The organism is Peribacillus sp. 05N428, from assembly GCF_056397085.1.
The window spans coordinates 115,344-171,261 of sequence record NZ_JBFTMS010000009.1; the positions used below are offsets into that span (position 1 = coordinate 115,344).

At 37.1% G+C, this 55,918-nt stretch carries 46 protein-coding genes (1 of these 46 running past the window's edge); 39 read left to right on the forward strand and 7 right to left on the reverse strand.

What is annotated here, in order from left to right; all coding sequences use genetic code 11:
* The 15 genes from AC1DIV_RS11430 to AC1DIV_RS11500 form a co-directional block, all read left to right on the forward strand.
* Nucleotides 1-583 carry the final stretch of an LLM class flavin-dependent oxidoreductase gene (locus AC1DIV_RS11430; protein ID WP_340874292.1) on the forward strand. 752 nt of this gene lie to the left of the window's left edge, so only the last 583 of its 1,335 coding nucleotides appear in the window; its start codon lies beyond the left edge, outside the window; it ends in the stop codon at nucleotides 581-583.
* Nucleotides 584-621: 38 nt separating this feature from the next.
* Entirely contained in the window at nucleotides 622-882 is a 261-nt protein-coding gene (locus tag AC1DIV_RS11435; protein ID WP_048678988.1) for a glutaredoxin family protein, read from the forward strand.
* Between the two features lie 121 nt (nucleotides 883-1,003).
* Nucleotides 1,004-1,537, forward strand: a complete 534-nt coding sequence (locus AC1DIV_RS11440) for a GNAT family N-acetyltransferase (protein ID WP_063595209.1) — start codon at nucleotides 1,004-1,006, stop codon at nucleotides 1,535-1,537.
* A gap of 20 nt (nucleotides 1,538-1,557) precedes the next feature.
* Entirely contained in the window at nucleotides 1,558-2,382 is an 825-nt protein-coding gene (locus AC1DIV_RS11445; RefSeq protein WP_340874298.1) for a transporter substrate-binding domain-containing protein, read from the forward strand.
* Nucleotides 2,383-2,414: 32 nt separating this feature from the next.
* Nucleotides 2,415-3,122 (forward strand): amino acid ABC transporter permease, encoded by a 708-nt coding sequence (locus AC1DIV_RS11450; protein WP_340874300.1) that lies wholly within the window; start codon nucleotides 2,415-2,417, stop codon nucleotides 3,120-3,122.
* Nucleotides 3,123-3,142: 20 nt separating this feature from the next.
* Entirely contained in the window at nucleotides 3,143-3,853 is a 711-nt protein-coding gene (locus tag AC1DIV_RS11455; protein WP_340874301.1) for an amino acid ABC transporter permease, read from the forward strand.
* Nucleotides 3,850-4,620 carry an amino acid ABC transporter ATP-binding protein gene (locus tag AC1DIV_RS11460; protein WP_340874303.1) on the forward strand — a complete coding sequence of 257 codons (771 nt, stop codon included), beginning with the start codon at nucleotides 3,850-3,852 and terminating at the stop codon, nucleotides 4,618-4,620. The genes AC1DIV_RS11455 and AC1DIV_RS11460 overlap by 4 nt, the downstream gene beginning before the upstream one ends.
* A 23-nt stretch (nucleotides 4,621-4,643) precedes the next feature.
* Nucleotides 4,644-5,153, forward strand: a complete 510-nt coding sequence (locus AC1DIV_RS11465; protein WP_340874305.1) for a GNAT family N-acetyltransferase — start codon at nucleotides 4,644-4,646, stop codon at nucleotides 5,151-5,153.
* 14 nt (nucleotides 5,154-5,167) lie between these two features.
* A complete protein-coding gene (locus AC1DIV_RS11470) occupies nucleotides 5,168-6,310 on the forward strand; it encodes an amidohydrolase (protein ID WP_340874308.1) in 1,143 nt (380 codons plus the stop codon).
* Between the two features lie 451 nt (nucleotides 6,311-6,761).
* Complete coding sequence (locus tag AC1DIV_RS11475; RefSeq protein WP_063595204.1) at nucleotides 6,762-7,766, forward strand: LLM class flavin-dependent oxidoreductase; 1,005 nt, start codon at nucleotides 6,762-6,764, stop codon at nucleotides 7,764-7,766.
* Nucleotides 7,767-7,852: 86 nt separating this feature from the next.
* Nucleotides 7,853-8,686 carry a MetQ/NlpA family ABC transporter substrate-binding protein gene (locus AC1DIV_RS11480; RefSeq protein ID WP_063595203.1) on the forward strand — a complete coding sequence of 278 codons (834 nt, stop codon included), beginning with the start codon at nucleotides 7,853-7,855 and terminating at the stop codon, nucleotides 8,684-8,686.
* A 43-nt stretch (nucleotides 8,687-8,729) separates the two neighbouring features.
* Nucleotides 8,730-9,809, forward strand: coding sequence for a methionine ABC transporter ATP-binding protein (locus AC1DIV_RS11485; protein ID WP_336863820.1), 1,080 nt, complete (start codon nucleotides 8,730-8,732; stop codon nucleotides 9,807-9,809).
* Nucleotides 9,751-10,401 (forward strand): methionine ABC transporter permease, encoded by a 651-nt coding sequence (locus AC1DIV_RS11490; protein WP_063595201.1) that lies wholly within the window; start codon nucleotides 9,751-9,753, stop codon nucleotides 10,399-10,401. The genes AC1DIV_RS11485 and AC1DIV_RS11490 overlap by 59 nt, the downstream gene beginning before the upstream one ends.
* Nucleotides 10,402-10,436: 35 nt before the next feature.
* Nucleotides 10,437-11,285 (forward strand): MetQ/NlpA family ABC transporter substrate-binding protein, encoded by an 849-nt coding sequence (locus AC1DIV_RS11495; protein ID WP_252270290.1) that lies wholly within the window; start codon nucleotides 10,437-10,439, stop codon nucleotides 11,283-11,285.
* 16 nt (nucleotides 11,286-11,301) lie between these two features.
* On the forward strand, nucleotides 11,302-12,654 hold the full coding sequence (locus tag AC1DIV_RS11500) for an LLM class flavin-dependent oxidoreductase (protein ID WP_251541435.1): 1,353 nt from the start codon (nucleotides 11,302-11,304) through the stop codon (nucleotides 12,652-12,654).
* Nucleotides 12,655-12,794: 140 nt separating this feature from the next.
* On the opposite strand, the gene AC1DIV_RS11505 is transcribed toward AC1DIV_RS11500, so the two are convergent.
* Both AC1DIV_RS11505 and AC1DIV_RS11510 read right to left on the reverse strand, forming a co-directional pair.
* Nucleotides 12,795-13,580 carry a glucose-1-dehydrogenase gene (locus tag AC1DIV_RS11505; protein ID WP_336863822.1) on the reverse strand — a complete coding sequence of 262 codons (786 nt, stop codon included), beginning with the start codon at nucleotides 13,578-13,580 and terminating at the stop codon, nucleotides 12,795-12,797.
* An 18-nt stretch (nucleotides 13,581-13,598) separates the two neighbouring features.
* Nucleotides 13,599-14,450 (reverse strand): GRP family sugar transporter, encoded by an 852-nt coding sequence (locus AC1DIV_RS11510; RefSeq protein WP_063592162.1) that lies wholly within the window; start codon nucleotides 14,448-14,450, stop codon nucleotides 13,599-13,601.
* A gap of 210 nt (nucleotides 14,451-14,660) precedes the next feature.
* Between AC1DIV_RS11510 and AC1DIV_RS11515 the strand changes: the two genes are divergently transcribed.
* Nucleotides 14,661-15,221 (forward strand): thioredoxin family protein, encoded by a 561-nt coding sequence (locus tag AC1DIV_RS11515; protein ID WP_318292250.1) that lies wholly within the window; start codon nucleotides 14,661-14,663, stop codon nucleotides 15,219-15,221.
* A 185-nt stretch (nucleotides 15,222-15,406) separates the two neighbouring features.
* On the opposite strand, the gene AC1DIV_RS11520 is transcribed toward AC1DIV_RS11515, so the two are convergent.
* Complete coding sequence (locus AC1DIV_RS11520; RefSeq protein WP_034305549.1) at nucleotides 15,407-15,952, reverse strand: helix-turn-helix domain-containing protein; 546 nt, start codon at nucleotides 15,950-15,952, stop codon at nucleotides 15,407-15,409.
* 405 nt (nucleotides 15,953-16,357) lie between these two features.
* Here AC1DIV_RS11520 and AC1DIV_RS11525 point away from each other — a divergent pair, with 405 nt between their 5' ends.
* The 14 genes from AC1DIV_RS11525 (at nucleotide 16,358) to AC1DIV_RS11590 (ending at nucleotide 46,695) form a co-directional block, all read left to right on the forward strand.
* Nucleotides 16,358-16,597, forward strand: coding sequence for a PLD nuclease N-terminal domain-containing protein (locus tag AC1DIV_RS11525; RefSeq protein ID WP_034305547.1), 240 nt, complete (start codon nucleotides 16,358-16,360; stop codon nucleotides 16,595-16,597).
* Nucleotides 16,594-17,499, forward strand: a complete 906-nt coding sequence (locus AC1DIV_RS11530; RefSeq protein WP_048679037.1) for an ABC transporter ATP-binding protein — start codon at nucleotides 16,594-16,596, stop codon at nucleotides 17,497-17,499. The genes AC1DIV_RS11525 and AC1DIV_RS11530 overlap by 4 nt, the downstream gene beginning before the upstream one ends.
* Nucleotides 17,496-18,284 (forward strand): ABC transporter permease, encoded by a 789-nt coding sequence (locus tag AC1DIV_RS11535; protein ID WP_340874319.1) that lies wholly within the window; start codon nucleotides 17,496-17,498, stop codon nucleotides 18,282-18,284. Before AC1DIV_RS11530 ends, AC1DIV_RS11535 begins: the two co-directional genes overlap by 4 nt.
* Before the next feature lie 49 nt (nucleotides 18,285-18,333).
* Nucleotides 18,334-19,050, forward strand: a complete 717-nt coding sequence (locus AC1DIV_RS11540; RefSeq protein WP_034305539.1) for an ABC transporter ATP-binding protein — start codon at nucleotides 18,334-18,336, stop codon at nucleotides 19,048-19,050.
* A complete protein-coding gene (locus AC1DIV_RS11545; RefSeq protein ID WP_340874320.1) occupies nucleotides 19,025-20,617 on the forward strand; it encodes a hypothetical protein in 1,593 nt (530 codons plus the stop codon). The genes AC1DIV_RS11540 and AC1DIV_RS11545 overlap by 26 nt, the downstream gene beginning before the upstream one ends.
* Before the next feature lie 88 nt (nucleotides 20,618-20,705).
* Nucleotides 20,706-20,993, forward strand: coding sequence for a transposase (locus AC1DIV_RS11550; protein WP_034305533.1), 288 nt, complete (start codon nucleotides 20,706-20,708; stop codon nucleotides 20,991-20,993).
* 360 nt (nucleotides 20,994-21,353) lie between these two features.
* On the forward strand, nucleotides 21,354-22,064 hold the full coding sequence (locus tag AC1DIV_RS11555; protein ID WP_340874322.1) for a 4'-phosphopantetheinyl transferase family protein: 711 nt from the start codon (nucleotides 21,354-21,356) through the stop codon (nucleotides 22,062-22,064).
* Nucleotides 22,055-22,714: a hypothetical protein gene (locus AC1DIV_RS11560; protein WP_340874324.1), complete on the forward strand. Its 660-nt coding sequence runs from the start codon at nucleotides 22,055-22,057 to the stop codon at nucleotides 22,712-22,714. The genes AC1DIV_RS11555 and AC1DIV_RS11560 overlap by 10 nt, the downstream gene beginning before the upstream one ends.
* 12 nt (nucleotides 22,715-22,726) lie before the next feature.
* The gene (locus tag AC1DIV_RS11565) at nucleotides 22,727-30,262 is read left to right on the forward strand and encodes an amino acid adenylation domain-containing protein (protein ID WP_477576419.1); all 7,536 of its coding nucleotides are present in this window, start codon (nucleotides 22,727-22,729) and stop codon (nucleotides 30,260-30,262) included.
* Between the two features lie 10 nt (nucleotides 30,263-30,272).
* Nucleotides 30,273-30,539, forward strand: a complete 267-nt coding sequence (locus AC1DIV_RS11570; protein ID WP_053533736.1) for a phosphopantetheine-binding protein — start codon at nucleotides 30,273-30,275, stop codon at nucleotides 30,537-30,539.
* Between the two features lie 26 nt (nucleotides 30,540-30,565).
* A complete protein-coding gene (locus AC1DIV_RS11575) occupies nucleotides 30,566-35,284 on the forward strand; it encodes an amino acid adenylation domain-containing protein (protein ID WP_340874329.1) in 4,719 nt (1,572 codons plus the stop codon).
* Between the two features lie 79 nt (nucleotides 35,285-35,363).
* Nucleotides 35,364-43,043, forward strand: a complete 7,680-nt coding sequence (locus AC1DIV_RS11580; protein ID WP_477576421.1) for an amino acid adenylation domain-containing protein — start codon at nucleotides 35,364-35,366, stop codon at nucleotides 43,041-43,043.
* The gene (locus AC1DIV_RS11585) at nucleotides 43,040-45,943 is read left to right on the forward strand and encodes a non-ribosomal peptide synthetase (RefSeq protein ID WP_477576422.1); all 2,904 of its coding nucleotides are present in this window, start codon (nucleotides 43,040-43,042) and stop codon (nucleotides 45,941-45,943) included. Before AC1DIV_RS11580 ends, AC1DIV_RS11585 begins: the two co-directional genes overlap by 4 nt.
* Before the next feature lie 20 nt (nucleotides 45,944-45,963).
* Nucleotides 45,964-46,695: a thioesterase II family protein gene (locus AC1DIV_RS11590; RefSeq protein ID WP_340874333.1), complete on the forward strand. Its 732-nt coding sequence runs from the start codon at nucleotides 45,964-45,966 to the stop codon at nucleotides 46,693-46,695.
* Between the two features lie 336 nt (nucleotides 46,696-47,031).
* Here AC1DIV_RS11590 and AC1DIV_RS11595 read toward each other — a convergent pair whose 3' ends face one another.
* Genes AC1DIV_RS11595 through AC1DIV_RS11610 form a run of 4 tightly spaced genes read right to left on the reverse strand, consistent with a single transcriptional unit; the run spans nucleotide 47,032 to nucleotide 49,485 of the window.
* Nucleotides 47,032-47,208: a hypothetical protein gene (locus tag AC1DIV_RS11595; protein ID WP_387605023.1), complete on the reverse strand. Its 177-nt coding sequence runs from the start codon at nucleotides 47,206-47,208 to the stop codon at nucleotides 47,032-47,034.
* The gene (locus AC1DIV_RS11600; RefSeq protein ID WP_477576424.1) at nucleotides 47,192-48,616 is read right to left on the reverse strand and encodes a recombinase family protein; all 1,425 of its coding nucleotides are present in this window, start codon (nucleotides 48,614-48,616) and stop codon (nucleotides 47,192-47,194) included. The genes AC1DIV_RS11595 and AC1DIV_RS11600 overlap by 17 nt, the downstream gene beginning before the upstream one ends.
* Before the next feature lie 26 nt (nucleotides 48,617-48,642).
* Nucleotides 48,643-49,098, reverse strand: coding sequence for an ImmA/IrrE family metallo-endopeptidase (locus AC1DIV_RS11605; RefSeq protein WP_402906482.1), 456 nt, complete (start codon nucleotides 49,096-49,098; stop codon nucleotides 48,643-48,645).
* Between the two features lie 30 nt (nucleotides 49,099-49,128).
* Nucleotides 49,129-49,485, reverse strand: coding sequence for a helix-turn-helix domain-containing protein (locus AC1DIV_RS11610; protein ID WP_342615042.1), 357 nt, complete (start codon nucleotides 49,483-49,485; stop codon nucleotides 49,129-49,131).
* Nucleotides 49,486-49,663: 178 nt separating this feature from the next.
* On the opposite strand from AC1DIV_RS11610, the gene AC1DIV_RS11615 reads away from it, so the two are divergent.
* The 9 genes from AC1DIV_RS11615 (at nucleotide 49,664) to AC1DIV_RS11655 (ending at nucleotide 55,738) form a co-directional block, all read left to right on the forward strand.
* Nucleotides 49,664-49,888, forward strand: a complete 225-nt coding sequence (locus AC1DIV_RS11615) for a helix-turn-helix domain-containing protein (protein WP_342615043.1) — start codon at nucleotides 49,664-49,666, stop codon at nucleotides 49,886-49,888.
* A gap of 534 nt (nucleotides 49,889-50,422) precedes the next feature.
* A complete protein-coding gene (locus tag AC1DIV_RS11620; protein ID WP_477576426.1) occupies nucleotides 50,423-51,214 on the forward strand; it encodes a DnaD domain-containing protein in 792 nt (263 codons plus the stop codon).
* A 124-nt stretch (nucleotides 51,215-51,338) separates the two neighbouring features.
* Entirely contained in the window at nucleotides 51,339-51,980 is a 642-nt protein-coding gene (locus AC1DIV_RS11625) for an ATP-binding protein (protein WP_477576427.1), read from the forward strand.
* A gap of 14 nt (nucleotides 51,981-51,994) precedes the next feature.
* Nucleotides 51,995-52,153: a hypothetical protein gene (locus tag AC1DIV_RS11630; RefSeq protein ID WP_477576429.1), complete on the forward strand. Its 159-nt coding sequence runs from the start codon at nucleotides 51,995-51,997 to the stop codon at nucleotides 52,151-52,153.
* Nucleotides 52,154-52,307: 154 nt separating this feature from the next.
* Entirely contained in the window at nucleotides 52,308-52,742 is a 435-nt protein-coding gene (locus AC1DIV_RS11635; protein ID WP_367406013.1) for an ArpU family phage packaging/lysis transcriptional regulator, read from the forward strand.
* Between the two features lie 296 nt (nucleotides 52,743-53,038).
* The gene (locus AC1DIV_RS11640) at nucleotides 53,039-53,263 is read left to right on the forward strand and encodes a hypothetical protein (RefSeq protein WP_477576430.1); all 225 of its coding nucleotides are present in this window, start codon (nucleotides 53,039-53,041) and stop codon (nucleotides 53,261-53,263) included.
* A 252-nt stretch (nucleotides 53,264-53,515) separates the two neighbouring features.
* Complete coding sequence (locus AC1DIV_RS11645; RefSeq protein ID WP_477576432.1) at nucleotides 53,516-54,058, forward strand: tyrosine-type recombinase/integrase; 543 nt, start codon at nucleotides 53,516-53,518, stop codon at nucleotides 54,056-54,058.
* 298 nt (nucleotides 54,059-54,356) lie between these two features.
* On the forward strand, nucleotides 54,357-55,028 hold the full coding sequence (locus tag AC1DIV_RS11650) for a hypothetical protein (RefSeq protein WP_477576433.1): 672 nt from the start codon (nucleotides 54,357-54,359) through the stop codon (nucleotides 55,026-55,028).
* 95 nt (nucleotides 55,029-55,123) lie between these two features.
* The gene (locus AC1DIV_RS11655; RefSeq protein WP_477576434.1) at nucleotides 55,124-55,738 is read left to right on the forward strand and encodes a BA5345 family protein; all 615 of its coding nucleotides are present in this window, start codon (nucleotides 55,124-55,126) and stop codon (nucleotides 55,736-55,738) included.
* Nucleotides 55,739-55,918 lie beyond the last annotated feature (180 nt).

Genomic DNA, 55,918 nt, shown 5'->3' on the forward strand with positions numbered 1-55,918 from the left:
AGATGTAAAAAACAGGGCTATTGCATTCGGGAGAAATCCTGATGAAATTGTTATTCTGCCAGGTATCGCGCCAATCATTGGTGCAACTGAGGAAGAAGCGGAGCACAAATATCAAGAACTCGCTAACCTGGTTTCTATAGATAAGGCGCTTGACTATTTGGGACGATACTTCGATCATCATGATTTTTCCCAATATGAACTGGATGCATCTTTCCCAGATCTCGGAGACATCGGAAAAAACAGTTTCCGAAGTACGACTGACCGAATCAAACAGGAAGCGAAGGAGAAACAGTTAACGCTCCGTCAAGTAGCACTTAAGGAGACAACACCCCGGACTTCTTTTATTGGAACTCCCGAGAAAGTAGCGCATCTGATTCAGCAATGGTTTGAAGAGAAGGGTGCGGACGGATTTATCTTTTCTTCAAGTGTTCCAAATGCTTTAAGTGACTTTGTAGACTATGTGATCCCTATCCTTCAAAAAAGGGGAATATATCGTACTGAATATGAAGCAGAAACATTAAGAGGCAACTTGGGGCTTCCATTCCCGGAAAATCGTTATGCGAAAGAAAGCATTAAACAATGATTGAAGAATCAATTTAAAAATTGAAGGAGGAATAAGAATTGGGAGAAGCGTTATCTGTCGTCGTTTGGTCAAAACAAGGATGTCACTATTGCGAAGAGGTTAAACAATACTTAAAAGAAAAGGAGATCGCTTATCAAACGGTGGATGTTACAAATCATGATGATCGGCGAGATATTTTAGAAATCAAATATGGTGTTCGGTATGTGCCCATTATTGAAATTGGGCGAGGTAGCGTATATGAGAGCGTTACGGAAATTGGAATTCCTAATCTTGAAAAAGTGCTTAAACGTGTACAATAACAAAAAATCACGCGATTAAAACTGAGTCTAAAAGAATGACTGATTGAATTAAGGAAAGATTGCATAAATAAATCCGACTATTCTTGTGTAATTAATATGTTATAGAAAAGGGGAGTTAATCATGACACAGCTAATCCGTCTTGCCACTGTAAAGGATGCTCCCGAAGTGCTAAACGTTACACTTCGGGCTTATGAACCAATCAGGGAATTGAATATTAACTTTCTCGCTGCGACTGCTGATTTGCAGCTAGTGACGAATAATATTCGGCGGAATCTCACTTATGTTTTAGAACAAGAGGGCCAAATTGTTTCCACTGTGACAGTTCGTCATCCATGGAATGATCCTGATCAGTTCAGTCCTTACCCATTCATTTGGTGGTTTGCAGTCGACCCCCTATACAAACAAAAAGGTTTTGGCTCGACTTTGTTAACCTGGGTGGAAGAAAACATACTTCGGAAACAGGTGAAAGCGCCGGCCGTCTATTTGGCGACAGCTGAACGTCATCCTTGGCTTGTTTCCATTTATGAAAGAAGAGGCTATGAGATTTTTGCTGAACGAGATCACGATGGAGAAAAAATTGTGTATCTTCGTAAAATTCTAGATGAAACGCTGTATCGCATTATTGAAAATAAAGAACCAATTGTTAGTAATTAAAAATGTTCGGGGGAATTGAGATGAAAAAAACATTATTACTTGTCATGGCACTGCTACTTACTTTTTTGGGAGCTTGCTCTTCGAATGAAACAACGAGTACAGCAAAATCCAGTTCTGGAGATTCAAAGGATAAAAAAGTTCGGAAGATCATTGTCGGAACTGGGACGCAATTCCCTAATATTTGCTTTTTGGATAGTAATGGTAAGCTGACAGGGTATGATGTCGAGTTGGTTCGTCAAATCGATGAAAAGCTGCCTGAATATGAATTTGAATTTAAAACGATGGAATTTTCTAATCTATTATTAAGTTTAGAAACGAACAAAATAGATTTTGTTGCGCACCAAATGGAGGTGAATGATGAACGAAAAGAAAAATTTCTATTTAATAAAGAACCATATAATGTCTTTCCCCTTCAAGTTACAGTTCATCAGGACAACAATGATATTCACTCCATTAAAGATCTAAAAGGAAAAAAAGCGATAGTGAGTGCAACGAGCAATTCTGCTGTTTTTCTTGAAAAGTATAATAAAGAAAATAATGCCGGTATTGAAATTGTCTATTCTGGTCAAGGCGTAGATGATACGAAGAATCAAATCAAAACCGGTCGGGCGGATGCTACCATTACTACACCATTTGCCGTCGACTTCTTAAATAAACAAGCAGATGCACAGCAAAAGGTTGTGGGTGAGCCGCTTCTTAATTCAAAAGTATACTTTTTGCTAAGAAAAGACGAAACGCCTTTACAGAAGAGAATTGATGAAGCACTTGTGGAACTGAAAGAAGAAGGGGTAGTTAGCGAACTAAGTAAAAAGTGGCTGGGCGCAGACTATTCAGTGGGATTTTAATTAGATAGTAGTAAGCGCGGAGGTGCTAAAGCATGGGGAAAGCATTTGATCCTTCATTAATCGTCGATTTCATTCCGACATTAATATATTATCTTGGAGTAACATTGCAAATTCTGGCAGCATCCGTTTTATTAGGAATGGTCATCGGGATAGCGGCAGCCATCCTGAGAATATTTCGTATCCCTGTCTTGAATCAATTTGTCATATTATATATTTCATTCATTCGGGGAACGCCTATTTTAATACAATTATTTCTAGTTTTTTATGGGCTGCCTGCAATCCTGATATTCATTAATATTGATATTTCAAGAATGGATGCTCTGTATTTTGTCATTATTACGTATGCATTAAGTAATGGGGCGCATTTCGCAGAAATATTCCGGGGAGCAATTAAGGCTGTCGATTACGGGCAAACGGAAGCAGCATATTCTGTTGGCATGAATAATAGTCAAAGCTTTTTTAGAATTGTGCTTCCTCAGGCCATACGGATTGCTTTTCCGAATATCGCAAACTCTATTATCGGATCCTTAAAGGATACCTCACTTGCCTTTACCATTGGCGTAATGGATATGATGGGGAGGGGAGAGACATTGATTGCCGCAACTGCACATGCTCTCGAAGTCTATCTCTCATTGGCCGTTATCTATTATGCAGTCGTGCTATTGTTCGAGAAGATATTCAGACTTTATGAAAACCGCATTAATCGGCATCAATCTGTTGATGTGTCTGTTACTGGATAACAAAGGGAGGAGGGAAGGACTTGACGATTGATATATTATTCATTTGGACTGCTTTTAAGGAGATTATTAGAGCACTTCCGATCACACTTATCTTAACGATTCTTCCTCTTCTTGCAGGTTTTATTATCGGTCTCGCTGTTGCCTTGATTAGGATTTATAAAGTGAAATTTCTAAGTGGAATTGCAAATGGCTATGTTTCCTTCTTTAGAGGAACACCGATTATCATGCACATAATGCTCATCTATTTCGGTTTTCCATTATTAATCGATAAAATTTCTAAAAAGTTTGATTTGGGTATTCAATCTAATTCCATTCCGATCATTTTATTTGTCTTAACCGCCTTATCGTTGAGTTCGGGTGCCTATTTGTCGGAAATATTCAGATCGGGAATTATCAGTGTCTCCAATGGCCAAATGGAGGCAGCCTATTCCGTGGGGATGAATTCGTTTCAAGCCATGACGCGAATTGTTTTGCCACAGGCCATTGCACAGTCCATCCCGAATTTCACGAATATCTTCATTGGATTTCTTCATACGTCATCCATTGCTTTCATTGTATCGCAAAAAGAAATGACAGGAGCAGCCAATATTGTTGCATCCACCAATTTGAAATTTTTGGAGTCTTTTATCGCTGCTGGTTTGATTTATTGGGGTCTCACAATCATTGCAGAGGGGCTTTCGTTTTTAATTGAGAAAAAGGTCACTGCCTATAATCGAGGAGGAGTACAATGATTTATTTAAAAGATATAAAAAAATCATTTAACCAGCAGCCTGTTTTAAAAGGGATTAATTTGAAAATAGACAAGGGAGAAGTAGTTACCATTCTAGGACCAAGTGGATCTGGGAAAACGACCCTGCTTAGGTGCTTGAATTTTCTGGAGAAACCAGAAGAGGGTATCGTTCAAGTGGGAGATATACAGGTGAAGCCCAAGAAGGCGACCAAAAGGGAAATCTTGTCCCTTAGAAGACAATCGGCGATGGTTTTTCAGCATTATAACTTATTTGCTCATAAAACTGTTTTGGAAAATGTAATGGAAGGGTTAATTGTTACAAAAAAATATAAGAAAGCTGAAGCGAAACGGGAAAGCGAGCTGTTATTGGAAAAAGTAGGTTTGGGAGATAAGCGTAACCATTTTCCTTCGCAATTGTCAGGAGGTCAACAGCAACGTGTTGGAATTGCCAGGGCACTTGCTTTAAATCCGGAGGTCATTCTATTTGACGAGCCAACGTCGGCACTCGACCCTGAGTTGGTTGGGGAGGTGCTTTCTGTCATAAAAGCAATTGCACAGGAAGGCATCACGATGGTGATTGTAACCCATGAAATGAGTTTTGCTAAAGAGATATCGGATCGTGTTCTTTTCATGGATGGCGGGGTGATTGTAGAAGAAGGTTCACCATTGGAGATTTTCAATGCTCCAAAGGAAGATCGAACACGAAAATTTTTAAATCGGATATCAAGAGATTTTTCCGTATCGTTTTTAGAAGAAAGGGCCAATTAAAGGAAGGGGCAAAAGGAGGACGTATGATTAATACAATCGTAGTCGATGAATTGATTGAAGCGGATAAAGAGACGGTGCGCCGCTTATTGGTAGAGAGTTATCAACAATATGAACATGAATATTCGAACCCGGAAGCTTGGAAAGGATATTTAAAAAATATTGAATCCTCGGTGGATAATCCACATGTTGATAAGGTGTTGGTTGCAAAGTGCAATCAGGATATCCTTGGCACATTACAGCTTTTTCAGTCATCTGAAAAAGCCTATGAAAAGCCGGAACTTGGGATTTTTTCACCAATCATTCGGTTGTTGGCCGTTCATCCCGAATCAAGGGGACGCGGTATCGCTCAGGAATTATTAAAGGCTAGTGTAAATTATGCAAAATCGCAAGGTGCGTCTAATTTGTATCTACATTCTACTGATAAGATGCATAAGGCCATTAAACTATATGAATGGTTTGGCTTTAAACGGGATCGAACGAAGGAATTTCAAAATCATGATATTTTAGTAAAATGCTATCGCTTGGATTTATAGAAGGAGGCGACTGTATGAGTCGAGAGCTGGAAAAGCGCTTAATATCGATACGGCGCCATTTACATCAATATCCTGAGTTATCAAATGAAGAATTTGAAACGACAAAATCAATTCAAAATTGGCTCGAGGAAGAGGGCATTGAAATCCGTCATACAGGATTGAAAACAGGTGTTTTTGCAGATATAAAGGGTGGCAGACCCGGACCGACAGTAGCCATAAGGGCGGATATTGATGCTCTTCCAATTGAGGAACGAACCGGGCTTCCATTTGCTTCGAAAGTAAAAGGGGTGATGCATGCTTGCGGCCATGATTTTCATACGGCAGCTGTTATAGGTGCTGCCTACCTTTTGAAAGAATATCAATCAGAGTTGTGCGGGACAGTGCGATTGCTTTTTCAACCCGCAGAAGAATTAGGTGGCGGAGCGGTACATGTGATAAAAGATGGTCAAATTGACGATGTAGCGGCTGTGATTGGGCTGCACAATAAACCCAATTTGCCTGTCGGTACCATTGGGATAAAAGATGGTCCGTTAATGGCGGCAGTAGACCGTTTTCATGTTGTTCTTCAAGGGAAGGGGAGCCACGCGGCCATCCCTCAACACGGAAAAGATCCAATAGCGGCAGCGGCTCAGCTTATTACCGCTCTTCAAACTATCGTCAGCCGGAATGTATCCCCATTAGAAAGTGCCGTGGTGAGTGTTACGAGAATAACAGGTGGAAACACGTGGAATGTAATTCCGGGTGACGTCATATTGGAAGGAACGATTCGAACCTTTAGTTCTGGGATCCGCGAAGAAGTAAAAGAAAAGTTTTATTCGATTGTGAATCATATTGCTGCTGCTTTTTCACAGGAAGCTGAGATTGGTTGGTTTCCTGGACCGCCCGCGCTTCTTAATCATCCGGCAGTCACAGAGATGGCACGCAGGTCTGCTCGGCAGCAATCATTGCATGTAATCAATCCAGAACCTTCAATGGGTGGTGAAGATTTCGCTTATTACCTTCAACATATCCCCGGTACCTTTGCCTTTTTTGGTACAAACGGAAACGAAGACTGGCATCATCCAGCTTTTACTGTTGATGAAAAAGCCATTATTAAGGCCGCTCATTTTTTATATGAAAGTGCCAAGGATTTATTATATAACCATGGTAAGTGGTGAACATACATGACAAAGGTGCCAGACACATTTTCGTGCCTAGCACCTTTGTTGTTGTAATTCCTAAGGTTTCGGTCAAATTTGATTTCAAGCATATTCATGATGCGAACATTCCCCCCATTTTAGCTTCCACACATAGCCACTCTTCATTTTTTTATTCCAGCTTTTCATAGACTCCTCTCTCCATTTCTCTTCCTCTCATTGATTAATCTTATTCTGATAGCGGTATGAAGATAAATCTCAAACCATGATAGGCGAGAGCGTGGTTAATTATTAGGCAAAGGCATTCCAAATTCATAAGTAATTGATAGAATTTTTTTATCAATTAAATAAATTTTTCTATCAAATAAGGTGTTGTCAAGTGCTTGTTTACAATGTTAGGATGAATTTCAATTACATTAAAACAACTAATTCGATTTGTTAACTCGGTATTAATGATTGGAGAGAAAGTCATATGAGTTTTAAGCTTGGAATATTAGATCAAAGCCCCATTTTTCCTGGGAGTTCAGCAGTTGATGCACTTAAGCAAACCGTAAACCTAGCTCAAAAAGCTGAAGAATGGGGATATACCCGTTTTTGGGTATCGGAACATCATCATATGGAACAAGTTGCTGGATCTTCACCGGAAGTATTAATTTCTTATTTATTATCGAAAACCACATCCATTCGTGTAGGTTCGGGAGGTGTCATGCTTCAACACTACAGCCCTTATAAAGTCGCTGAAAATTTTCATGTTTTATCCACTCTTGCCCCGGGCAGGGTAGATCTTGGCATTGGTAAAGCACCAGGTGGATTTCCTTTATCAACAAAGGCGTTACAATTTGGAACTGTGAATGATGGAAAAGATTTTGGGGAACGTGCATCCTTATTGCAAAAGATAATTGAAAATTCAATCGATGATGTTCACTTGCTCTCTGGTATTCAAGCAACACCGATACCGCCTGAAAAGCCAGAAACCTTTCTGCTTGGTGCAAGTTCAGACAGCGCTCAACTAGCCGCTAACCTCGGAATGGATTTTGTATTCGCCAGATTTATTAATAGTGATGATACCAAGCTGTATGAAGCGTCTTCTGCTTACCGAAGCAAGTACCCAGAAGGGCGCTTTATCGTATCAGTAGCGGTTGTGGCAGCTCCTACCCAACAAAAAGCAGAGGAGCTGGCAAGCGAACACAAACTATTTAAAGTTCATCTACAAAGTGGCCGGACGCTGACAGTTCAATCACGTGAGCAGGCTGAGTCATTTGAGAAGCAGGCTGGTGAAGCTTACGAAATAGAAGAGCAGACCGCAAGTGTTATTGCTGGAACTCCAGGATATGTTAACGGGATTTTAAAGGAACTTCAGAAAGTTTTTCAAGTGGATGAATTTATTTTGCATACACCGCTTCGAAGAGAAGCAGAACGGATCCAATCCTTTCAGTTGTTGAGTCCGCTTCTCTTAGGGGAAGAGACTAACATATAGAGGAAAAGAAAAGATCCAGAGGGCATGAAGAAGCTGATAAATGTTTGTTATTCCAATATAAAAGGATAAAAAAGGAGCGAGAAACATTGAAGAAAATTAAATGGCTGTCCGTTACTGTTTTAACAGTAGTATTGCTGGTATTAGGAGCTTGTGGAAGTAATGAGCAAACATCATCGGGGAGTAAAGGAGACAAGGATGAGGAAGTGACTTTGAAAATTGGTGCAGCCTCAATACCACATGCAGAAATTTTAGAGTTTATCGCACCGGATTTAGAAAAACAAGGCGTGAAACTGGATGTAGTGATTTCTACGGATGGTATTCAAACGAATCAACAAACAGCAGACAAAGAATTGGATGCAAACTTCTTCCAACATACCCCTTACTTAGAGCAAGTAAATAAAGATAGTGGTTTGAATTTGGTTAATGTGAAGGGTGTACATATTGAACCATTTGGTGTCTATTCCAAAAAAATTAAGTCTATAGGTGAATTGTCAGACGGAGCGAAAGTAGCCGTACCGAAAGATCCAGTAAACTTTTCGCGATCGTTACAGCTTTTTGCGGCAAATAATATCATTGAGTTGGATGCTTCCAAGTCAGGGGATTATACGATTGAGGACATTACAAAAAATGATAAAAAAATAGAATTCATTCCAGTCGATTCCCCTCTTTTAGTTCACTCGCTAGATGATGTGGAAGCATCGGCCATTAACACAAACTATGCTCTGGAAGGACGGTTAAAACCTCTCGATGATGCACTGATAATTGAAGGGAAGGACTCACCTTATGTAAACATTTTAGTTGCTCGTCCAGACAATAAGGACGATAAAGCGATCCAAAAGCTTGCGAATGCATTAACGACGGAAAAGGTCAAAGAATTTATTTTTGATCAATATGAAGGAGCCGTCGTGCCCGCGTTTTAAGGGGTGTCTATACCAAGCTAGTTAATAAGAGGAGGTGGCCACTTTGATAGAATTTCGTCGGGTTTCAAAAGTTTTTGATGGCGGGGAGAAGAAAATTGAAGCGTTAAAGGAGATTAATATAACCGTTGAAAAAGGGGATATATTCGGGGTTATCGGTTTTAGTGGAGCCGGAAAAAGTACACTCATCCGAACTGTGAATCTACTTGAATATCCTACTTCAGGTGAAGTGATTGTAGAAGGAAAAGACCTTGCCAAGATGTCTGAAAAAGATTTGCGTGAAGCTAAGAAAAATATTGGCATGATATTTCAGCATTTTAATTTACTTAATTCCAAAACAGTCTTTGATAATGTGGCGATGCCATTATTGTTAAGTAAAAAAAAGAAAAAAGAGATTGAAGAACGAGTTAATGAGATTCTCCGCTTTGTTGGTCTAGAAGACAAAGCAATGAACTATCCAAATCAACTTTCAGGTGGACAAAAGCAGCGTGTCGGGATTGCCCGTGCTTTGGCTACAAACCCTTCGATTTTATTATGCGATGAAGCAACATCGGCATTGGATCCACAAACAACAAAATCAATCCTGAATCTGTTGAAACGGATTAATGAAGAATATAAAATTACAATTCTAATTATCACGCACGAAATGGAAGTGATTAAAGAAGTTTGTAATCGGGTTGCAGTGATGGAGGATGGGAGCGTGATTGAATCAGGAAATGTGATCGATATTTTTGCCCGTCCACGAACAGAAACAACACGTAACTTCATTCGATCGGTTGTTCGCGATGAAGTGCCATCAAGTGTATATGGATTGCTCAATGAGGATGCCTATTTCAGTCGAATTTTTAAAATTGATTTTTTGGGATTGAGCTCTGGGCAGCCTATCGTTTCAAAAACAGCGAAGAGGTTTAGTGTGGAAATAAACGTTCTGTTCGGCAATATTACTGAGTTACAAGGCATCCCATTTGGTAATTTAATTGTTGAAATAATAGGAAATGAAGATGAAATTGATCGGGCATTACAGTTTATAAAGAATCAAAATGTCAAAGTGAAGGAGGTTACGAAGGATGGAAGTAAGCAAAGAGCTCATTTTAAACGCCTTGTGGGAAACTCTGTACATGGTTAGTATTTCACTTTTTTTTGGAAGCATCATTGGAATATTCTTAGGCATTTTATTGGTTGTAACAAGAAAAGGTCATATTTATGAAAATAGATTTATTTTTTCTATCGTGAATCCGATTGTAAATATTTTCCGATCGATTCCGTTTATTATCTTGCTTGTGGCGATTATTCCATTTACAAGACTAATGGTTGGTACGTCGATTGGTACAACAGCAGCAATTGTGCCACTCGTGCTTCATATTGGCCCATATATCTCAAGACTTGTGGAGAATTCGCTATTGGAAGTGGATGAAGGCATTATTGAAGCCGCGAAAGCCATGGGAGCAACGCCGTTACAAATTATTTTCAGGTTTTTAATGCCTGAGGCTTTTGCGTCATTAATTCTAAGTATAACAACTGCAACAATTGGGTTAGTGGGCGCTACAGCCATGGCAGGAGCTATAGGTGGCGGTGGACTTGGAGATGTAGCGATAACATATGGCTATCAACGCTTTAGCACTATTACGATATTCGTCACCGTTGTAATTCTAGTAATTGTTGTTCAGGGAGTACAAAGTTTAGGAAATATATTCGAACGGAAAATTAGAAGAGTGTAGTGGCGGTAGTGTACAAAGGGAGAGTGGAATGAATGATGAAAAAATGTATTTTACCTATACTGCTTATCTTGGGGGTGTTATTGGCAGGTTGCTCAAGTGATTCAACGAATGCAGGAGGGAAACAGAAAGTGAAGGTAGGTATTAGAAATTCTGAACTTCGAACATGGGAATTTTTAAAGGAACAGGCTGAAAAAGAAGGGGTGGAAATTGAACTTGTTAATTTCTCTTCGGCATATGATCCGAACGAAGCGCTGGCAGAAGGGGATATTGATATCAACGCCTTTCAACATGTTGCCTATTTAGATTCATTTAATGCGAACAATAATACAGACATCGTTCCAATTGGGACTACGATTATTGCTCCTCTCGGTTTGTATTCAAGCAAATATAAATCGGTGGAAGAGATCCCAAATGGTGCACAAATTGCTGTGCCCAATGACCAAGCTAACTGGGGAAGAGCTTTATTGCTATTACAAGAAGCAAAACTCTTAAAGGTTGTGGATGACTTTGACGGGAATGGTGGACAGGACAAAATAAAGGAAAATCCGAAGAAAATCAAAATTGTTCCTGTCGATGGTGCCAGTGCCCCGCGTGTGATGGAAGATACAGCTGGTTCGGTGATTAATAATGGAGTTGCGGTAGAAGCGGGACTAAATTTAAAAGATGCTCTTATTTATGAAAGTAGTACTGCAAAGCCTTATATTAATATCATAGCGGCTAGGAGTGAAGATCAAGACAATGAAATTTACAGAAAATTAGTTGATCTCTATCAATCAGAGAAAACGGCTAAATTTATTGAAGAAACTTACAATGGAAACTATATTCCAACATTCATTACCTTGAAAGAATTGAGCAGTTATAAGGAGATTTATTCTAATAAATAAGGAAGGAGAGATTAGAATGGCTCAAGACAGACAGATGAAGTTAGCTGCTTATCTGATTGGAACAGGTATGCATGTTGCGTCGTGGCGGCATCCGACATCAAATCCGAATGCAAGTATTGATGTGAAAGCTTTGCAAAGACTCTCGAAAATTGCAGAAAAAGGGAAATTTGACCTTGCCTTTGTGGCAGATAGTTTGGCCATTAATCATGAATCGCATCCTCAAATACTTAATCGATTTGATCCTATTGTACTAATTACAGCATTAGCTGCAGCGACAGAAAAAATCGGCATTGGGGCGACAGCTTCTACAACGTATAGTGAACCATATGTACTCGCTCGCCAATTTGCTTCTGTTGACCATATAAGCGGCGGACGGGTGGGATGGAATGTTGTTACTACAGCTGATGCGACCGGAGAGACGGCCTTGAATTTCAGTCGTGATAAACATTTGGCACACGATCATCGTTATGAACGAGCGGAGGAGTTCATCGACGTTGTCCAAGGATTATGGGATTCGTGGGAAGATGATGCGTTTGTGCATAACAAAGAAACGGGACAATTTTTTGATCCTGATAAAGTGCATGAGCTTCGGTATAAAGGCAACTATTTTTCGGTAAAAGGTCCGTTGAATATTGCACGTTCGGCGCAGGGGCAGCCGGTTATCATTCAAGCGGGTGCGTCTATACCAGGGCAGCGATTAGCCGCTCGAACAGCCGAAGTCGTTTTCACACATTGGGATAACATTGAAGAATCCAAACGATATTATCAAGAATTAAAATCGTCTTTAATGGCCTTTGGAAGAAGCGTGGAAGAGCTTCACATCCTTCACGGCATTTCCCCTATTATCGGAGAAACCGAGGAAATAGCCATTCAAAAATACAATAAACTCCAAAGTCTCGTCGACCCTTATGAGAGTTTGAAATTCGTTTCTGGTTATATGGGCAACGTGGATTTTTCAAAATATTCTTTAGATACACCAGCGAAGGATGTTGAATTTCCATTAGTAAATAGCATACAAAGTAACTTTAATGAAATGAAGAAAATTATTGGTGAAGAAGACATAAAAGTGGGTGAATTATATGCGAGATTTTTCAGTCCTGCCAGACGAGATAGATTTGTCGGTACACCAACTCAAGTAGCTGATGAAATGGAGGTATGGTTTACTGAAAAAGCTGCAGATGGCTTTATGCTTCAATTTCCATTGTTACCAGGCGACTTAGAGGATTTCGTCGAGAAGGTTGTTCCCATTTTACAGGAGAGGGGTTTGTTCCGTTTGGACTATGAAGGAGACACTCTCCGTGATCACCTTGGATTAAAGAATCCAAAAAATCGCTTTGCTAATGAAGAAATATCAAATTATTTGGAATAAGGGATATCTCGTATTTTCATTAGAATCATTAAAGTTATATATAATGGGAGTCCAAAGGAATGAGGGACATAGGAGAAATCCTAGTCCCTCAAATTCTTTTCTCCTAAATATCAACCGCTACTAAAACTAACAAGTTAAGTTCAGCCTCTTCCTGCTTGGAAACCTGGATATTTGGTCATTCCGCCATCAGCATATAAGGTCAAGCCCGTTACATAGCTCGATTCAGCGGAAGCGAGCCAAGCGGCACAAGCGGCAATTTGTTCCGGTTTTCCGATGTATCCCATCGGTATCAGGTCGATTACTTCTTGTTTAGCTTTCGGGTCATTGAATTTTTCGGCATTGATGGGTGTGTCGATTGCACCAGGTGAAATATTATTAATGCGGATCCCTTTAGGAGCATATTCAAGTGCAAGGGTTTCTGTCATCATCTTGACTCCGCCCTTACTTGCTGCATAGTGGACAAAATGAGGCCAAGGTATCCGGTCATGAACGGAAGACATGTTAATGATATTGCCCTTAATGCCATGATCGAGCATATAACTGATTGCTTCCCTGCTTGCCAGGAACATCCCCGTTAGATTTACATCGATGACTTTCTGCCAATCTTCAAGAGTCAATTTTTCGCTGGGCACTTCATTTTCAATACCAGCATTGTTGATCATGATGTCGATTGTACCAAAGGTGTCCACAGCGAAAGAAAGCAATTTCTTCACATCCGCTTCCTTTGAAACGTCACCTTGAATGGCTGCGGCTTTCCCGCCTGCAGCTTCAATCATTTTGATGATTTCTTTATGGTCGCCATTTTCAGTGTGATAATTTAATACTACATGTGCTTTTTCTTTACCGAACCTTTCGGCCATGGCTTTTCCTAATCCTTTTGCCGCGCCAGTGATCACGACCACTTTTTTCTCTAAATCTTCATACATCATTCAGCTCTCCTTTGATTATTCTTTTGTAAAGCCAATCATGATTCCGCCAGCAATTACGAGTACACATCCGATGATGACAAAGGCCATTTGCTTTTTGGATTTTTTCTCTCCTAAAAGAAAGATGCCGCCTAAAGTGGAAATGACGATTCCCATTTGGGAAAATGAGAATGCGATGGCCACGCCCACTTTAGGATTAGCGAGCAGGAGACCGATATTACCGACAGCCCACATCATTCCGGTAAGGATATTTCGTCCGGCATACTTATTAAACGGTTTATGTTTGATGGAAAGGAGCAAGGCAGCCAGGAACATGCCAATTGCTTGCGGCAGGATCGCCGACCATCCGTCAACCTCATTCCATCTGACGACGATGACATATGTAACATAACCCACCGTAGAAATGGCAAGGTAAAAAACCCCTTTTTTCATGCTTCCTTCTTTTTTGTTATCACCATCGCCATAGCTTGTCAGCAAGACACCTGTAATCAAACAGATGATTGCAACAATGCCGATGATGATTGTCATCTTGTCATTCCATTCCCTGAAAATGATAACCGCAAAAAATGTATTTCCTAGAATTTGCAGTCCTGTTGAGATTGGAACGGTTTTCGATACCCCGATTTCCTTGACGCTATTGAATTGAAATAACTGCCCGAATGCCCAGCCTATCCCGGAAATGATGCCGACAATCCACACTAGACTGCTCCATTCCGGCGGATTGATGAAAGACATCATGATGGCGAACAGTAATGAACCGATTGTAATGCCAAGTGTTTGATTATAAGAGTTGCCTCCGAGTTTTTCGGAAACAAGCACTAAGCTGCCCCATGTCAATGCAGGGAGTAGCGCAAAGAGAAAGCCTTCCACAAAATTTCATCTCCTAAACTAGAAAACAATGTTTTTATCAATATAAAATAGTTAGTAAGCTATTGAATGTATGTATAGTTTTCCCTTTACACGGGAAAGAAAACATGGATTTAATTTACCAATTTGTCATTTTATTTTTCGGTGTGGAAACAATGAAATAATAAGTGGTTTATGGTACTTTTAATTTAAAAAATAGTTAGGAGAAATACGATGACGACACTGAATGAATGGTTTGAAAAGGGGATTCCTGCTCAAGAATTTGTATCTTCGATGAAAGTTCATAAAGAAAACTTACAATCGATCCAGCAAGGTTTTTCCACTTCTGCAGAGGACCAAGATTTTTTTGATGCATTAAAGAAGAAGGAACTTCGAGTTATTGTCATTACTGAAGACTGGTGCGGAGACGCGATGATGAATATTCCTATACTGCTGAATATATCTGAAGCGGCAAATATCGAAACTCGCATGATTTTACGAGATCAAAATCTTGAACTGATGGATCAATATTTAACGAATGGAACAGCGCGTTCGATTCCCATTTTTATATTCATTGATAAGGATGGTGAAGAAAAAGCTGTTTGGGGACCTCGTGCACCAAAGGTACAAGAGTTCGTAATGGAGTTAAGGTCTGACCTGCCTGCCAAGGATGATGAACGTTTCGAGGCAGAGCAAAAAGCAGTTATTAAAAAGATAACTGCGGCTTTTGCTGAAGAAAAACACCTGTGGGACGAAGTATACGGCAGTATAAAGGAAACATTGGGGAGCTGCTGATTGCGGGTGCATCACTTTTAGTCATGTCCCATAACGGGTGGTAAGCCCATTATGGAATTTATAGGGCTGTTTCAAAACATGGACTGCAACCTGACTGGTTGGTGAATATATAGATATGTTTCCTAACGGTTTTTTCTATAATATTCGTTTTTGAGTCCAAGGTTTTGGAACAGCCTTTTCATTTTTTATGATTCTGGAATAATTGTAACGCCGATTGTTCGAATAGGAGAGTCTTGTTTCGCACTTTGATTCGTTGCTTTGTAGTATTTTAACATTAGATCGTTCAATTCATTTTGGAAGTTAAGGAAGCTTTCATCATCAAGCTTTAGTTCTAAAAGGGAAAAGGTTGAACCATCTTCTGCGCAGTCTCTTTCTTCCAATTTAGTAAGATAGTTTTGATATTGGGTCATAAGGGATAATTGATAATAAGAAAAATAGTTCACCTTTTTTTCATTAGAGGATTTTTTCCATTCTTCCCCGCTAAGTCGTGCTTCTTCTTCATTTAAAACGTAGTATTTTTCGGAAACGGATCTCACTTTTTTCTCTTTTACTATGCGAATGACCCCTGAATCCAAAAGAACCTGTATATGTCTATATAATGTTGCTTGGGGTACATCTTTAATGATTTTTAACATTTCTAATGGTGTTAAACCATTTTCCCTATTTCTCATTAAAGCTTGGGTAATCTTTATTCTTACTGGGTGCATTAAAATTTCAGCTTTATTAATCATCTTATTCTCCTCACATTGGAAATTATAACTGGATAATTTTTAGTGAACTTTCCTGTTGGTCATGAATAATAAGTTTAATTCGTCATATATTGTAATGTTTGAATCATTGTCATTTAAATAAAAATGACACGGTTCGAAAAATAATAGTACCGAAATATTTTTTCGAAGTAAATAATAAGTATTTTTTAATTATTTTAATTTTTTTAAAAAATGTCTACATGCAATGAAAATTAATAAATATCGCTATATTTTTATTATTATTCATTATGATAATATTATCATTATAAATAACAATAAAAACTAAAACAATATTTTATTAAGAAAAAAATAGGTGCAAAATTCCAAATTAGATGTTATCATTATCGATAATGATAATAATATTTCGTTACCAAAGGAGTGGTATATATGGAATTGCATTATGGATGGAACGAATTGAAAGATATTGATTTCATGTCTATTCTGCCGATCATTTTACCGGTAATTGCAATTGGAATGATTTTAGTGCTTATAGCATTAATTGATTTATACAGAAATCGAAAGACGAGGAAAAATGTTTTATTGTGGACACTCATCATTATTTTTGCAAATACTATCGGTCCAATTCTGTACTTCGTTATCGGTAGAAAGGACAGTGAAAGAATATGAAATTAGAAATTAAAAATGTTACAAAAAAATTCAAAGAAAAAACAGCGGTCAATAATTTTTCAATGGAATTGCAATCAGGGGAATGTGTTGGATTGATTGGACCAAATGGGGCTGGTAAATCGACACTGATAAAAGTGATTGCAGATATTATAGATCCAAGTATGGGAGAAGTATTGCTTGACGGTAAGAAAATTTCAAAAATGAAAAAGGAAATAGGCTACTTACCACAATATCCTAACTTCTTTCAATGGATGACCGCCAAAGAAACCCTTACTTTCATGGGGCAGCTTTCGGGTATCAAGAGGGAAGAATTATTAAACGGCATCCCAGAGATATTGTCGAAAGTGGGGTTGAGCGGGGAAGAGAATTCAAAGGTACGGACTTTTTCGGGCGGAATGAAACAAAGGCTTGGTATTGCACAGGCGCTGTTACATAAACCGGCATTGATTGTCATGGATGAACCGGTTTCGGCATTAGATCCCATCGGCCGGAGAGAAGTGTTGAATATCATAAAAGAGATAAAGAAAGATACGACAATTTTATTATCGACGCATATATTAAGCGATGCAGAAGAAATATGTGAGAGGTTTGTCATTATAAAAAGCGGTAAAAAAATTGAGGACACAACGATGTCAGAATTATTGAATAGGAATAGCGGAAATAAAATCAATGTCGACATAACCTCTAAAAGTCAAAAATGGATTGAAAACGTTAAAAGCTTGAACTTCGTCAAAGGTGTAGAGGTAATGGGAAATAAATTGAAGATAGAAGTGGAAGATATTGAGTCAAACAAGAATATGTTACTGGCCAATGCTTTGGAGCATAATGTTGATCTTGTCAGGTTCGAAATAGATAACGATACATTGGAAGAGATATTCTTAAAATTGGTGGTGGAAAAATGAATAATTTTGCCGTTTTAGCTAAAAAGGAATTTGTTCAGATGGTACGTGAATTTAAAGTGATTTGGCTGCCGCTTGTATTTATATTTTTAGGAATAACTCAACCAGTTGTAAGCTATTATTTACCTTCAATATTAGAGGCACTGGGCGGGGGCCAAGGGATCACCATTGATCCAAGCATGGCTGCCCAAAAAGGCGGCGAAGTTCTTGCCAGTACTTTAGGGTCTCAATTTGATCAGCTAGGGGTCATGATCATCATCGTTTCAATGATGGGAGTCGTTCAATCCGATAAAGCAAATGGGATGCTTGCTTTCATACTTACAAGGCCTGTGACGGTTGGATCTTATATAAGCGGGAAAATCATTTCCAATTACCTGTTTGTTGCCTGCAGTGTGGCATTGGGATATTTGGTTTCATATCTGTATGTAGTTTTTTTGTTTACGAGTGTTGATTTTGGGGATTTAATAGTGGCTTTACTGTTCTATCTGCTATGGATCCTATTTATCGTTTCATTCACGACGATGATCAGTACCATTTTTAATAGCCAGGGTATCATTGCATTAATTTCGATAGTATTTCTCCTCGGCTGTAGAATCATAGTTGGATTAAGTCCGGTAATAGACAATGTGAATCCGGCAAGCATGAGTAAGCATGCCATGGAAGTACTGATTTTAGGCACAGTCAATTCACAGGCGGTTTGGGGCGCATTAGCTGCACTTGCATGGACGGCAGTAACGATATTGATAACGAACCTATGGATTTCTAAAAAGAAGTTCAATAATGAATAAGTTGGGGATGGAAATGTGTTAATCATGAAGAGATGGGAGGATGATAACTTTGTTAAGCATCACAGATTTGGAGAAAAGCTACTCGGCCAAGAAGATTTTGAATGGTGTAAATCTAGAAATCAAAAAAGGGGAAACCTTAGGTTTTATAGGAGCAAATGGTGCAGGGAAAACCACGACGCTGAACATTATTACAGGCATTTTAGATTCAGAAAATGGAAAGGTTGAAATAAATGGCCTGACCAAAGAAGACGGCATTGAATATAAAAAACAATTTTTCTTCATTCCTGATACTATCAATGTGTTTAACAATGTTTCGGGATTTGATTGGATTCGTTTCTTGATGAACCTATATGGAAATGATGACAAAGAACGGTTGGGGAAATATATCAATCGGTTTGGGATGCAGGAGTCCATTAAAAAGCCAATGGGAAGTTATTCTTATGGAATGATGCATAAGGTATCCCTGATAGCGGCTTTTACCATTAATCCCCCGATCATCATTATGGATGAACCATTGAACGGATTAGATCCAAACGCTGTTTTAGTTTTTAAGGGGTTAATCAAACAATATGTTGAAATGGGCGGTACAGTGTTTTTCTCGACGCATCTGCTGGATGTGGCGGAGAAAATTTGTAATACAGTGGCTATTTTAAAAGAGGGAAAAATCATCCTGCATGATGAGATACAAAATATAATAGGTGAAAGTTCATTAGAATCTACCTTTATGGAGGCTCAGGTATATGAAGGAAAAACTTCAGTTAACTAGATTTTTCGTTTCTTCCTTCTATAAAATGCCCAAGCAGACAATGTTGCAGGCTGTCCTGATAATAGCCGTTTTTTATATGTTTTTGCAGCTGACTGTCGTTAACGCCGTTGTTTATTTTCTTGGAGATACCCAGGTCTTCCTATTTTATAATTTAACGATTTCCAGCATTCTCGTCTTTGCGTTGGTTTGCTATTTGTCCACATCACAAATATTTTCTTATGATGAATTTAAAGTATTGGCACCTCTACCACTCACCTATAAGGAAATATCAAGGGCCAAAGTGTTAAGTAGCTTATGGGTCCCGATCATCTTATCAATGATGATCCAAGTGCCAACATTAGGCTTCTTGATAGTCGATCTAAAGTTTATCGAAGCGATTAAATTAATCACGTTTTTACCAATTGTCAATGGTTTAACGGCTTTGTTCCTGCTTTTTATCCTATCGTGCATGAATAGGCATTATTATAGATTCAAAAGTAAAGTAGCATACTTAATGGTTAACATTGCTATCATCCTAACGCTTATGATTATTTCCATTGTATATTTTGCAGGAAAATCATCAGTTGCCATTTCAAAGGTCATCTCGGAAATAGATTTGAATTCTTTTGAAGGGATAAAAAACTCGTTGGAATTGTTAATGAGACATATATTTGAAACCGCAAATATGATTCCAGTGATCAAATGGATATTGGATGCTTTTGTATCAAATGAAATAACCGTTCAATTTTTCATTATTTATATTTCGATAATGGTAATAGGTTTCCTTTTGTATTCAATGATTATAGAGAACATTTCTGTTCATTACTTTAAAAATGGGATATTGGGAAACAACAAAACGAATATGAAAAACTCAAAGGTTAATATATCAAAAAATCAATGGAGTAACTATTTACAAAGAGAGATATGGATCATTAAGTCTGAAGCATATTTTAAGATGCAAATCGCTTTAGGTCTTCTTTTGCCTCCGATCTTTTCACTTGTCATGTTATTGCTGATTCAGAATGAAGTATTCCCGAATTATTTGAATATAACGAAAGAGGGAGTCTTTGATAAATACTTTTCCTATTCGGTCCTTTTCTTGTGTTGTATAAATAATATAAGCGGAACCCCATATTCAAGAGAAGGTAAATACCATTATTTACTGAAAAGCGTCCCGTTTGATGAAAAATATGTTTATTTTTCTAAAGTGATATTTTCATCAATAATCAGTATTATAGCCGTGGTGATCAGCTTTTTGATATTTGCCCTATTTGGCTATTGGGAAATGGAAAATGCAGTCATGTTATTAATCACTTCTTGTTTAGTGGTTTGCTATAATCTTCTAACACCATTATATGATATGAAAAATCCTAGTATTGAATGGGAGAACCCATCTGCTGCAATTAAATCCAACCCCAATGTATTAATAAGCCTGCTTTATGGATTGCCATTATTGATCTTGGTAACAGCGATTCATTTTGGCTTGGTTTGGTTCAGTGTCCAACCCCTGATTGGAGCGCTAATGATTTTAGTGATCGCAATAGCGATCAATTCCATTTTGATTAATAGATTGAAATTAAATTTATGAAAGTCTTTATATTAGAAAAACATTTTCGTTTGATAAAGGAAGTACAGAAAATCGGCACTAAATAAATTTAAAAAAGGAGTGTCTTATTATGGGGAAGCACCATGATAAAGATTTTAAAATTTATGCTGCTCGATTAGTATTGGAAGAAGGCAGAAAGCCTAGAGAATTGGCCGAAGAACTTAATATATCCATACCTACATTAAGAAATTGGATCAATATCTATAAAGAAACAAATGAAGTTGGCTCGGCGGACTCCAGTAATGGTTTTTCAGGGCTCAGTATGAAAGAGGAAAAGGATAAAATAATTAAAGATCTACAAGAAGAGAATGAGATATTAAAAAAGGCCATGCACATTTTCATTAAACAACCAAAATGATTGAACAGTATTAAAGCCATATTCTATTTTTCACAAATTATAGTGAAAAATAAAATATGGCTTTTTTAATTAGAAAATTTCAAGTTGCTTTTTTCATTCTAAATTTCACACGATAAGTCCTATGAAAATACTACTAAAGTAGAAAAATAATAAAAATTGGTAAAGTTATTATGTAATGTAGATAATTTACAAATTTTTAATGGACTCGGTAAAATTGTTGTGATAAAGTGTTATCGATAATGATAATAGGTAATATTTAACCCAGAAAATGAAATAATTGTTTTAAAAAAGAAATTTTAGAGGAAAAAAATGGAGAAAAAATGCGGAATTTCTAGAAAAAAGAGGGGAGGGAAATTATAATTGATTGAATATTTTATGAATAAGAAAAAAATTTATAAATCTTATATCAAGTTTTATGAAGCGGATTCAGTCAATTTGGACTATATTGATGATATTTTCAACGAAAAAGAATGGAATTATCTAAATTTGCAAAATGGTCCCAAAAGATCCATCGAAGCAAAGAAAAGTTTGTACTTTGGAAAAAAAGCAATTATGGAGTTTTTAGGTATTGGTTTGGATGAAATAAAGAATGTATCCCTGTTGAAAGGAGTCTTTGGACAGCCGGTCATTATTACAAGCTTGTTCTTATTAATGAACATAGGTATATCCATCACACATACGGATAAAACATTCGGAATATTGCTTTTTGATCAATTGCATCCAATGGGAATCGATATTGAGACTAAAACGAAATCCGATTCTGAATTTTTAGAAACCTACTTAACGGAATCCGAGAAAAAAATGATTAAGGAAAGCGATGGTGTTTTAAGTAAAGAAGTTTTCTTTAGTGCAAAAGAAAGTCTATCAAAGATACTAAAAACAGGATTGACCTCTCCACTTGAAATCTATGAAATTTCCAAGGTTGATATGGATCAAGATAGCATCTCACTTTTCTATAAAAATTTTACCCAATATAAATCAACGGTTGTACTCGTGAATGATGAAATAAGGAGTGTTACCTTTCCGATAAATTCTACGAAAATAATTGAGGGGGAATACCAATGGAATTGAAAATGGAAGCGAATGCTGATTTAAAAAACAATAACAGATTAGTACAATATCTTTTTAAAAAAGAGGAAAGAGTTCACAAGTTAATCATTTCGTTATTGATACTCAGTTTAATAGCAGGTGTCGAAACGACGCTTTTGTTATATTCTGCAGATCAAAAAGGGATGAACGTATTAAATGGCATGTCCATTTCAGAGATCGGGGCAACGAGTTTTGCCATTAACACAATTGTAATGGGAGCTCTTGGATTATTGGTTACATTCATCATTCAAATATTAATTGTGTGCCTATTATTTTTAGTTTTAAAAGAAAGGCCGGTAAATATAAAAGGGATTTGCCAAGCCGTCATAAATGCAGGGATATGCATCGTGATTGGATCTGGTGTTAATGCAATCATCGCATTATTGGTTAAGAGCAAGGAAACGACATTCACTAGTTTATCCTTACTGGTACATGATAAAAACTCCATCCTTCACACATTCATGGCCGAGTTTGAGTTGTTTTACATTGTCAGTTTAATTCTATTCAGCTATAGTCTCGAAAAATTGGCGCTCATTAAGAGAAGAAACGCATGGATCATAACGATTGTAATCGCTTTGGTTTCTTTGTTTTTTCATATGTTGACAGTTGCATCAGGCACATATTTAAAATAATGGGGGAAAATGATGAATATGAATTCTTTAGCGAATTTATTTGAAGAAAGTGTCAGGAAATATGGAGACAATATTGCAGTAAGAAATAAGGATATGCAATTTACATATAAAGAAACTAATATCTTGGCAAATAAAATGGCAATGTACATAAAGGACAAAGGGATAAATAAAGGAGACAACGTCGGAATCTATATTGAAAAATCCGAGCATGTTTTATTTTTGATCATAGCCCTGCTTAAATCGGGTGTTACTTATGTACCTATCGACCCTAAAAGTCCTGATGAAAGAGTAAAGCATATAATAAAGAATTCAGAATTGAAGTTATTAATTGGGGATAAAAGCCGGATTAGCGACATTGATTGTAATTATGTATCCATTGATGAAGTGATAGAGAATTCAAAAGAAATGACAGGTGAGAATCTACATACTTTAATTGACCCAGAGGATCCAGCCTATATCATTTTCACATCGGGCTCTACAGGAAAACCTAAAGGAGTTTGCGTTTCACATGAAAATGTCATGAACTTATTTTATGGCTGCGACGATTTGTTCGAATTTACTAATAAAGATAAATGGACATTTTTCCATTCCTACGCATTTGATTTCTCCGTCTGGGAGATGTGGGGGGCTTGGATATATGGCGGAGAAGTTGTAGTGGTTTCATTTGAAGAAAGCAGAAATCCAATATCCTTTGTTGAATTATTGATAAATACACAAACAACCGTTTTTAATTGTACGCCAAGCGCTTTCTTCGAAGTGAGTGGTGAGCTCCTAAATCGTCAAAATGATTTAAGTTTAAAATACATTATTTTTGGAGGGGAAGCATTAAACTTCAAGAAATTGACGCAGTGGTTTTCTCCCGAAAATGGCAGGCTGCCAAAGCTAATAAATATGTATGGAATAACAGAAACTACCGTTCATATAACATACAAAGAAATCGCCAATAGTGATGTGGAAAAAGGAATGACCAATATCGGAAAAGTCCTGCCTCATCTTGGATTCAAAGTGATGAATCAAAATGGACAAGAAGTAACTGGAGATGAAGAGGGCGAGTTATACGTTTCAGGAAAAGGTGTATCGCTTGGCTACTATAAAAATCCGATGATGAATGAGATGAAATTTACGGATATTGATAATGTCCGCTACTATAAGTCAGGGGATGTAGTGAAACTGTTGGATGATGGTGATCTGCAATATATCTCCAGGAATGATGAGCAAGTGCAGCTAAGAGGTTTCAGGATTGAATTAGGGGAAATTGAGAGCGCGTATAATGAATTGCAAAACATCAAGAATGCAGTTGTTACGATGGATCAAGCGTTTAACGATGATATGCATTTATTTTTATACTATGTTGCTGATGAAGAATTAGCTGCTGATTATTTGAGGGAAAGTGTAAAAAGCTCATTGCCAGCGTATATGATACCAAGCTTTTTTATCAAGGTGGACAACATCCCCCTAACTGTAAATGGAAAACTGGATAAATCATTATTACCAAAATTCATAATAAAAGACTGTGAAGCTACACCGAATATCAAGAGTCCAGCAGATGAAACTATAAGTGAAAAAGTAAGGGAATTGGTTGTTAGTATCATAGGCAATGGGGTTATAAAAAATAATCAGTCGCTACTTGAAAGTGGAATGAACTCATTATCGATAATGAGATTGATTGTCAATATTAAAAATCAATTTCAGATTGAAATTGCTCCTTCCGTTTTATTGGAAAACGATACGATTATGAAATTATCCGAAGTCATAGAAGCTCGTCAAAAAGAAGAGGTAAAGCAAGATTATACACCTATCCATATCAATGTCAGAAATACATACCCTTTAACATATGAGCAAGAAAATTTGTGGTTCATTCATCAAACCAATGTGGACAAATCATTATATAACATCGTTTTTTCGTATGAAATAGCAGGTGAAGTGAATGAAGGAAACCTGGGATTATCGTTAAATAAGCTAAGCAATAAACATCAAATTTTAAAAAGTGTCATTAGGGAAGAAGCTGGAATGGGCATCTTGGTTTTCGATGAGTCGATTCATCATGTTATTAATTATTTCGATGTTTCGGATCTTCCTTTAGACATGCAGGAAGAAAAAGTGAATTACTTCGTGAAGGAAGAAGCGGAACGGCAATTTGATTTAGGAAATGGTCCCCTCCTATCAATTACGTTAGTGAAGAAGAATGAAAGTGAATATCAATTATTATGTAACATCCACCATATTATTTTTGATGGTTGGTCGATTCCAATAATGATCAATGATTGGTTTTCCATTTATGAGGAAATCGAGAATGGCGACCGAAATGATAGAGATAACCAAGCAATCCAATATGGAGATTATGCTTTATGGCAAAAAAACTCACCAAATTATGTAACAGGTAAGGATAATGAGTTCTGGAGCAATGAAATAACGGCATTACGGCAAAAGTCTTTTTTACAATATGATCATCAAAAAACCGGAGAAGGTAAAAGCGCGTCCGATATTATCAGCTTTTTGTTACCTAAAGAAATTAAAGACAACCTGGAAAGCCTTCATAAAAAAACGAAATCGACTTTGTTCATGAGTTTACTTACCGCCTATCAAACCTTTTTATCGGTTTACTTTGATGAAGAGCAAGTTGTCGTCGGCAGCCCTTTGGCGAAGAGAAACCATGTGGATACTGAACAATTGATAGGATATTTCGTCAACACCTTGCCCTTTAAATTACATGTATCCCAGGAAGATTCATTTGAAGGGATTTTGCGAAAAAACATAAAAAAAATTGCAGGTGTTTTTGACCATCAAAATTTACCTACTAAGGAGATTTTGAAATATTTATCGGCAGAAAGAACCATGGAAAATACGCTATTGTTCGATACAGTATTTGTCCTGCAAAATAACCAAAAAGAAAAGCTGGCATATAGGAATTTCAAGTTAAAACCGAGAAAAATCAATACCTTTAAAGCTAAATTTGATTTGGTTGTTCAGGCAGAAGAAATGGATGAGGATGAATTAGTCATTTCATTTGAATTCAACAACTCATTATTTAATAAAACGACGATTCAAAGAATGGCTAGTAATTTTCAGCATTGGCTGTTAGAGATTACAACCAAGGCAAGCAAGCGAATAAAGGACATTACCTACTTAGAGCCTGCACAGTTGCGATCATTAATCGAAATGGGGACAGGCAATGTAACTCAAGAAGTGGAAGATCATCGTTTTGAAGATGTAATAACCAGGTTTGAGAATAAAGTGAGTACAAATTTCAATGATGTTGCCATTGTTCATGGTGATGATCAGGTGACGTATAGCGAGTTAAATGCCCGGGCAAATCAAGTGGCACAACGCTTATTCCTAAATCATGTAGGTGTAGAGGATAGAATTGGGATTTTTATGGATCGATCGATCAATATGGTTACGGCCATTTTAGCCATTATGAAAGTTGGGGCGGCATATGTGCCTTTGGACCCGTCACAGCCAGAGTCACGGCTGAAACATATGATTGAGGATTCTCAAATCACATATTGCTTAAGTAATGAAGAAGGACTTCCAAAGTATCCCGGTGAAGAAGGAAAACTATTATGTATCGAAGACATACTAAAAGAACGGGAAATGGAGTGCTCAGAATTCCATTCAAGAAAGATATCGGAAAGTGATCTTGCCTATATCATCTACACTTCAGGAACAACGGGAAAACCTAAAGGGGTCATGATTGAACATGGAGGGTTGGCCAACCTCTGTAATTGGCATATCAATTATTATTCAGTAGATGGAAAGGATGCAGCAGTACTGGTTTCGAATACATCTTTTGACGCTTCCGTTTGGGAGATATTCCCTTATCTGACGAATGGGAATAAACTCCTGATACTGGATTACTATGATTTATTGGATGTAGAGATCCTTTCGGAGAAGATGGAAAAGGAGAAGGTAACACTCGCGTTTTTTTCAACTGGGCTGCTCGAGCAATTATTTATTAACGATATGAAATTTCCAGAATCAATCAGAGCTATTTTGACAGGGGGAGATCGTTTAAAAACGATACCCGAGCGTTTGAGCTTTGATTTATATAATAATTATGGTCCAACGGAGGGCACGGTCGTTGCGACAGCATATAAGGTACTTCCAAGTGATGATACAGTGATTCCGATCGGAAAGCCAATATTAAATGCAGAAGCATACGTGTTCAATTCCAGGATGAAGCCTGTTCCTAAAGGTCAAATAGGCGAGCTGTATATCGGCGGGAAAGGCATTGCAAGGGGATATATAAATAATCCGGGGAAAAACGATGAAAGTTTCATTCAAAATCCGTTCAATCCCTCAAGGAAACTATATAAAACTGGAGATTTGGTTAAGTATGCCGAAGATGGAAATCTACTCTTTGCAGGCAGGGCTGATGACCAAGTGAAAATACGCGGATATCGTATCGAACTTGGGGAGGTCAGTGCAGTTTTAAATAAATGCCCTGGTATAAAGGATTGCTTTATAGCGATAAAAGATGAATCTAAATCGAAGAAATTCATCATGGCCTATTATATCTCCGACAATGTCCTTGAAGAAAATTATATTCGGGATTATATGAAGAATCATCTTCCCCATTATATGATTCCTTCTTATTTCATTAAAATGGAGTCCTTTCCGCTAACCGTTAACGGCAAAGTGGATGCGAAGAGCTTGCCGGATACAAAAACGAACCCGGAAGGAACTAACAGTAAAAGTGTCATGAATGGAACGGAACAAAAATTGTTAAAGATATGGAAAGAGGTGCTGAATAATCAGGAAATAACCATCTTTGATAACTTTTTCGAATGTGGGGGAGATTCCATCCTAAGCATTCAAATTTGTTCACTTGCCAAGAAAGAAAATCTTCTCATCACATCAAAAAACATCTTTGAAAAACAAAGTATCGAAGAGCTGGCAAAGGTTGTGGAATTGACGGGCGATGTAACGATAAATCAGTCTGATGTTTTTGGAAAGGCACCATTTACACCTATTCAAAGTTGGTTTTTCACTCAACAAATAAATAATTTTAATCATTGGAATCAATCTGTAACGTTAAAGGGCTACCCGCAATTGAATGAGAAAGGGCTGCAAAGAATCATGGCCCATATCGTCAGACATCATGATGGGCTCAGATCAAGGTTCAATAGAGAAGAATCATTTTCGCAGGTGGAAAAGCAAATCGGCCCGTCTGAAAATTGGACTTTGAATTACGTAAATCTATCAAACCTGAATAAGGACCAACAGGAACGGGAAATAGCTAGACTCGGGATCGGTGCACAACAGGGCATCAACATTTCAAACGGACCACTAATGAAAATAGTATGCATCAATACTGGGCAAAACGAGCATGTAATCATTTGGATCATTCATCATTTACTTGTTGATGGGGTTTCCTGGAGAATCTTGATCGAAGATTTTGACCGGCTATATATTCAAGATATAAACAATCAGGAACTAAAACTGGATAATAAAACGACATCATATAAGGAATGGGCGAATAATCTCAATGAATATAAAAATAGCATTCCTTTAGGCATTAAAGAGTACTGGCTGAATGAACATGAAACGGTATATGAAAACGCCCTGGTCAAAACAGGAAATGTTTACGATGGAAAATCATTTGAAATGAAACTGAATAAAGAGATTACAAACAAAATCTATAATGATATGACAAAAACGTATAAAGCATCTATCGATGAAATATACTTATCCATTTTCGCAGCGCTAATCGGGAAATATTTTAATAAAAAAGATATTCATTTTACTTTGGAGGGACATGGTCGCGAAGAGTTATTTGCAGGTGTCGATCTGTCCAGGACAGTAGGCTGGTTTACGACCATGTGCCCGGTTTATATAGAAAATAAAGAATCGATTTCGAACACGATTCAAGGTACAAAGAAAAAATTAAGGTCCCTGCCTAATAAAGGGATTGAGTATGGGATCATAACCGAATTATGCTGCGAGACACATATGAAACAAAATAGGCCGATCATCAGTTTCAATAATCTAGGTAGATTTCATCAAAACAATGAATGGGCTGCAAAAGACGTCACCTTTTTTAGTGAACAAGATATTCAACATAATTCCTATACCGAACATGAAGTCGATATCGAATTGCTTGTAGTGAATGAGGAGCAAACCATAAAAATAAACTATAACAGACATTTCGTAAGAGAAGATTTTGAGCAATATATGCAACACAATATGCAGGAATTGTTACGGACATTGGAAGAAGAAACAAGGGGAAAACAGATGTACCGTCCGGAAGACTTTCCATTGGTGGATATGCCTGAAGAGGAATTTAACCAACTCTTGCACAAAGAAACAAGAATTGTTGATATTTATGAATTGACGGCTTTGCAAAAAGGGATGTTGTACCATAGCTTGTTTGATAGTGAAAGCAGCCAGTATAAAGTGCAGCTCATTTTTGATATTAAAGGTTTTCTGGACGTCGAAAAATTAACCAATGCCATTGTGACAACTGCAGGGAAACATGACATTTTAAAAACCAAATTGTATTCAAGCAGAAAAGGGGTATTCTACCAACTGTTAATGAGTTCCATGGATACCGAGATTGAATATGAAGAAATGATCGATCATCAAGAGAAGTTTGAAAAGTTGTTAGCTGATCAATATAAGATCATAGATATCGAGAATAATAAGCTGAATCGCTTCATGATCGTTAAGCTTGCGGAAAATCAATACCAATTAATATGGACATTCCATCATATTATTATGGATGGCTGGAGTTACTCGATGGTGATTAATGACATTTTTGCTGCTTATCATTCAATAACACCATCATCATCCGTGAGTCCTTCATTTAAAAAGTATGTTGAATATATGAAAGATTATACAAGTAATAAGGAACTGCGGGACTATTGGGCAGGAAAGTTGGAAGGTGCCCGAAATTCCGGATCCAGTTTAATGGGAGTGCAAGAAGGCGAGGGGTACATTGAGAATAGCTACTTGAAAGTATTGGATGAAGAATTAAGTGATTCCATTCAACGATTCTGTCAGGAATACAAGATTACCATGAATACTTTCTTTCTAACCATTTGGCTAGCCACTTTGAAAGAAATAAAAGGTACGGAATATGTATGCTGCGGCGTAGTGACATCCGGCAGGAATATTCCTATCCAAAATATTGAGGCAATGGTTGGTCCATTTATCAACACTGTGCCGTTCATCAAGCATATCAGCCATGAAAAGACCTACATGGAAATACTGGATGAGGTTCAAAATGAATTTTTGGAATTAAGTGCCTATGAGAATACACCTTTATCAGAGATTTATGAGTGGGCTAATTTGGAAAACCAACTATTTGAATCATTATATGCTTTTGAAAACTATCCGATGAAACTAGCTAATATTGATGAAATCAATGTTAGTTTGAAAGAAGGACGGGAAACGACCCATTATCCAATCGTCATCATCATCACCCCTGGTTCAAGTGTTCAAATTAAATTTAATGAGGCAGCGGTCAATCCAAAGTTAAGGTCATCCGTACTTTCTATATTTAATCAAATCTTAAGTGAAATGCTGGAAAAATCAAAAGTGAAATGAGGGGAAATATATGGAGACAACAATTGCGGTGAAGGAAAGGTTAATTGAGGAAAAACTTATTGGATTTTGGAAAGAAATTTTAGAACAAGAGACAATAGATACAGATTCCAACTTCTTTGACTTAGGGGGGAATTCCCTTTTAGCGATGCAATTTATTCAAATGGTGAAGAATAACCTGGGAGTGAGATTACCAATCAAAGTGATGTTCGAACAATCCACCATCAAGGAACTATCAGTACTCATCAAACAATTGGACGATATGCATAAGTTAAGTTGAATGGAAAAGAATTGAGGTGTTTTTCTATGAACAGGATGATCAGTGAAACGGAAGATAGGCTATTAAACTTGATTTCAATTGTTATTGAACCTTTTAAACTATCACTAGTAGAGGACATGAATGAATCACTAAGCACAAATGAAAAAAAAGATGAGTTTTTGTCTTCGATAAAACAGGAGTTTGGTATTCAATTAACACCGGAAATCATTTCAAGTCAATGGAATATAGAAAAACTGGCAAGTTTTCTGGACATGCTCCTCTACATGAGGGAAGACGAGGTAAATAAGCCTTATAAACGTGGGAAAAGTGAAGGAATGCTTTCTCATAATCAAGATAGAATGTATCTGTTCGACAGCCTGGATGAAAGGAAAATGCTCTATAATATGCCATTTAAATTCATTTTAAATGGCGTTGTGGACATTGATGACCTGCAACAGGCATTAGATTTCATGATTGAACGCCATGAAACTTTGCGAACTAATTTCAAAGGAGAAGAACATCAAATCCTTCAATTCTTATCAAAAAAAAGCCGAAACATGATTGCCTATGAAGACTGCCGGGGATTAGATCCCGAAGTCAGCGATATAATGGTCACCTCCCATCTTACTGAAGAAATGGAAAGATGCTTCGACCTGGAAAATGATCATTTATTTAATATGAAACTATTTCGAGTTGATGAAGAAAAACATTATTTGGTATGCAATTTTCACCATATCATTTTTGATGGAGTATCGTTTGTCACCTTTTTCGAAGAGTTATTGGAGGTTTATGAAGGAATTCAAACAGGCAGGGTTGGGGATATTCCCCCTCTGGACATGCAATATTTAGATTATGCTGTCTGGCATAAGGAGTGGGTCAAGGAAAGTACGCCAAGCCAAAGGAGGTTTTGGGAAAGTTATTTAGATCAAGAGGAAGAAGCATTAGAACTTCCATTTGACTTTCAACGTCCAAAATCACCTTCTTACTCAGGCGAAAGACTGGAAATGGCCATAACGAATGAACTTCGTGCATGGATTGACAGGGTTTTAAAGGAGAATGGTACGACTTTATATGCTTTTATGATGACCGCCTATCAAGTGTTTTTAAGTCGGTATACCGGGAAGGATCAAATCATTGTCGGGAGTACCGTGGCAAACCGTGGCCAAGAAGAATTTGCCCGGACAGTTGGATGCTTTGTCAATACGCTGCCATTGAAGCTGACCGTTGATCCATCAGAATCATTTCATGAAATATTGAACCGGAATCGTAAAGGGATTTTGGATGTATTGGAACATCAGGCTTTTCCATTTGAAAAAATCGTTGAAATCATTAATCCAGACAGGGATCTCAGTCATTCCCCATTGTTCCAAACAGCTTTGGCAATGGAAGAAAGCTTTGATGGGAACTTTAGCAACGCATTCTTCACTCTTGAACAAGACAAATTCGAAATTCCTTATTCAAATTATGACCTGACTATAAAGGTGAAGGGTTCACATGACTTAATCCTGGAATTCGAGTATTCCGATGAACTTTTCAGACGGGAAACAATTGAAAGACTCATGCTGAGTTTCGAAAAATGGTTATTCCAAATTTGCAGAAATGCGGATATACCTATCTGTCATTTGGAGTATTTAGATGACAATCAAATGAATCATTTGTTATTTGAGTGGCAAGGTGAGGTTTCGGATGCACATCAAAATGAGACGATCACCTCCATATTCAAAAGAATCGTCAAGAAGCATTCAAACAAATTAGCCATTGCTGATAATGGTCAGGCCATTACTTATTCGGAATTAGATCAAAGATCGAATGTGATAGCGAAATTGGTCAGAAATCAAACCGAAAACGGTTCTAATAAGGTAGGCCTGCATGTAAACAGGTCGATTGATATGGTAATCGGCATGTTGGGAGTCATTAAAGCCGGGTGTGCATACGTTCCGCTTGATCCTATGCTGCCAGCTGAAAGATTGGACTATATCGTCAATGATTCGAAAATGGATATATGCATTACGAATCAAGTTGAGGCTCCTGCCATTAAAAAAATAGCTACGCTGATTGATCTTGAATCCGTACATTACATGGCTACCGAGTGCTGTAACGAATCTATTGCACCTTCCGATCTGGCTTACATAATCTATACTTCGGGAACGACAGGAAAACCTAAAGGTGTCATGTTATCCCATAGAGGCGTAGTGAATTTAATAATAAGTCAAAACAAGTACTTACAACTTGATGAGACCTCAAAGGTATTACAATTTGCCACTTTTAATTTTGACGCTTCTATATATGAGATTTTTGGAAGCTTATTAAATGGTGCAGAGCTGCATATCGGGAATAATAAGGAGGAAATGTTTGATTTACTCGCATTGGAAAATCAAATCAAAAGTGAAAAGTTAACGCATCTAGTATTGCCGCCCGCAGTATTACAAGAGCTCAATATAGAGGGATCCCATGTGAAATTCGTCGGTTCAGCCGGGTCTGAATGTCCAATAGCCTTGCTGGATCGCTATCAAAATATAAATTTTTATAATGCCTACGGTCCAACGGAATATTCAGTATGGACCACGATTGAAATGTTTAAAGCGTATGAAAACAATGAGACTACCAATAATAAAGTTTCGATAGGCAAACCCATCCTGAATACTGACGTCTATTTATTAAATCCTGAGCAAAGACTCGTACCAATCGGTGCTGCAGGGGAAATATATATTGGTGGTGAAGGGTTAGCTGTTGGATATGTGAATAATGATGCTTTAACAAAAGAAAAGTTCATTCAACATCCTTTTAAAGCTGGAAAGCGTTTGTATCGCAGCGGTGACCTTGCAAAATTCACGAGCGATGGCGAGTTGATTTTTCTGGGGCGTAAAGATAATCAAGTGAAAATCAGAGGTTTCCGTGTCGAAGTGGATGAGATTTCGGTCAACCTCAATGCTTATCCGCAAGTAAGTGACTCATTCATTAAGGTTCAGGATCAGCCCAACTTAAATAAACAAATAATCGCTTATTTCACATCCAAGCAACAAGTTGATTACGATCACTTAAAAGCATTTTTAAAAGAGAGATTACCAAGTTACATGATTCCTTCATTCTTTATGCAAGTGGACAAATTTCCGTTAAATGCAAATGGGAAAATTGATTCAGCACTTCTTCCGGTACCCGTAAACAGAAGCAATACATTGGAAGAACCTGAGACGTTCATTGAGAAAGTGCTTCTTCAAATATTCAAAAGTGTCTTAGGGTTGGATGACATAAGTATCCGAGATAACTTTTTTGAACTTGGCGGCGATTCCATTCAGAGCATTCAAATATGTTCACTAGCAAGGCAGGAAAGTATAATCATCAGTCCAAAATCAATTTTTGAAAATCAAACGGTAGCAGAGCTGGCAGCGATAGCGAAAACTGAAAATAAGGTCATGATTCAACCTATAGCCACTAGAGGGAATGTGGAACTGACCCCCATCCAAGAATGGTTCTTTGCGGAGCACACTGCTTTCATCAATCATTGGAACCAGTCCATTGTTTTTAGTAAAGATTCCTGTGCTCAAATGGAGGATATTGAAAAAATCCTATCACATATCGTGGAACATCATGATGGATTGTTAACCCTATTTGAAAAACGTGACAATAAATATATCGGGAATATAGACTCCGAACACAAAACATGGGAGTTAGTCTATAAGGATATACATCATTTGGATGAGGAAACGCGAATAAGGGTGAGAGATGAATGGGAAAGTAAGGCTCAAGGTTCATTGGACATAAGTAATGGACCGATCATGAAAATGCTTGTTTTAAAAGAACAACCGAACAAGTATCGCTTCTTTTGGGTAATCCATCATTTATTGATTGATGCCGTTTCCTGGAGGATTTTACTTGAGGATTTCAATACTCTCCATGATCAGGCATTAAACAATCAAACAGGAAGGCTTGCTCATAAAACGTCATCATTCAAAGACTGGTCAAACTTCTTGAAGAAATACAATGAATCGTTGATGGACCTTGAAACACTCCGTTATTGGGAACAAAAAACAAAAAGTGAAATAACGGATTTTAAGATAGCGGAAGACTTTATAGCTAAAGAAGAAAGAACGATGGAGAAATCATTCAGTGAGGAAGAAACTGAATTCTTGATCCAGGAATTATCAAAGCAATCAAAAGCGACTGTGGAGGAAGTATTGTTGTCATTAATCGCAAAGGGTTTGAAACAATCCTTTGAAGTGAAGAACTTCTGGTTGGAAATAGAAGGGCATGGCAGGGAAATGGTGGATGAAACAATCGATGTTACTAGGACCGTTGGCTGGTTTACTGCGATGTATCCAATATTACTGCATTCAGATGGGACGTTTGATGATACTTTAAAAAACACGAAGAATGCTATAAGGGAAATCCCAAATAAAGGTTTTGATTATGGCGTCATCAAGTATTTACGACCTGGGGTCATTCAGGAGCCGGATATCTACGTTACTTTTAATTACTTAGGAAGATTGGATTCTCAATTTGAATCATCCAATAGCAGGGACTTTGGTGAGTTTGAAAATAAACCAAAACTGCATTTCCTGTCATTTATCCAGGATGGAAAACTAATCATAAAAATAATTTCAAAATTAGCCGAAGCAAAGATGAATCTAATAATGGAAGCTATTGGTGATGTTGTCATTGAAATCAAGGGAACTGAATTTGACCAAGGTTCTTTAATAGAAAGTGATTTCCCGGATGCGATGCTCACTGAGGAAGATTTGTTTCATATATTGAATTCTAACAAATAAAGTGATTACTGGTTTAATAGAATGATTGTGGTCTGCGGGTATGGATGACACGAAGATAATGGAATCGGGAGGCGCAAAATTGGAGAAATCTATTCAGAATATCTACTCATTAACTCCGCTTCAAGAAGGAATCCTTTATGAACTGGAAATGAACAATACAGCAGAAAACCTTTACATTTCTCAAATGCGAATCAGGATAACGGGCGCTCTTGAAGTGAATGCATTGTTCGAGGCGTGGAGTCAGGTTGTAGAACGACATGAGGCATTAAGAATGAAGGTCATCTCTAAAAATATTGAAAATAATGTTCAGGTTGTCTTCAATACAATGGATTATCAACCGGAAATGATCGATCTGACAGAGTTGAGTGAACATGAACAATTAAATGAAATTCAAAGAGTGACTTCCGAATCCCAGGAGATGGATGTGAATAACTCCAATTTGATGAAACTCCAGGTAGTGAAAATTGAAGAAAATCAGTTTATCTTGATTTGGACTCATCACCATATAATTTTGGATGGCTGGAGTACCAGCATAGTCATCGATGAACTCTTTGTTATTTACAGCCGAATTGTAGGAAAAGACTCCAAAGGGCTTATTGAAAAGCCAAAGCAATATGGAGATTTTATCCGGTATATGAATAAAACAGATGCGGAAGATTTAAATCGTTTTTGGAAAGAGCTTGCAAAGGATATTGAGCAGCCGACGATCACATTTCCCGTCATGAAACATGTGAAGGAAAACCACCAGGACAATGATCTCTTCTGGGAGCTGGATAAAACACAAAGTAAGCTTTTAAGAGAGTTTGCCGCTAAAAACCATGTAACGCTTAATGTATTGCTGCAGTTAATTTGGTCAATCGTCCTAAAGGAAATGTCCAATCAAAATCGAATCGTCTTTGGAATCGTTAGCTCTGGCAGGTCGAATAACTTATTCAAATCGGAAGAAATCGTTGGGATGCTCATTAATACGATTCCTATGATAGCTGAAATAAACGATACAGACAGCGTTACCGATTTACTGAAACGATTCCAGGAAACATTGAACAATATGCTGGATTACTCCCAAATTTCTTTAGTGGATATCAAAAAGCATACGAAATTAAAGAAGGAAGATCCGATTTTCCAAACTTTATTTGTTTATGAAAATTATCCGGAAGCGAAAGATGAAGGCTTTAGCATTAACTGGGAGGTCGAAGGCGGAAAAGAGTCACATAGCTTTCCATTATCGTTACAAGCCCAGGATAATAAAGAAACGATAACATGCAAATTGTATTTTAATAAGTGCTTCTTACAGCGTTCGCTAGTATATGATATCCAATCAGCCTTCATGCAGGTTGCCCATCAAATTACTGAAGCTCAGCAAATTGATGAAATATATGTGGATATTGATTTTTCAAAACTAAAAAATAATGTGAGTAAAGACGATCAAGCAGCTGATGGCCATTCGGTCACATCCACATCGGTTAATCAAGAACTTAAAGAAATATGGCAAGAGTTTTTCTTGAACAGCGATATTAATGGTGATTTCTTTCAATTGGGCGGGCATTCGATAACAGCCATGAAAATGGTGTCTAAAATAAATAAAAGACTTGATGCGAATATGAAATTAGCTGATTTGTTTGAAAATCCTACATTGAAAATGCTAAATCATAAGATCTTTCCGGAAATGAGTACACCTCCGGGAAATGAAACGCAGGTCGTTTCATCTTTCGTGGAAAAGACATTTTTGGAAGTCTTATCAACAAGTCAAATCGATAAAGATGCCGATTTTTTTGAAATGGGCGGACACTCGATTTTAGCTATGAAATTATTGACGAAATTAAACAAAGAATATAATCAAATTCTAACTTTGAAAGATATTTTTCAAAATTCAACAATCGATTCGTTGACGGACTTCATCATTAATGAAATTTCAGATCATGACATGGAGCACATAGAAGCGCAACAAGAAAATCATGTTTTATCCAGTAACCAAGAGGCCTTATGGTTCAACGAAAAACTCAACGGTAAGACAGCCAATTATAATATCCCTCAGAAATATAAAATGATTGGAGCAGTGGATACTTCAATGCTGGAAAAAGCCTTAAATCATGTCGTTACTAGACATGAGATTTTGAGGACCACCGTCCGTGAAAACGCTGGTAAAGGCTATCAGGAAATCATGGAAGATTTATACATTAAAATAGATGAAATCGATCTCTCTGCGTTAAAGCCCGAACAGCAAAAGACTCGTATGCTGCAAATTGAAGACGATGTCCAATCGGAAATCTTTGAAATTGAAAAAGGTCCTCTCCTGACAGTGAAACTTGTTAAATTGAGTGAAAAGGATTTTGTTTTATTTGTGAATCTCCACCATTTCGTTTTTGACGGATGGTCAGTGAGTATATTTTTAGATGAATGGTTATCGTTTTATGACAGTGAAGTGAATGAAAAGGAACTTATCCTTGGAAAAGACTTTAAACAATATAAGGATTTTGCATTAGAGCAGAAAAACTGGTTGGAAAATAACATGAAAGAAGAATCGCTATTTTGGGAAACAAACTTAGCTGGGGAATTACCTAAATTGGAGCTTCCTTTAGATAAGATACGTTCAAAAGAAAATCGCAACGATGGCAGTAGTTTTATAGTGGAACTAACGAGGGAAGAGCTCCAGGGTTTAAAGCGGATGTCCCTGGAAAAAAACTCGACATTATTCATGACACTGCTAACGATGTACCAGTCTTTCCTAGCAAAATATACAGGTCAGAACGATATCATCGTTGGAAGTCCTTTGGCGAATAGAATGATTGAAGGGACAGAAAAATCGATAGGTTATTTTGTCAATACACTGCCCTTTAGATTAAAGCTGGGACATGAGGAAACATTTGAAGAGATACTTCAAAGAAATACAGGCCATATCATCGATATCTATGATCATCAGCAAATGACATTGGAGAAAATCGTTGAAGTCATTAACCCTGAAAGAAATTTAGCAAGCACTTCTTTATTTCAAACCGTCTTCATTTTACAAAATAATGCCAAAGCTGCATTGGAAAGTGAATACATAAAGATAACGCCTGAAGTAATAAAGTCAAAGGCAGCAAAATTCGATTTGAGTTTAGCTGCAGAAGAATATGAAGATAAGCTATTATTCGCCTTGGAGTATAATTCAGGGATCTTCAATGAACAAACCATTCAATCATTAGCTGAAAATTTCCTGGAGTGGATCAGGAAGATTACTTATCTGCCTGAACAATCCATTGACAAGGTATCCGTCGTGAGTAAGAAGCAGGAGAAATTATTATTGGAAGAATGGCAGGGAGAAACCATTCGCTTTGAGGGGATCAATGACACAATCCCACAAGCCTTCCATAAAATTGTCGAGCGATTTCCTGATAAGGTAGCCATTGTTGATGGTTCCGAAACCATTACATATCGCGAATTGAATGATAAGAGCAATCGGCTTTCTCACTATTTACTAAGCAAAGGGATTTCTAAAGAAGAAAGAGTCGGAATTTATGTGAATCGATCAATTGATATGGTGACGGGGATGTTGGCAGTAATTAAAGCAGGTGCTGCGTATGTTCCATTGGATCCTCATTATCCTAATGAACGATTAAGCTACATGGTTGAAGATTCGTCCATTTCCTATTGCTTGAGTCACAAAGAACTCGGAAAGAATGGTTTGATTGACCCATTCAAAATAATATATTTTGAAAATATTGAAAATGAATCGGATTTGTCAATGACAGAGAATCTTCACATTGCAGATCAGCGGGACTTAGCATATGTCATTTATACCTCTGGAACGACAGGCAGGCCAAAAGGAGTCATGTTGGAACATAGGGGAATCATTAACTTAGTTCATAACCAAAATAAAATGATGTGTTTAGATACATCAGCTAAAGTGCTGCAATTCGCTACGTTTAATTTTGATTCATCCGTCATAGAGATTTTCAGCACACTATTGTTCGGTGCCGAGCTGCATATAAGCGTAGATAAAGAAAATCAATTTGACATGAGTAAACTTGTTGAACAAATTAAGCGTGAAGGAATTTCTCATATTATTTTACCGCCTGCTGTGTTGAAGGAAATGCCAATCAATGATTTGAGCACGCTTAAAGTGTTGGGATCTGCAGGCTCTGAATGTCCAGTCGAGCTCGTTTCGAAGTTTAAGCATATATCGTTTTTCAATGGCTACGGGCCTACTGAATATTCGGTGTGTACAAGTTTTAAAATGTTTCCCCCGAATGAGGATGCTACAGATGAATTCGTTGTTTCAATTGGGAAGCCACTGACTAACACTGTTGCATTTGTGCTGGATGAAAACCGGAAACTAGTGCCGGCAGGAGCGGTTGGTGAACTTTATGTCGGAGGAATTGGGTTAGCGAGGGGATATCTGAATAATGAGAGCCTGACAAATGAAAGATTCATATCCAATCCATTCAACCCTGCTGAAAAAGTATACAGAACCGGGGATTTAGTTAAGCATAATAAAGCTGGGGAATTAGTTTATATAGGCAGAGAGGACGACCAAGTGAAAATAAGAGGATACCGAGTTGAACTATCGGAGGTTAATGTTTCATTACGAAAACTAGCAGAAATCAAAGATAGTTATGTAACGGCAATGGAAGATGGATTTCAGAATAAGAGGCTAATTGCTTATTATACGGTGAATGATGAGGTTTCGGTGGATTCAATTAGAAGAAGACTGAAAGAAACACTGCCTGCTTTCATGATTCCTGCTCATTTTATGCAACTGGATAAATTCCCTTTGACGCCGAATGGAAAAGTTGATCGGAAATCCCTGCCGAAATGGACGGAACAGTTGGATGAGAGGAAGAAAAAAGTGCCGGATGTGCAAGAGCTGTCCAAAACTGAAACAGAGCTTCTGACAATATGGAGAGATGTATTAAACGATCCTACTATAGGACCGGAAGATAACTTCTTTGAATGTGGCGGTGATTCAATCATCAGCATTCAAATATGCTCGGCTGCAAAAGAAAAAGATCTATTTATAACGCCTAAAGATTTATTTGAATACCAAACGGTCCGTGAGCTAGGGAATGTTGTAAATGATCTGAAACAAAAACAAGTGGTCCAAGAAAAAATATCAGGTTATGTACCGTTGACGCCTATTCAATCTTGGTTTTTTAATGAAAATCATGACAATATCCATCATTGGAATCAGTCAGTCGTTTTGATGAAGGATCATGCATTGGCGACCGAACAATATAAACAAATCATCATGAAATTAATTGATCACCACGACATATTAAGGACATTATTTGAAAAACATGGTGATTCATATATTGGCAATATTTCAAATGCTGATACGGCATGCGGTTTTCATGAGTATCAAGTTTCCAGTTTTACAGATGAAAATACTCTGAAAGTAATTAAGGAGCTGGAAGAAAACGCCCAACAAAGTTTAAACATATACAATGGCCCCATGATGAAGTTCCTTCTATTCAGGAATCAAAAGGACGTAAGGATTTTTTGGGTGATTCATCACCTTGTGGTTGATGGTGTTTCGTGGAGGATACTTCTTGATCATTTCGAAAGATGCTATCAACAGATAAAGAATGGACAAGAACCATCACTGCCTTTAAAAACGACTTCTTATAAACAATGGTCCGAGAAACTGAACGAGTATCAGAACACTGGCCTACCGGAAGATGCCGTTCAATATTGGGAAAAGGAAATGAATATTCCAGTTTCTCCGCTGACGCATAGCTTAGGAGAAACATGTGATTTTGAAAACATGTACAAAATACAAGTGGATGAGGACCAAACACAAAACCTCATTAAAAACACTTTAAGAAAACATAAAACGACGATTGATGAGGTTTTATTATCCGTTATTGCTCATTCAGTTTCCAATATAATGGGAATTGATGAATTTTGGCTCGATTTAGAAGGTCATGGCAGAGAGGATATTGAAGATGATATTGATCTATCAAGGACAGTAGGGTGGTTCACCTCCATTTATCCAGTAAGGATTAAAGGAATGCCGTCTTTGGGCTCAACCTTGAGAAATACAAAAAACAGATTAAGAAGTGTGCCAAACAAAGGGTTTGACTTTGGAATCCTAAAGTATATTTCCGCTCGGAATCATAACTATCCAGACAGCCTAGTGAGTTACAACTATCTAGGTCAATTTAATAACACTGGTGATATGGAACAAACCAATAGCAGCAATATCGATTTGAACTATAAATTTCCATATAAGCTCAATTTTGTCGCCAGCATCGTAAACAATAGACTCATGCTGAATATAATTGGCGATAGCAACAATGAAAACTACCAAATGATATGTAAAGAAGTTGAAGTACACTTAAACAATATTTTAAGTGGATGCGCAGATTTGAATGACTCCATTGTGGAAACGGATTTTCAAGCTGAGAAAATAGTCGATGGAAGTACGATTACCCATTTCATTAATAAGTTTAATAACATTGAAGAGATTTACCCCGTGACATCACTTCAAGAAGGGATGTTATTCCATAGTGAAGTAACTCAAAGTCCTGAATATATTTCACAGCTGTCCATTGATTTAATAGGTGATCTGGACTTGGACGAATTGGAAGAAGCCTGGAATGAAACCTGTAGAAAATACGACGTTCTTAGATCCGTTTTCAGGCGCAATCAATTGGGGGACCGTTACCAAATCATACTAAATGACATTTATTATGTGTTTAATCATGTGGATTTAACGATGTTTAGTGAGGACGAATCGGCATCCAAGATAGAAAATCTTTTAGAGCATAGTAAAAACAGACAAATGGATTTAGAGAATGGTCCGCTCATGAACATCACCTTGATCCAGCTATCGGATCATCGCTTTAAATTCATATGGACACATCATCATGCTTTAATGGATGGCTGGAGCCTGCAAATCGTCATTAATCATTTTTTGGATAATTATCGAAACCCATCCAATATGGTAAAAGACAGTGATGAACATAAGATTGCCTATAAGCAAGTCATGAATCATGTCAGGAATATGAATAAACAGGATGAAGCAGCTTTTTGGAATGAAGAATTGAGGGATTTCGAACAAGTAAAAGCACAAGTAGGTAAGAAAACGGATAAGGCAGCTTTTACAGCGGATAAAGTTATTGAATATAGCCTGCCTGAAGAGCTTACCGAAAGATTAATAGAATTATCCAAGCGGTATAGAAAGACGATTAATACCGTTGTTCAAGGAGTTTGGAGCATCGTTCTATCGTGCCTCAGTGAGAGCGAATCAGTATGCTATGGGGTGACAAGCTCAGGAAGGAACCTCAGCATTCCGCATATTGAAAAAGCTGTAGGCTTATTGATCAATACTCTGCCATTCTCGTTGAAAATCGATTGGGAAGATGATTTGCAATCCTATCTTACTGCGATTCAAAACAAGCAATTACAAATGAGAGAGTATGAGTTCAGTGCACTTACGGATATAAAGCGATACGCTGAAATTCCTTGGGATAAGGAATTATTCCAACATATATTTGTATTCGAAAATTATCCGAGCACAGAACTGGCAGAGGATTCGCGAATCATGATCGAAAATTCAGTCGGAAGTGAATCGACCAATTTTGATCTTACGTTCTCTGCGGCTGTAGTGCAAACCAAGCTGCATTATAAAATCATTTATAAAGAAAGTAAATTTGCCGAAAATGAAATTTTACTTTTTATGGATTCCATGCAGGAAATATTCTTAAAACTAACAGAAAATGAAACACTGCCACCTATTGGAAAATTAATAAATCACTTGAAAGTTGGGGCCCGATGATAAGTAAATCGATGACGACGAATAAATTGATGTCAATAACTGAAGCTTTTAAAAAAATCGCGGAAGATAATCAATCAAAAGCGGCACTTTGCGAAAATGAACGTCAAATTACTTATAAAGAATTAGACATGCTTTCAGATAAGCTTGCCAAAAGGATCATTGATCTGGGGATTCAAGAAGAAACAATGATCGGTATTCCAAGCAAAAGGTCCATTGAACTGATCATAGGGATGCTTGCCATAATAAAGTCAGGCTGTTGCTATGTTCCAATCGACGAAAATTACCCATTAAAAAGATTGGAATATATGCTTGCAGATACGGATATGAAGTTCTTCTTATCGTTTAATGGTCAAGGAGGGAAGCTCAGAGAATTGGATATTGAACCAATTCCATTTGAGATGAATGAACTAAGCAGGGACGGGCATATTCCCGTGAACCGTTCCTCGGAGAATGGTCTCGCATATGTCATCTATACATCAGGAACGACCGGAAATCCAAAAGGTGTAATGATAGAGCATAAAAGTGTAGTCAATTTAGTATTGAACTCTGAAATACTTGAAATAAACGAAAATAATAGAGTGGCTCAATTTTCCAACCCGTGTTTTGACGCCGCAACCTTTGAGATATGGGGAGCTTTATTGAATGGAGCGACTTTATTCTTGATGCCGAATGAGTTCACTTCTTTTGATGATTGGAAAGAAGCGATATCCATTGGAAAGGTGGATGTAGCTTTTTTTACGACAGGTCTTTTCAATGCAATGGTAGATGAGGGTCCTATGATTTTTGAAGGATTAAAGAAAATTGTGGTTGGCGGAGATAAAATCTCGGTTCCCCATGTGAGGAGATTGAAGCAAACAATCGGTCACTTCTCCTTGATTAATGGGTATGGACCAACTGAATGCACAACTTTTGCCATTTGTCATGAGGTCGAAGACAAAGATGCAGATGTTATTCCCATTGGAAAACCATTGAGCAATGTAGAAATCAGGATTCTATCTGAAGGACTACTCGAGGTAGCAGATGGGGAAATAGGCGAAATCTACATTGGCGGTCAAGGGGTCATGAGAGGCTATTTAAATCAGCCGAAATTAACGGAACAAGCGTTGAGCATGGATGATTTGAATCAGATGAAGTGGTATAAAACAGGTGATCATGGCGTCCGGTTACAAAATGGTGAGATCCTGTATAAAGGTCGAAAAGACAGTCAAGTGAAAATTCGCGGTTTTAGAATTGAACTGAATGAAATTCAAGACAAGCTTAATAAATACATGAAGGTTGAAAGTTCAGTAGTTGCTGTTAAAAACATCAATGATGAAAATTATGTGATCGCTTATTACAAACATGAAGATGAAAAAGCGGAAAACGCTGAAAAGGATATTAAAGATTATCTGAACAATGAATTGCCGAAATATATGATTCCCCACTTTTTTGTCAGAGTGGATGATTTCCCGCTTAATGCCAACGGCAAAGTCGATAAAGAGAAATTATTGGAAATGGAGATCGTGCAAAATAAAACTTCCTTAGCCAATCAGGAAACTGGAAAGAAAAAAGAAGTATTGAAGATTTGGAGAAATGTATTAGGAAATCAAAGTCTAGGATTGGACGACAACTTCTTTGAACATGGAGGCCATTCCATTTTAGCTACCAAACTGGTCTATGTAATGAAGGAAACTGTACTTCCTGAAGCCACTTTACAAATCTTATTGGAAAATAATACAGTGAATAAATTTGTTGAAGCACTTGAAGTCGACTCATCTGGCAGCATGGAAGCAGTGATGGAGAAGGATTCCATGCTCGATCGAGAATTGATGGAGAAAATAAGGGAAATATCCGCTAAACCAGTTCAAATTGAAAAAAATATGATGATTACAGGTGGAACAGGTTTCTTGGGGGCACATCTATTAAACAAATTATTACTGGAATTGGAAGATGTCAAAATTTATTGTTTGGTTAGATTTCCTTCAAGAAATAGATTGAAAGATACTTTAATGAAATATGGTCTTTGGCAGGATGAATTCGTAAGTCGAATCGTTGTCATTGAAGGGGACCTTAGTAAACATCATTTCGGTCTGGATGATGTGACATATGAGAAATTAAGCAATGATGTTTCTCATGTGTATCATGTCGGTGCAGAAACGAATTTCTTCGAGCCGTATAGCAAATCAAAAATATCGAATGTGGATGGTGTAGTGGAAGTCATTAAGTTTGCTTCATCATGCAATCGGAAAAACATTTATTATGCATCAACGCTTTCTGTCTTGACCGGAGAAAGGAAATGGGACGAGGAAGACGAATTGGTTTATTCCCCCGATTTAATGATCGGATACAGCCAGTCCAAATGGGTTGCCGAGAAATTGCTTCTTCAAGCAAGGGAACTCGGACTGACAATCGATATTTTCCGATTAGGCAGGATTTCATCTAATTCAAATGGGGTTTGGAACGAGAAGGATATGTTGTACAAGGTTTTTGAATCATTTATTGAACAAAGGATATTGCCATTTAAAGAGGAAATTCATTTTGAATTGATGCCAGTCGATTTTGTAAGTGAGTTTATTTACAAAATATCAAGATTGAAAGAGAATCAGAAGCTTGGGATCTATCATATGTTCAATGATCAGAGGGTTTCAAGTGAATTCGTGACCTCCTTCTTCGAAAAAAATGAAATATCTTACTCCAATATGGATTTGGAAGAGTGGTTACAATCTTTAAAAGAAAAGACACAATCTAACGAGATTCATTCATTAAGTGCTTTGTCCCAGTTAATAGATGAATCAACAAAATTAAAAGAGTCGGAAATCCTGCAATCAAAAACCAAGAAGGAAATGGAACTGCTATCAATGAAAATGCCGGAAATCGATTCAAGGTATGTTGAAAGCTTTATGAAGTACATGTTGAAATAATGAATCGTAAGAGAAGGGGGATGGAAGGACTGAAGAAAACACTTTTTTGTTTCCCTTATGCGGGGGGAAGTGCATCTTTTTATAGAGAATGGAAATTTGATGATGATGGGATAGAGGTAATCCCGCTGGAATACCCTGGACATGGCAGTAAATATAGTGAACCATTATGTGAACATATGACGGATTTGACGGATATATTATTGAAGGAAATGGAAACGAAACATCAAATGAATTCACTGGAAAACATCTCTTTGTTTGGACATAGCATGGGTGCGATCGTAGCCTATGAAATTGCGGCAAAATTAGAAGAGAGAGATGATAATAAAGTTGAACATTTATTCATTTCAAGTAAGTCATCCCCAGAATATAAAGTAGATCAAATAGATTGCTCTAATACAAAACATTTAAAACAGTCGCTTGAAAAAATCGGGGGAACAAACAAGGAACTCCTGGAAACGGAAGATTTCATGAATATATTCCTTCCGATAATTCAGTCCGACTTGAATGTATTAGCCAACTATCACCATGAAAAAAAACGCGAGAAAAAGGTGGGAAACAAGGCCGTTTTGCTATTGGGATCGAATGATACCGTGACGAAGGAAAGTATCGAAAGCTGGAATGAATACATTGAACATATTGAAGGATTGCATATATTAAAGGGTGATCATTTCTATATAAAGCAAAACCAGGATATCGTTTTAAAAATCATTCAAGAGTATGTACTCAATAGTCGTTGTGGAGTCTTGATTTAAGAGAGCGGACTGACTGACTTGACCAAAACTTGCTCTAATGTAAGCATCCGTTTGGATACCCATGAAACCCAATCTTCATCTAAAAAAGGACTGATTTATTTCAGTCCTTTTTACTGTAGACAAATTTAAAAAGCACCAGTTGCTTTCAGAAATCCACTCCCATACGGCCGACTGTCTGCTAAGCCTCCTCGACGGAAGCGCCTGTGGGGTCCCGGCTAGCCAGTTATTCGGCAGGAATGTCGCTGATTTCTTCAATCAATGAGGGTCCATCCTTATAAAAAAGTAAAAAACAATCGAACCTCCTTTTAGGAGTCCACACAAATCGGCGCAATTCGATTAAATGAGAAACATCGCTACTATTGTAGTCACTGCTAAACCAATGGTTACCGGAAGCAGATTCCGGCGGGCAAGTTCAAAGGGACTGACATTACATATGGCAGCTGCCGGAATCAGTGCCCATGGAATGAGGGTACCTCCGCCAATGAAAGACATTTTATCATTTAGCTGAAACAATGATAATCTCGCGTGCTTTACCAGTTCCTATTTTATATTCATCTTTTGTATCAATAATTAACTGAGAAAACAAGGTAGTCATCATTTGTTTTCTTTCGGAATCATTAGCGTATTCCCATAGTGAATGAATGTTTTCAGAAATATAAAGAATTTCATCAATTTTTGTAGAATCAGTTTGTTTATACATCTTTAGTTCAGATAAAATCCTTTTTTCCATTTCTCTAAGGGAATCAGTTTTCTGAATTAATTCATCTATATCAATAACATCTGCTTCAAACATTGCTTTTTGTTTTTTTAAAAGCTTTTGATTATTCTTTAGTTCTATTTCTAACTGACTAATCTTTTCTTCTGGGACATCAGTTATTTTGGTACTGCCCTTGATATTATGAAATAGATGATCAAGATTGTTTAGTACTGTTTTAACTAAATTTTCTTCTTTGATAATGTGGCTGGTACACTTTTTCCCTGCCTTTTTCCCTGAGCATCTATACGTCTTACCATTAGGGCTTTTATGACCAGACATTGAGTGACCACATCGGCCGCATTTAAGGATGGAGGAAAAATAATAATTGCTTGTTTCGCGTTTCCCGCCATAAGTTCTTCTTTTATCTAATATATCTTGTAATGCCCAAAAATCATCTCTGGGTATTATACGTTCATGAATACCTTCGTAAAGAATTTGTTCTCTAGGAGGCTTCTTATATTGTTTAAGGTTCTCGTTGAAAGTGAGATATCCTGCATAGATTGGATTATTTGCGATATCTCGAACGGTATCAACATGCCAATCGCTTCCTTTTCTTGTACTATACCCACGTTCACTAAGAACTTTTGCTATTGTATAAAATCCCGAACTTTTGCTTAGTTCAAAAATTGTTTTAACAATCATTTCTTCATCTTTACTTATTACAAGTTCCTTATTAACAGCCTTATAGCCATAAGGTGTTATGCCGCCTTTCCACTTACCTAATTTCGTTTTCTTTTCCATTCCAAGCCTAACCCGTTCAGCTAGGTTTTCTCTTTCCCATTGAGCTATAGCAGCTACAAGAGTGATAAATAACCTTCCCATAGCGTTTGTTGTATCATAGACTTCTGTTGCGCTTTTAAACATGCAATTGTGTTCATCTAATACTTTTAGTATTTCATAAAGGTCAAGTACTGATCTAGTTAGACGGTCTAATCGATATACAAGTAATACATCTATTCCGCCTTTTTTTATTTCATTCATCATCAAGGTGAATTTAGGACGATTCAAATCCTTCGCAGAATGGCCGTCATCAATGTGAATATCGACGATTTCCCATCCTTGTGAAACACAGTAAGCTTCTAATTTTTCAATTTGGGATGCTATAGAAAATCCATGTTTAGCTTGTTCATCGGTCGACACTCGGACGTAGATAACACATTTCATAAGAATATATCCTCCATATTTGTAATCTACGCTAAACCTCTTTTAATAATATTCAATGGGTTTAAATGAATTATAATTTCCTCATGATAATAAAAATCGCCGTATTTTTCGATATATCTATCTAAGGCTTCTTGCAAAAATTCTTCAGTCACATTTAAGTATTCAGCTACTTCGTATCGATTAGTGCAACCATAACGATATGCTTCAATAAAACATGAAAGTGGAAGTAGCTTATTATGTGCCCAACTTCTCGCAATTTTTTCCTGTTTGACGTTAGCAACTTTACCTTGATCTAAAATATTGCCTACTGTTTTGAAGTGATGACCTAACTCCTCAGCGAGAATGCATCCTTTTTCAATAGTTGACAATCGCTTTTCTAAAAGGATATTTCCATTCCTGTACAATCCTTTAAATCCGAATTCAAGATCCTTTTCTTTAATGGTTACATCACGATAATCCTCAAGTAATTTATTATAGTGCATCGGCTGCACCTCTCTCTCTATCTCTAGCTGTTATTTATCGTCTTGGAATATAAAGTCTATGTATTTTAAGATGTCTTTCATTTTATCTTCAGTTATTTCTTTTTCATCGAGGTGTGCAGCGATAGTTTCAATAGCTTTGCTGTTCTTTTTGATACCCTTAGAAGACTCATCTTCTAATCCCATAATGTAATCAGGCGACGCATCAAAAAAATCAGCAAAAATACGAACTACATCCATTTTGGGTTCTGCTAAATTATTCTCGTACCTAGATATCATACTTTTACTAATTTTAGTTTCATACTTAGCATTAATTTGTTTTGCTAACTGATCAATACTTAAATTTTTTGAGGTACGTAAGTTTTTTAGAATAGATCCAAACGAATACATGAGCTTTTCTCCTCTACCATATTATTCATATCTAATATAGTATATCATTCGTTCCTGCAATGCAATATATTCTGCTGAAATCGTTCCCTAATAGGAATATTATTTATTGACATCTAAATTTTAATGACCTATACTAAGTTTGTTCCTTAAAAGGAACGGTGTAAAGTGAGGTGAAATAATGGCCAGCATCAACGAAAGTACCTCTCGTCGACATCAGCCCTATAGAAAAATTAAAGCTTTCTTAGTCGAAAACAACATTTCGCAGAAGGAATTGGGTGAAATACTTGAGAAAAGCCAAAGTGCAATAAACCAAAAGCTTAACGGAACTGGAGGCGACTTCTCGTTACAAGAAGCAAGGTTAATGTCTGAGAAATTAGGTATTCCGAGTGTTTATTTTTTTTGAAGTTTTCGTTCCTTTATAGGAACTAAAGAATTAAAAAAGCAGATTTGTCCTATTGTTTTCACAGCATATGCTGTAGAGAGGTGAAATTATATGACGCTAGAGAATTTCAAAATAACAAAGGAACAGGTTCTTACACTAAAGCCGATTATTGAAAGTATCCTTTCTAGAAAATATGGAAAGGAGGTGAAATTTTCAGATTTAACGATTGGAAATATCACGGTGGATAGTAAAAGGGAGGTTGGATAAGTTGGGTGAATTCATGGTTTGCGGTTTGTTCGCTTTACTGGTGTTTTTAGGTGGATGTTTGTGCGGTAGCTCATTGACAGCAGGAAGAATGAAGGGAGGTGGAAAGAGTTGAAAATCAACTCCAAGGAATGGTTATCTATGGCAGAAGTTGATCGGTACATGGAAATTTATCGGGCTTTTGTGAGAAGTCAAAAATAAACCGATGCTACCAACATCGGTCCATAAAAAAACAATTCTACTACTATTATATCATGAAGAACAAGTTTTATAGCAAGGGAGTGGAATATATTGGCGAAATACAGACACATTCATGTTGAATTTTGGCAAGATCCAAAGGTGTTAGAAGAAATGACCCCAGAGGATAAATACTTTTATTTATACTTACTAACCAATCCTAACACTACCCAAATAGGAGTCTATCAAATAACCAAAAAACAAATGGCCTTTGATTTAGGTTATTCAACAGAATCAATCAGCAGCCTTCTAGAACGTTTTAACAATATGCACAATCTTGTTAAATACAACGAAACGACAAGGGAAATGGCAATCATCAATTGGGGTAAATACAATTTGAACAAAGCTGGAAAGCCTGTCATTGATTGTGTGAAGAAGGAATTATCAGAGGTTAAAGATAAAACTTTGCTCAGGGAGATCATGACCCACATCCCTAATGAATCAATTTCAATAGAGTTTTCACGATACGTTGACGATTCGTGTAACGATACGTTGACGATACGTGGACAAAAAGAAAAAGAAAAAGAAAAAGAAAAAGAAAAAGAAAAACAAAATAATAATGAGGACGCGGTTGCCTTCTACCAAGAAAACTTCGGAGTCATTTCTCCTTTCCTTGTTCAAAGCATAGAGAAATGGGAAGAAGACATGTCACCAGAAGCAGTAATAGAAGCAATGAAAAGAGCATTAGCTCAAAACAAAAGAACCTGGAGCTATATTGAAGCAATCCTTAAAAACTGGAACAGCCAAAACCTAAAGACTATCAATGATGTTTTATCTCATGAATTGAGTCGTAAAGGGGGCGTTACTCCTGAAAAGCCTGAAAGCTACATTGACAACCTTTTCTAAGATTCAAGTTGTAGGTTCGAGAACATGCTTAAATTGCGGTTCCTCTGTACCGATTGTGAAAAATCCCAAAGGTGAGAAAATAAGTGATTGCCTTACTTGTGAGAACAAAGCATTAGAAAAGGAAATGTCAGCATATAAAGAAGCGATGGACCATCAAAGGGATTTAGATATCATTCAGCAATTTGAACGCTATAGTCTCATTCCTGAAGATTTACAATCAGCTTCCTTTGAAAACTACTTACCAGATCACAACAGCAAAGAGGATGCTCTGAAGAAATGCCAATGGTTTGCAGAAAACTTTGATAACTTAACTGGATTTCATTCATTGCTGCTTAAAGGAAGTTATGGATTAGGTAAATCACATTTATCGCATTCCATTGCTAATTATCTCAAGAATCTTGGGAAGAAGATTATTTTCATTGATACACCTTCTTTATTGAGAATGATAAGACAATCTTACAAGGATTCGAGTTTTTCAGAATCAGATGTTTATAGATTATGTGCAGAAGCTGACCTTTTAATCATGGACGATATAGGGGCTGAGTATGTGAAGCAGGAAAACGGCAAAGAAAGCTGGGCATCGGAAATCCTGTTTCAAATTATAACTTCACGTATGGACAAGCCTAAAGTATTCACGACCAATCTATCTTCCAAAGAGTTATCTTCCAAATATGGCACGCATGGTGGCCGTATAGTGAGCAGGATGATGAAGGGTACACGTTTGATTGAAATGGAAGGCAAGGATTATAGAACACAAGCTTGGTAAAGAGGGGGATTGAAATGTGCAATAACTGTAATGGACTAGGAAAAACCTCGAAAAAGATAGGCAAGGGATTGGAGTGGATCAATCCTTGCTCCTGTCTCCCGGACTGGAAAACAACGAGAAAGCCACAGCTTGAAAAAATCTTGAAGGAAGCAAGGGAAGGATTAAAGAGTTGATGAAGATGAATGAAATGGATAGAGAGTTCCTTATAGAGATTTTAATAATGAAAATGAATTACAGCCGTGTCTTCTTCGAAAAAATGAGTATTAAGGAATTAGAATTGTATTATTTAGACTCCCTTGAGGAGACTAGTTTGTGAAGGAGAATTACATGAATCAACTATCATTCTTAAACACAACAATCAGTAAAGAAGTTAAACGTAAGGCTGAGAAGCTAATGAGTCGATATAAGATACTGGATGCAATCATAGAGAGCAAGAAAATGGATCTTGAGCCAAGATTGACACAAAACCCTGAGCCTTCAGAGATTCAAAGAGGAAATCAATTCTATAGTTCCGTAGAAAATTCAGCAATTACTGAATTTGAAATAGAAGAATACTTAAGGACAAAAAGGAAATTACATCTAGTATTTGAAAGTTTAAAACCCTTACAACAGCATATATGGGAAGATCGTTATATTCTCGGAAAAAGAGATGTAGAGGTTTATAACGATTTAGAACTAACGGACAAGACATATTATAGAGCTAAAAGGGAAATGGTCGCAATTGTTGCAGAAGCATTCGGATTAATAAATAATGTGGGATAATTTGACCGTAATTTGACCGTAAAAACGACATGAGTTATTAGTTTTAAGGTAGTAAGATGATATTATGCAGAATTAACAACAATATCACCCTCTCAAAAGGAGGGGAAACCACTTTGAAATATTGGTGGGACGGCACCTTTGGCCAGGTGTCGTCCATATTCTTTGTAAACTAGGCAGTAGAATCCCAATCGCTAACAAGTTAAAAGCTCTTGCTTTCTTGTGCCTAGTTTAGAGTGAATATATTTTAATAGGGAAATAGTCCCTTCTGTCTAATTAAGTAGGCAGGAGGGGATATGATGGAGCGCACTACATTATTACAGAAAATTAAAAATGCCAGTCAAGACGGTGTGAGTTTTACTTTAATATTAAATGCTGAAAGTGATCATGAGCGACAACAAATAATCAATACGGCTAAATGGCTACAAAGTGAAATGTATATCAGGTTAAAAACATGTGAAGTACAAAAAGTGATGTTGACAGAAGGTGTAGTTCTTTCTGGAACATTAGACGTAATTAAATAAGAATGTGAGAGCATCCATTAATTTGGGTGCTTTTTTTATTGGGGTGAGAACGTTGAAACCTTATAAGATAACTCCTGAGCAGGAGAAGAATAACCTTGAAAGACTCAGGAAAGAAAAGTTCAGCGAACGGGAATCACGGGAACTAAGAGGAGAAACAAGGGATATTTATAGACGGCGCAAGGGGGGAGCCTTTATTAATAGATGATAAGAGGCTACAAGCAATTAGAATATTAAAATAAGGGGGCGTATTGGATGAACGTAGTCCAACCCATTCGTGATAAGGTCTTACTTCAGGAAATGAAAGACTTTCTTAAAAAAAATAACGAACGTAATTATATTCTATTTTTACTGGGGATCCATACGGGCTTGCGTATCTCTGATATTCTTCGTTTGCGTGTGAGGGATGTTTTAGGATGGGACATTGTCTTAAAGGAAAAAAAGACGGATAAACACAAGGAAGTAAAGATGTCCAACGAATTAAAACGAGCTATTCGGAGCTATGTGAAAGACAAGCCTAAGAGCGAGTATTTAATTAAAAGTCGGAACGGAAAAAACAAACCGATTACAAGAGGAATGGCTTATGTGATTTTAAGTCAACTGGCAGAAGAATTCGGACTCGAGAGAATTGGGACTCATTCCCTTCGAAAGACTTATGGGTATAATCATTACAAGAAATTTAACGATGTAGTTGCCCTTCAACAGATCCTCAATCACACCGACCAACGGGAAACCTTAATTTATATTGGAATAAAACAAGATGAGTTAAACAAAATGCAGGGGAAAATTGATTGGTGATTTCTTTTTTTGTGCGTTCTTCTATTTTTTTTGCTCTTTTTAATTCGCTTCAACCTGGCGGTTGTTCAATTCATTTTTAAAGACAAAGAAATCCTTTGTTACTGTAAAGAAACATGGGTGCGTGTGAATTATACACAATCTGGATTATAACTAATTCAAACAGTGTTTTTTACCCTCTTTTGTATCGAAAAAGTGGCGTATTAATGGTATAAAAGTTGAAATGACCAAAGAGCTTTTTACAGAAATTATTTCCTTTGCTGTTAATCTATACGATAATAAATATTAAGGGGGAATTAATTTGGAAGATGACATCGTAGTAAAGAAGTGGACGAATAGAGATTGGTGTTGGTTAGTAGGTATTTTAATAGCTATAATCGTATTTATTTTTACATTTAGATTAGCAGATAACACTGAAGTTAAAGACTTATTTTCATTTATATCTAGTGCAGTTTCTATTGCTTTAGCTGTAATAGCAATATTTTTGGCACTTAAGCAGGACTCAGATAATAGGAGAGTTAGTGATCAAACATCACGTATACTAAGAGAAATAAATTTTGGATTAAGGAACGTAGATGAAAATGTAAAAAAGTTGGATGTAAGAGATATAAGCAAGTTAACAGAGAGTGCTGTTGAGGATATTGCAAGTGAAGGCGATAAAGATAGTTATTCAAAAGATGAAGTTAAGGAATTGTTTACTAACTTCAGTGCAGATGTATTAAATGAGATTAACAATCAGTTAAATAAAAGTAATGACGAAGAGTATATGCATGATGAATATCTAAAGCGTAAATTTTCATCATTAAGAGAAAATCAATCGTCTACAGATCTTATTCACAAGGTTTTATTTTTAAACCCGGATAGTGATGATGATACAATCCAAAAGATTCTGGAGGAACGTTATAAAGTAAGGGCTACTAAAGCACTTATAAATAAGGTGAGAACAAGAATGAAAATATTTAAGAATGTTTAGTAATTAAGGGTAAAGCATCTAAGTTATTGGATGCTTTTAATTTTGAAGGAATTTATCTCCTTTTGTCGAATGTGTAGGCAGAAGGAGGGGGTCAGTTGAACTTTGACACTAAACATCTAGTCAGGTGGGGAATCCCTGGTTGGATAATGATAATCATACTGGGTCCTTATTTCTTTTTTTGTTTTGAGGAAATACGGGAGATGTCTACATCAGCAAGTTTAGTTGCAGTAGGTGCTTTCCTCACTGTAACCGGAGTTCCTTTAGGATATTTATTAAACCAAATACATCATTCATTATTTTGGGTATTTCCTCGAAGGAAGTGGTTAAGTAAGATAACGAAGAAAGGAAGTTGGAACCAGTATTTTATTAATGAAATTAACATGGATGAGTTATTCTTTGTTAATGAGTTGGGCGGAAAGAAAAGGGAAAGGTATCAATATTTACTATCCAGAAAACATGAGCTTGGCAGTGTAACTGTAAGCTTAGGTATCTCTGTAATTATTATCTTTATTAATAATGTTAATCATAAAGATGCAGTATGGTCCTGGATTTATTGGGTATTTGTTTTGTTGCTTTGTTTCGTTGTATGGAATAGCAGGAATTACACTAGCAGTAATATTGAAATTTATAATCAACATTATTTAAGTGAAAGTAATGAACTACTTGATAAACCATTACCACTAACAGAAGATCAAAATAAAAATTTTTAACTTGAAGCACTCATTTACTGAGTGCTTTTTTTTGTGTGCCAGGCATGGCATCTATCTAGGTGGTGAAAGTCCACTGTGGGGGTACACATCGACCAACCACTAAGGAAGCGCAAGGTACTTATCGTGAGGTAAGGGCTGGAGGAAGCGTGGAATAAAATCTTGGCTCGACGAACAGGAATC

Bases quoted from the DNA above. Each gene is read 5' to 3' on its own strand.
- AC1DIV_RS11645 (WP_477576432.1), top strand. From the start codon at position 53,516: ATGAACGTAGTCCAACCCATTCGTGATAAGGTCTTACTTCAGGAAATG.
- AC1DIV_RS11460 (WP_340874303.1), top strand. From the start codon at position 3,850: ATGATTTATTTAAAAGATATAAAAAAATCATTTAACCAGCAGCCTGTT.
- AC1DIV_RS11520 (WP_034305549.1), bottom strand. From the start codon at position 15,952: ATGATTAATAAAGCTGAAATTTTAATGCACCCAGTAAGAATAAAGATT.
- AC1DIV_RS11640 (WP_477576430.1), top strand. From the start codon at position 53,039: ATGGAGCGCACTACATTATTACAGAAAATTAAAAATGCCAGTCAAGAC.
- AC1DIV_RS11630 (WP_477576429.1), top strand. From the start codon at position 51,995: ATGTGCAATAACTGTAATGGACTAGGAAAAACCTCGAAAAAGATAGGC.
- AC1DIV_RS11605 (WP_402906482.1), bottom strand. From the start codon at position 49,098: ATGCACTATAATAAATTACTTGAGGATTATCGTGATGTAACCATTAAA.
- AC1DIV_RS11440 (WP_063595209.1), top strand. From the start codon at position 1,004: ATGACACAGCTAATCCGTCTTGCCACTGTAAAGGATGCTCCCGAAGTG.
- AC1DIV_RS11470 (WP_340874308.1), top strand. From the start codon at position 5,168: ATGAGTCGAGAGCTGGAAAAGCGCTTAATATCGATACGGCGCCATTTA.
- AC1DIV_RS11490 (WP_063595201.1), top strand. From the start codon at position 9,751: ATGGAAGTAAGCAAAGAGCTCATTTTAAACGCCTTGTGGGAAACTCTG.
- AC1DIV_RS11585 (WP_477576422.1), top strand. From the start codon at position 43,040: ATGATAAGTAAATCGATGACGACGAATAAATTGATGTCAATAACTGAA.
- AC1DIV_RS11505 (WP_336863822.1), bottom strand. From the start codon at position 13,580: ATGTATGAAGATTTAGAGAAAAAAGTGGTCGTGATCACTGGCGCGGCA.
- AC1DIV_RS11465 (WP_340874305.1), top strand. From the start codon at position 4,644: ATGATTAATACAATCGTAGTCGATGAATTGATTGAAGCGGATAAAGAG.
- AC1DIV_RS11610 (WP_342615042.1), bottom strand. From the start codon at position 49,485: ATGTATTCGTTTGGATCTATTCTAAAAAACTTACGTACCTCAAAAAAT.
- AC1DIV_RS11450 (WP_340874300.1), top strand. From the start codon at position 2,415: ATGGGGAAAGCATTTGATCCTTCATTAATCGTCGATTTCATTCCGACA.
- AC1DIV_RS11570 (WP_053533736.1), top strand. From the start codon at position 30,273: ATGGAGACAACAATTGCGGTGAAGGAAAGGTTAATTGAGGAAAAACTT.
- AC1DIV_RS11445 (WP_340874298.1), top strand. From the start codon at position 1,558: ATGAAAAAAACATTATTACTTGTCATGGCACTGCTACTTACTTTTTTG.
- AC1DIV_RS11635 (WP_367406013.1), top strand. From the start codon at position 52,308: ATGAATCAACTATCATTCTTAAACACAACAATCAGTAAAGAAGTTAAA.
- AC1DIV_RS11535 (WP_340874319.1), top strand. From the start codon at position 17,496: ATGAATAATTTTGCCGTTTTAGCTAAAAAGGAATTTGTTCAGATGGTA.
- AC1DIV_RS11565 (WP_477576419.1), top strand. From the start codon at position 22,727: ATGAATATGAATTCTTTAGCGAATTTATTTGAAGAAAGTGTCAGGAAA.
- AC1DIV_RS11625 (WP_477576427.1), top strand. From the start codon at position 51,339: ATGTCAGCATATAAAGAAGCGATGGACCATCAAAGGGATTTAGATATC.
- AC1DIV_RS11545 (WP_340874320.1), top strand. From the start codon at position 19,025: ATGAAGGAAAAACTTCAGTTAACTAGATTTTTCGTTTCTTCCTTCTAT.
- AC1DIV_RS11515 (WP_318292250.1), top strand. From the start codon at position 14,661: ATGACGACACTGAATGAATGGTTTGAAAAGGGGATTCCTGCTCAAGAA.
- AC1DIV_RS11560 (WP_340874324.1), top strand. From the start codon at position 22,055: ATGGAATTGAAAATGGAAGCGAATGCTGATTTAAAAAACAATAACAGA.
- AC1DIV_RS11530 (WP_048679037.1), top strand. From the start codon at position 16,594: ATGAAATTAGAAATTAAAAATGTTACAAAAAAATTCAAAGAAAAAACA.
- AC1DIV_RS11475 (WP_063595204.1), top strand. From the start codon at position 6,762: ATGAGTTTTAAGCTTGGAATATTAGATCAAAGCCCCATTTTTCCTGGG.
- AC1DIV_RS11500 (WP_251541435.1), top strand. From the start codon at position 11,302: ATGGCTCAAGACAGACAGATGAAGTTAGCTGCTTATCTGATTGGAACA.
- AC1DIV_RS11600 (WP_477576424.1), bottom strand. From the start codon at position 48,616: ATGAAATGTGTTATCTACGTCCGAGTGTCGACCGATGAACAAGCTAAA.
- AC1DIV_RS11495 (WP_252270290.1), top strand. From the start codon at position 10,437: ATGAAAAAATGTATTTTACCTATACTGCTTATCTTGGGGGTGTTATTG.
- AC1DIV_RS11590 (WP_340874333.1), top strand. From the start codon at position 45,964: ATGGAAGGACTGAAGAAAACACTTTTTTGTTTCCCTTATGCGGGGGGA.
- AC1DIV_RS11525 (WP_034305547.1), top strand. From the start codon at position 16,358: ATGGAATTGCATTATGGATGGAACGAATTGAAAGATATTGATTTCATG.
- AC1DIV_RS11550 (WP_034305533.1), top strand. From the start codon at position 20,706: ATGGGGAAGCACCATGATAAAGATTTTAAAATTTATGCTGCTCGATTA.
- AC1DIV_RS11615 (WP_342615043.1), top strand. From the start codon at position 49,664: ATGGCCAGCATCAACGAAAGTACCTCTCGTCGACATCAGCCCTATAGA.
- AC1DIV_RS11575 (WP_340874329.1), top strand. From the start codon at position 30,566: ATGAACAGGATGATCAGTGAAACGGAAGATAGGCTATTAAACTTGATT.